This window comes from Geobacillus sp. LEMMY01, assembly GCF_002042905.1.
Lineage (GTDB): Bacteria > Bacillota > Bacilli > Bacillales > Anoxybacillaceae > Geobacillus > Geobacillus proteiniphilus.
The window spans coordinates 115,344-173,014 of the sequence record NZ_MVKA01000001.1 but is presented as its reverse complement, the minus strand read 5'-3'; the positions used below and the strand labels follow the sequence as shown (position 1 = coordinate 173,014).

Sequence of the window (57,671 nt, the reverse complement as noted above, 5' to 3'; positions counted from 1 at the left end):
CATAGCCGGGATATGAAAAAAAGCGTCGAAGGGAAAATGGACCAGTTTATTACGGCCGGCAATGTCGCCGGCATGGTCATCCACTCGTTTTTAGTCGTGCTGCGCGAGGGGGTGGAAACGGTTTTCTTCTTCGCCGCCATTACGCATGGCAACATCGGCGCGGCCATACAAGGCTGGGGGGCGGCGACAGGAATCGCCATTGCCGCTTTGGTCAGCTATTTCTTCTTTAAAGGGACGATGCGCATCCCGCTGAAGACGTTCTTTAAAGTGACCGGCGCCTTTATCGTCTTGATCGCTGCTGGGTTGCTCGTGCAAGCCATTTCGATGATGCAGGACATTAACTTGATCGGCAGCGTCATGCCGCACGTGTACGATTTGACATGGCTGCTTCCGGAACATCCGATCGACTACGAGCATTACGTGCGCGATCATGGCGTCGCCCCCGTCTTTTCCGGCGAAGTCGGCGTCTTTTTAAAAGCATTGTTCGGCTATTCGTCGATGCCGTCGCTTGAGGAAATGATCGCCTATATCGGCTACTTCGTCGTCGTGTATTTGTTAGTAACGAGCCGCCGCGGTCAAAAGAACGCTGCGGTCGAGAAGCCGCCGGCCGCCGCGTTGGATGAAAACAAAAAACGCGTCATGTAAACGTACAAGGCTGCAGCGCCTTGTACTTTTTCTTTGGAGGGGAAGACGATGAACAAACGGTTCGGCGACCGCTTTTGGATTGGCTTTGGTGCCGGAACGGCCGCTTTGTTGGTTGGCGCCGGCTTGTATTGGGCGAGCCCGTATGCGGCCACATGGGATGAAGTCGATTTTGCCTTGGCGCTTAGGCGCTATGATGTGTTGGCCATGCAGCCGCATTTCCCGGGCTATCCGTATTTTGTTCTTGGCGGCATGGCGGTGCACGCTCTGGTTGCCAATCCGGCCAAGGCGCTTTCAATCTTGAATGTGCTCGTTTTGTTTTCCGCCGCCTTTCCCATCGTTTGGCTGCTGGGCCGGCATATGCCGCGTCCGGCGGCGCTATGGGCGGCGCTTTCGGTGCTCTCTTCAAGCTACGTGCTCCTTGCCGCCGCCAGACCGATGTCGGATGGGGCGGCGCTTGGCGTGCTTTGGTGGTACGTATGGGCGGTGGAATGGGCACGGCGGCGAACAACATGGATGGCACAGCTTTGGCCGGCCGCGTTGTTCAGCCTCATGATGGGGATTCGCCTGTCGTATGTCCCGTTGGCTGCCGCGTTGTTGATCCTTTGGCATGAGGACTGGAAAACGCATCGTCGCCTTAGCCGTGTGATGGCATCGCTGTTGGCGGCGGCCGTCTTTCAATTTGTTTGGGTGGCGGCGGTCGCGGCGACGGAAGGCGGTCTTTGGCCGTTTTTCAAGCTTGGCTGGGCGTTTGTCGTCGGTCATTTCAGCGACTGGGGTGGAACGGCGGCAGCGAGCCCGCTTCCATTTTCGGAGCGGGTGTGCCGCTTTGTCCTTGACAATTTTATTTGGACCGGCATGGCCAGCCGAAACGCTTGGCTGCTGGCTGCCTATGCGGTGGTCGGCGCCATCGCCTGGCGCGCCGGGCGGTTTGGCCTGCCGCGCCCGCTTGTTGTTTCCGCGTTGCTGTATGCTTTGTGGGCGCTGTTTGGACAAAACATTGACAAGCCGCGCCATCTCCTTCCGCTCGTTCATGTCGCGCTCGTTTACGTGTGGGGGCGGCTGTTGGCCGCGCCGCAGACATGGCGGCTCGGGCTGGCCGCGGCGGTTGTGCTGCTGCAGTCTGCGATCGGCGTCGGGCTGTTGCGCGAGCAGGCAAAAACGCCGCCGGCGGTGTATCAGCTTGCGGACGATTTGCGTGACAAACGGCAGCCGTTTGTGGTATATACGTGGGAAGAGACGCGCGTGTTTGACTATTTACACGCGCCGTTTCCGCATAAAGACGTGCTCCATTTTTCCTTCTTTTTGCAAGACAAAGAAAACTACCGCCATGCTACAATTTATATGACCGACCATGTCGTTGATGGATTTCGCGCCCAAGGGGTTGATGTTTCTAGCCATGTGCGCAAAGTGAAAACGTATCGTTCCAGTTTGCTTGCCGATCCGGTGTATGGGACGATTACGCTGTACGAATGGGTCGATGGAGCAGGGTGGGGTGATGGCCAGTGAACGACCGGCTGAAAGAAAAGCTGGCCGTGCTGCCGGAACAGCCGGGCTGCTATTTGATGAAAGACAAACACGGAACGGTCATTTACGTCGGCAAGGCGAAGTCGCTGAAAGCGCGTGTTCGCTCGTATTTTACCGGGACGCATGACGGCAAGACGCAGCGGCTTGTTGAGGAGATCGCTGATTTTGAATATATTGTCACCTCGTCAAACGCCGAGGCGCTCATTTTGGAGATGAATTTGATCAAAAAGCATGATCCGAAATACAATGTCATGCTGAAAGATGATAAAAGCTATCCGTTTATTAAAATCACCGCGGAAAAGCATCCGCGCCTGCTTATCACCCGCAAAGTGAAAAAAGACGGCGGCAAATATTTCGGCCCGTATCCAAACGTGCAGGCGGCGAACGAAACGAAAAAGCTGCTCGACCGCTTATATCCGCTCCGCAAATGTTCGACGCTGCCTTCGCGCGTCTGTTTGTATTACCATATGGGTCAATGCCTTGCCCCGTGCGTCCACCCGGTGTCGGACGAACAAAATAAGGCGATGGTTGAACAAATTGTCCGCTTTTTAAACGGCGGGTATGAAGACGTGAAGCGGGAGCTGACCGAGAAAATGCACGAGGCGGCGGAAGCGCTTGAGTTTGAACGGGCGAAAGAATACCGCGATCAAATCGCGGCGATTGAGATGACGATGGAAAAGCAAAAAATGATGCTCAACGACTTCATCGACCGCGATGTATTCGGCTATGCGTACGACAAAGGTTGGATGTGCGTGCAAGTGTTTTTCCTTCGCCAAGGGAAGCTGATCGAGCGCGACGTGTCGATCTTCCCGCTTTACCAAGACCCGGATGAGGAAATGCTTACGTTTTTGGGTCAGTTTTATGCGAAAGCGCATCATTTGAAGCCAAAAGAAGTCGTCCTCCCGTCCGACATTGACGGCGAGCTCGCCCGCGAATTGCTCGGCGTTGCCGTCGTCCAGCCGAAGAAAGGGAAGAAAAAAGAGCTTGTTGAGCTGGCGAGCAAAAACGCGGCCATTGCTCTGAAAGAAAAATTTTATTTCATCGAACGGGACGAAGAACGGACGATCAAAGCGGTCGAACGTCTCGGAGAGCGTCTCGGCATTCCGGCGCCGCGCCGCATCGAGGCGTTTGACAACTCGAACATTTACGGGGCCGATCCGGTCTCGGCGCTCGTCGTTTTCCTTGACGGCAAGCCGGCGAAAAAAGAGTATCGGAAATACAAGGTAAAGACGGTCGCAGGCCCGAACGATTATGAAACGATGCGCGAAGTCGTGCGCCGCCGCTATACGCGCGTGTTGAAAGAAGGATTGCCGCTGCCCGATTTGATCATCATCGACGGCGGCAAAGGCCACTTGTCGGCGGTGCGCGATGTACTCGAAAACGAACTTGGACTGGATGTGCCGCTGGCTGGATTGGCGAAAGACGAGAAACATCGCACATCAGAGCTTTTGGCGGGTGATCCGCCGGATGTCGTGCCGCTTGACCGGCAAAGCCAAGAGTTTTATTTATTGCAGCGCATCCAAGATGAGGTGCACCGGTTTGCGGTTGCCTTCCACCGAAAGACGCGGCAGAAAACGATGTTCCATTCCGTGCTGGATGACATCCCAGGCGTTGGGGAAAAGCGGAAAAAAGCGCTCTTGAATTATTTCGGCTCGGTGAAAAAGATGAAAGAGGCGACGGTGGAAGAGTTGCAGCGGGCGAACATTCCGCGAGCGGTGGCGGAGAAAATCTATGAAAAACTGCATGAATAATGGCTGAACGGGCGCCCGTTTTGCGAGCGGACGCCCGTTGCCTTCATTTCATTCGATTGCCTGCTTCCGGTCCCATTTCACTAAAATGCGCGCTTTGCCAGCCTGCTTTGACGGCAGTTCGACCGCTTCGGTGACGAACCGCTTTTGTTGTTCGATTTGCTGGGCGAGAAATCCAGCCTCAAGCTGGAACGAGCAGCTGCCGTACAAGGAAAAGCGGGCGGCGATGATGGGGCCCGACAGCTCGATAGATAGTTCGTCGTTTCGCTCTTCGCCAACCGACAAAGCTCCCCAGCCCGCCCGTTCAAAAAATACGGCGACGTCATCGAGCGTTTCGAGCGGGTAGCGCCGCGCCAGCTGTTTGCCGGCCCAGTACAGCAGCGAAGCGGCATCTTTGCCAAGCAGCTCGGGAAGAAGCGAATGGCGAAGCAACTCAGCCCCGAATGCGGAAAGCGAAATCGACCCAAACATTTGATATTGGTCCTCTAATGGTGGTTGTTTCATCGTTTTCCCCTCTTTCTATCCATTTCCCCATTATAGCTGAATTGCTGCCGGAGTGCATCCTCTTTTCCTAAGGTGGCGCAACTATGAGAATGTTTGAACATTTTGTGGCAGTGTTTTCTTGACGCTTGTACAATGTGGGAGTACAATGAATGTGACAAAGCGAATAGGGAATGGAAGATGTTTCCGTTTCCGCGCTGCGAGCGAGAGGCACATATTTTTTATCAGTTGAAGGGGGTTTACATATGGCAGGGAATCGCGAGTTTTACTATCGCCGGCTCCACTCGCTGCTGGGGGTTGTTCCCGTCGGCATCTTTTTAGTGCAGCACTTGGTCGTCAACCATTTTGCGACGCGTGGGCCGGAAGCGTTTAACCGGGCGGCGGCGTTTATGGAAAACTTGCCGTTTCGCTATTTTCTTGAAATTTTTGTTATTTTTCTTCCATTGTTGTTCCATGCTGTATATGGCATTTATATCGCGTTTACAGCAAAATTCAACACTCGCCAATACGGCTATTTCCGCAACTGGATGTTTATGCTTCAGCGGATCACCGGCATCATTACATTGATTTTTGTCGTTTGGCATGTGTATGAAACGCGGGTGCAAGCGGCATTCGGCGTCAAAGTGAACTACGACATGATGGCCAACATTGTCGACAATCCGTTTATGCTCGGATTTTATATTGTTGGAATTTTGTCCACGGTCTTTCACTTCGCCAACGGCTTATGGTCGTTCTGCGTCAGCTGGGGTTTGACGGTGTCGCCTCGTTCGCAGCAAGTATTTACGTACATTACGATGATCATTTTCGTCGCGCTTTCCATTGTCGGCATTCGCGCCATCTTGGCGTTTGCGTAAGACAAGCGTTCCATTCCTAGGGAACGATTTGACGAGGAACCGCTGCGTTGGCTCGTGATGGATCGCGCCTTAGCCGCTCTCCGAACGATCGCTTGGTCGATGACGGCCGGCAAGGCAAAACGTGCGGCATGCAAGCAAAAGCAGCAATCTATTAGGGAGTGAGTAGCTATGAAAAAAGGGAAAATCATCGTTGTTGGCGGTGGGTTGGCCGGTTTGATGGCCACGATAAAAATCGCCGAAGCAGGAGTGCCTGTCGAACTGTTTTCGCTCGTTCCAGTAAAGCGTTCTCACTCCGTCTGTGCCCAAGGCGGCATTAACGGAGCGGTCAACACGAAAGGGGAAGGCGACTCGCCGTGGGAGCATTTTGACGACACCGTCTATGGCGGGGACTTCTTGGCGAACCAGCCTCCGGTCAAAGCGATGTGTGAAGCGGCGCCGGGGATCATTTACATGCTCGATCGGATGGGCGTCATGTTCAACCGGACGCCGGAAGGGCTGCTTGATTTCCGCCGCTTCGGGGGAACGCAGCATCACCGGACCGCCTATGCCGGAGCCACGACTGGCCAGCAAATTTTGTATGCACTTGATGAACAGGTGCGCCGCCATGAAGTGGCCGGGCTCGTCACGAAGTACGAGCATTGGGAGTTTTTAGGCGTCGTTTTGGATGACGAGCAAATTTGCCGCGGCATCGTCGCACAAGATTTGCGATCCATGGAAATCAAAGCGTTTCCAGCCGATGCCGTCATTTTGGCGACCGGCGGCCCGGGGATCATTTTTGGGAAATCGACGAACTCGGTCATCAACACCGGTTCAGCGGCTTCGATCGCCTATCAGCAAGGCGTTTACTACGCGAACGGCGAGTTCATCCAAATTCACCCGACCGCCATTCCGGGCGATGACAAGCTCCGCCTTATGAGCGAATCGGCGCGCGGGGAAGGCGGACGCATTTGGACGTATAAAGACGGGAAACCGTGGTACTTCCTTGAGGAAAAATATCCGGCTTACGGAAACTTGGTGCCGCGCGACATCGCCGCACGAGAAATTTTCCACGTCTGCGTCGATTTGAAGCTCGGCATCAACGGCGAAAACATGGTGTATTTGGATCTTTCGCATAAAGATCCGAAAGAGTTGGACATTAAGCTTGGCGGCATTATCGAAATTTACGAGAAGTTTATGGGCGAAGACCCGCGCAAAGTGCCTATGAAGGTGTTCCCGGCCGTTCACTACTCGATGGGCGGTTTATGGGTCGATTATGACCAAATGACGAACATCAAAGGGTTGTTTGCTGCCGGCGAGTGCGACTATTCGATTCACGGGGCGAACCGCCTTGGGGCGAACTCGCTGCTCTCGGCGATTTACGGCGGAATGGTCGCCGGCCCGAACGCCGTCCGCTACATCCGCGGCCTCGAGAAATCGGCGGATGCGATGCCGTCGACGTTATACGACAGCTATGTGAAACGGGAGCAGGAAAAATGGGAGAACATTTTGGCGATGGACGGCACGGAAAACGCCTATGTGCTGCATAAAGAGCTCGGTGAATGGATGACGGCGAACGTGACGATCGTCCGCTACAACGACCGGCTGCTGAAGACGGATGAGAAAATTCAAGAGCTGATGGAGCGGTACAAAAACATCAGCGTCACCGACACGTCGAGATGGAGCAACCAAGGAGCGACGTTTATCCGCCAGCTGTACAACATGCTGCAGCTCGCCCGCGTCATTACGCTTGGCGCTTACCATCGCAATGAAAGCCGCGGGGCGCACTACAAGCCGGAGTTTCCGGAGCGCAATGACGAAGAGTGGCTGAAAACGACGATGGCCCGCTACACGCCAGATGGTCCGGCGTTCCATTATGAAGACGTTGACGTCTCGTTGATTAAACCGCGCAAGCGCGACTACAGCAAAAAGAAAGAGGAAGTGAAGTAAGATGAGCGAGAACAAAACGGTTCGTTTGATCATCACGCGCCAAGATCGTCCGGATTCCGCGCCGTATGAAGAGGAGTTTGTCATTCCGTACCGCCCGAACATGAACGTCATTTCGGCGCTCATGGAAATCCGCCGCAATCCGATCAACGCCAAAGGGGAAAAAACGACGCCGGTCGCTTGGGAAATGAACTGTCTGGAAGAAGTATGCGGAGCCTGTTCGATGGTCATTAACGGCAAGCCGCGCCAGGCGTGCGCCGCGCTCATTGACAAACTCGAGCAGCCGATCCGCCTTGAGCCGATGCGCACATTCCCAGTCATCCGCGACTTGGTCATCGATCGGAGCCGGATGTTTGACGCGTTGAAGCGAGTGAAAGCATGGATTCCGATCGACGGAACGTACGACTTGGGCCCGGGGCCGCGCATGCCGGAGCGGAAGCGGCAATGGGCGTACGAGCTGTCAAAATGCATGACATGCGGTGTCTGCCTCGAAGCGTGCCCGAACGTCAACAGCAAGTCGAACTTTATCGGCCCGGCGCCGCTGTCGCAAGTGCGGCTGTTTAACGCCCACCCGACCGGGGCGATGCATAAAGCCGAACGGCTGCGGGCGATTATGGGCGACGGCGGATTGGCCAACTGCGGCAACTCGCAAAACTGCGTGCAATCGTGCCCGAAAGGCATTCCGTTGACGACCTCGATCGCGGCGTTAAACCGCGAAACGACGATTCAAATGTTCCGCGATTTCTTTGGCAGCGACGAAGTGTAGCGGCAGAATAAAATCCCCTTCATTCGAATAGACATGAGGGGGATTTTTTGTTTCACTAGGCAAGTGGAAGCCAACCGTCCCCGGCGAACCGAAAGATGAAGAAAAAAAGACCCATTTTTCTATTAGATAAGCAAATTTTCGTCACCGCCGTCCTTGCTCTCACATACGATATGGCGAGGAAATACCCATCCGGCAGTTCGGGCCCATTGAGAGCAAGGAGGGTTACAACCGTTGAAGGACAAATCGTTTCAATCGAAGCCGCTTTTGACAAAAAGAGAAAAAGAAGTCTTCGAATTGCTCGTGCAAGACAAGACGACAAAAGAGATCGCCAAAGAGCTGTTTATCAGCGAGAAAACGGTTCGCAACCATATTTCGAATGCGATGCAAAAGCTTGGGGTCAAGGGGCGCTCGCAAGCTGTCATTGAATTGCTTCGAATGGGCGAACTTGAACTATAAACGATGCCGGCTTTCCTTGTTGGACAGCCGGCTGTTATGTTCCCTTGCGGCCGGACGAGGCTTGGCGCCCGTCCGGCCTTCGTCCGCGGCGGCCGCCGCATTTTTCATGTTGATTATCTTTGCCAGTGTTGTAAAATGAAAAGTAGAAATAGCCGCCGGTGCATGTCGTCTAAGGCTGCCGCGGAAACGATCAAGGAGAGATGGTATGCCGTCTGCGATGAATGAAAGAACGGTTGCCGAGTTGGAAAAATTGCTTCGCTATATCGCCGCTAATTTGAAACAGCGCGGCCGTGAAATTTTAACCAACTATCCGATCACCCCTCCGCAATTTGTCGCCCTGCAGTGGCTGCTTGAAGAAGGGGACTTGACGGTCGGCGAGTTATCGAACAAAATGTATTTGGCGTGCAGCACGACGACCGACTTGGTCGACCGCATGGAGCGGAACGGACTTGTCGCCAGAGTCCGCGACGAACACGACCGCCGCGTCGTCCGCATCCACCTGCTTGAAAAAGGGGAGCGCATTATCGAAGAAGTGATTGAGAAACGCCAGCGCGATCTAGCCAGCGTGCTGGAAAGTTTTTCAGACGACGAAATCGTCGTCTTTGAGCGTTGTTTGCGCAAATTGCATCAAGAAATGACGAAAGAATGAGGCGATCACTTGGAAAGAGCAATTGGTGTCATTGACTCAGGAGTCGGCGGTTTGACCGTCGCCAAAGAAATTATGAGGCAGCTGCCGAAAGAACAAATTATTTACTTAGGCGACACCGCCCGTTGCCCGTACGGGCCGCGGCCGGTGGAAGAAGTCCGTCGATTTACGTGGCAAATGATCGATTACTTGCGGCAATATCCCTTGAAAATGCTTGTTATCGCCTGCAACACCGCGACGGCGGTCGCGCTTGACGACGTGCGGGCGAAGCTTGACATTCCTGTGCTTGGCGTCATTCATCCCGGCGCTCGCGCCGCCCTGAAAGCGACCAGGCACGGGCACATCGGCGTCATCGGCACGATTGGCACGATCCGAAGCCGGGCGTATGAAAAGGCGCTTCAATCGATCAATCCGCGCGTCCAAGTCGAGAGCTTGGCCTGTCCGAAGTTCGTTCCGCTTGTTGAAAGCGGCGACTTTGAAGGGCAAGAGGCGATGGCGATCGTCGCCGAATCGCTCGCTCCGCTTCGCCCGCTGCCGATCGATGTGCTTATTTTAGGCTGCACGCATTATCCGTTGCTCGCGCCGCTCATTCGCACGTATATGGGCAAACGCGTGAAGCTCATTTGCTCGGGCGGTGAGACGGCTCGTGAAGTGAGCGCAATTTTGCACCACAGCCAGCTCCTTTACACCGGCGAGCGCGAACCGGAGCATTTGTTTTTCACGACCGGGCCGAAAGAGCTGTTTGAAAAGATTTCCGGGAAGTGGTTTGGCAAGCCGATCGGCACGGTCGAGGCGATTCGGCTGTAACCAACAAATCCTTTAGCGTCCATGCGCTAAAGGATTTTTTTATTCTATTTTGGAAAACGGCTCGTATACATAGTAGTACAAACTACGAGTAGGAGGGAACGTCAATGAAACGGACGACTCACATATGGGCGGCGCCGCTGCTCGCCTCGCTGTTGTTGCTTGGCGGCTGCGGTTTGTTTGGGCGAGATGAGGCGGTGAAGGAGATCGATCCGCCGCAAGAGACGAGTTATGTCAAAGACGGCCAAGCGCTTCAGGAAGCGACGGAAAGCCAAAAGGAAGGGGAAGAGAAAGCGAAGGCCACCGAGACGGTGAAAAGAGAGCTGTACTTGATTGACAAAAACGGCTTTGTCGTGCCGCAAACAGTGGAATTGCCGAAAACGCAGGCCGTGGCGAAACAAGTACTCGAATATTTGGTTGAAGACGGACCCGTGTCAGAAATGTTGCCGAACGGCTTCCGCGCGGTCATTCCAGCCGGAACGACGGTGCTTGGTGCAAAATTGGAAAAAGACGGAACGTTGATCGCTGACTTTTCGCCGGAGTTTAAAAACTATAAGCCGGAGGACGAAAAACGAATTTTGCAGGCCATTACGTGGACGTTGACGCAATTTGACAATATCAAGCGCGTCAAAATCCGCATCAACGGCTACGATCAAAACGTGATGCCGGTCAATAAAACGCCGATTCAAGATGGGGTAAGCCGCGCCGACGGCATCAATATGGAAGCGAGCGGCGTGCCAGACATTACGAATACGCATCCGGTCACCGTTTATTTTGTCGCCCAACAAGGGAACAACACATACTATGTGCCGGTGACACGGCGTGTATCCAATAAAGAAAAGGATGATATCGCAGCGGCCGTCAACGAACTGATTCAAGGACCAGAGCAAGGGAGCGGGCTTGTCGGCGTCTTTCAGCCGGACGCGAAGCTTGTCGATGCCCCGAAATATGAGGATGGCAAAGTGACGCTCAACTTTAACGAAGGCATTTATGGCAGCAACAAGAAAAATGTCATTTCCGACGTCGTGTTGAATTCTCTCGTTTTGTCGCTCACTGAGCAAAAAGGAGTCGAAAGCGTGGCGATCACAGTCAATGGCAAAGCCAATCTTGTCACGGAAGACGGCAAGCCGCTCACCAAACCGGTCGCTCGGCCGCAAAACGTCAATACCGGGACATTTTAACATAGTTCCGAAAGAAGTCTCCCACTTCGAAACGAAGTGAAAGTGGGAGATGAATTTCTGTTGGCGATAGCCAACCAATATGATAATGTATGGTGAGAACGGACCCCTTCGGAACGAAGGGAAGCGTAAAGGGTTCTTGTGTGTGGCTTACCGTTCAGCGAACACGCACAAGTCGCTTGAAGCCCCCACCTCTCAGCAAAGCGTAGGTGGCGGGTAGTTCACCCGGTTGGCGCTGACAGGTTGGAAACGAACAGGGCGTTATGGTATAACAAAGAGGTGGAAACGTATTCCGCCTCTTTCTTTTTTTCGCTAGGCGGAAAGAAATGCGGCGTCTGGCATTCAGTTGAAGAGGGAAAAGGAGGACTCAGCTGATGAGAGCGGACGGACGAAGCAGTTGCGAGTTGCGCCCTGTACATATACACCCGCATTACATGAAGCACGCTGAAGGGTCGGTGCTCATTGAAATCGGCGACACGAAAGTCATTTGCACGGCGACGGTCGAAGAGAAAGTGCCGTCGTTTATGCGCGGCGGCGGCAAAGGATGGATTACGGCCGAATATGGGATGCTGCCGCGGGCGACAGAGCAACGGAATGTGAGGGAAGCGAGCAAAGGAAAAGTGTCGGGGCGGACGATGGAAATTCAGCGCTTAATCGGCCGCGCGCTTCGCTCGGTTGTTGATCTTGAACAGCTTGGCGAGCGGACCATTTGGATCGATTGCGACGTCATTCAGGCGGATGGCGGAACGCGGACGGCGTCGATCACCGGTGCGTATGTGGCGCTTGTGTTGGCGCTGGCCAAACTGGTGGAAGAAGGGAAGCTCGAGGCGCTTCCGATCCGCGATTTTCTCGCCGCAACCTCGGTCGGCATCGATCCAGAGCATGGGGTGATCCTTGATTTGGATTACAACGAGGATGCGCGGGCGAAAGTGGATATGAACGTCGTCATGACCGGAGCCGGTCAATTTGTTGAGATTCAAGGAACTGGAGAGGAAGCGGTTTTTTCGCGCGCCGAGCTCGATGAATTGCTTGAAGCGGCGCAAATAGGCATTAAACAGCTCATCGCCGTTCAGCGCCGCGCATTGGGCGAGTGGGCAGCGCGCATCGGCGAAAAAAAAGAAGCGGCAGAGGAGGACACAGAGTGAAGGAGATTGTCATCGCTACACAAAATGCGGGCAAAGTGCGCGAGTTCGCCGCTTTGTTTGCCAAGCGGGGCGTCGAAGTGAAATCGCTGCTTGACTTTCCGGACGCTCCGGATGTCGAAGAAACGGGGAGCACGTTTGCGGAAAATGCCGTGCTCAAAGCAGAAGCGGCGTCGCGGCGCCTAAAGCGGCCGGTGATCGCCGATGATTCCGGGCTCGTGGTCGATGCGCTCGGCGGCCGGCCGGGCGTTCATTCGGCCCGTTACGCCGGGGAAGATAAAAACGATGCACGCAACATCGCCAAGCTGCTTCGCGAGCTTGACGGGGTGCCGATGGAGCAGCGCACGGCTCGTTTTCATTGCGCGCTCGCCGTCGCGATCCCAGGGCGGCCGACCGCCGTCGTCGAAGCGACATGCGATGGTTATATCGCCGAAGCGCCGCGTGGGGAGGGGGGCTTTGGCTATGATCCCGTTTTTTACCTTCCGGAGCGGGGAAAAACAATGGCGGAGCTTGCGCCGGAGGAAAAAAATCAAATCAGTCATCGCGCCAAGGCGCTGACGAAGCTCGATGAGCAGTGGGATGAGATCGTCGGTGGAAAGGGGCGGCCGGAATGAAGGCGGTGATTGTGAGCGACAGCCATGGGCTGACTGCCGAACTTGCTGAAATTGTCAACCGTCATCGCCATGAAGCGGATTTGTTTATCCATTGCGGCGACTCGGAGCTGGAGGTGGGGGCGGACGAGATCGCCCCGTTTGCCGTCGTGCGCGGCAACTGCGATTTCGCCGCGTTTCCTGCTGAGCGCATCGAAGAGGTGGGCGGCGTTCGGTTGTTTGTCACCCACGGCCATTTATACGGGGTGAAAACGTCGCTTTTGCGTTTATCCTATCGCGCGCAAGAAACAGGGGCTCACGTCGTTTGTTTCGGCCACTCGCATTTGGCCGGCGCCGAGCAAATGGATGGGGTGTTGTTCATCAACCCCGGCAGCATTGCTTTGCCGCGCGGAAGAAAAGAAAAAACGTACGCGGTGTTGACCATCGGCGGCGGGCGGGCGCACGTCCAATTTTATGAAGTGGATGGGCGGCCCGTTCCTGGAATGGAACGAACCTTTTCGATCTAAGCGGACAAAACGTCCGCTATTTTTTGTTTTTCGTCTTTGGCGGTTAGAGCGCGTCCGCCTTCTATGAGCCGGCCAAGAAAGAAAAAAATTTTTTGAATCGGCAAAACCTTGATTCTATCATAATGTAAGCGCATTCAAATAGTTTGATCAATCGAAATTTTCAAAAAACGTTATTGACGGCGCGGAGGTTTCGGATTATTATAATTTTCAAATAAGAGAAACGATGCAAACACATCATCGAGCCGTTCAAAGCAACTGTTGACTGATCAAGGAAGAGGGGAACCGAAGTGGGCGAACAATGGATCTTTTTAAACGGAGAATTTGTGACAAAAGAAAACGCCAAAATTTCCGTGTATGACCATGGATTTTTGTATGGCGACGGGGTATTTGAAGGCATTCGCGTCTATAGCGGCAACGTATTCCGCCTTGAAGAACATATAGATCGGCTATACAATTCGGCGAAGTCGATTTTGCTCGACATTCCGTACACGAAGGACGAAATGATTGGCCACGTGCTCGAAACGATCCGCCGCAACGGCTATCAAGATGCGTACATCCGCCTGGTCGTTTCGCGCGGGGTCGGCGATTTAGGACTTGATCCGTACAAATGCAAAACGCCGCAAATCGTTATTATCGTCGAGCCGCTCGCGCTCTTCCCGAAACATTTATATGAAACCGGCATCGAAGTGGTGACGGTGGCGACGCGCCGCAACCGCTCTGATGTGCTGAGTCCGAAAGTCAAATCGCTCAACTACCTAAACAACGTGCTTGTCAAAATTGAGGCGCATTTGGCGAATGTAAGCGAAGCGCTGATCTTAAACGATCAAGGCTATGTCGCGGAAGGTTCGGGAGACAACGTTTTCATCATCAAAAACGGCGTCATTTATACGCCGCCTGGGTATGTCGGGGCGCTTGAAGGCATCACGCGCCAAGCGATCATCGAAATCGCGGAGGATCTCGGCTATACGGTGAAAGAGGAGCCGTTTACCCGCCATGATGTGTATGTTGCTGATGAAGTGTTTTTGACGGGGACGGCGGCCGAAGTCATTTCCGTCATTAAAGTCGATGGCCGGACGATCGGCGACGGGACGCCGGGACCGCATACAAAGCGGTTGCTTGAAGAATTTCGCCGCCGCGTGGTCGTCGAAGGAGTGAAGGTGTATCCGACGAACGCCAATGTCGGTTGATTGCACATGACAATTTTATAGCGAAAAAGCGTTGACGAGGATAAGTAGTCAGCGGGATCAACATCCACAGAGAGCCGGGGTAGCTGCGAACCGGTGATGTTGCCGCTTGATGAACTCACCTCTGAGCGCCAGCCTGAACGCCGGACGGCTAGTAGGGCTGGACGAGTGGAGACGCGCGCTTCACTCGTTACCAAAATGAGCGGCCGGCTTCGGCTGGCCGCTCCTGAGGCGGCCGTCATGGCCGTGAAGAAGGGTGGTACCGCGGAAAGGAAACCTTTTCGCCCCTTTGGCTGGAAATACCAGCCATCGTGGGCGGAAAGGTTTTTTATATGGATGACAAATCACAGGGAGGATCGACGATGGCAAAAATGAAAGTCGAGGAACAAGAAAAAGCGAAGACGAAGGCGAGAATGAGCGGGTCGCTGATGCTGATTGAAGCGCTCAAGGCGGAAAAGGTCGAAGTCATTTTTGGCTACCCGGGCGGGGCGGTGCTCCCGCTGTATGACGAGTTGTATAAAGCCGGCGTGTTCCACGTGCTGACGCGGCATGAGCAAGGGGCCATCCATGCGGCGGAAGGATATGCGCGCATTTCTGGAAAACCGGGGGTCGTCATCGCCACCTCCGGCCCGGGAGCGACCAACATCGTCACCGGGTTGACCGACGCGATGATGGATTCGCTGCCGCTCGTCGTCTTTACCGGGCAAGTGGCAACGAGCGTCATCGGCTCGGATGCGTTTCAGGAGGCGGACGTTGTCGGCATTACGATGCCGATTACGAAACACAACTACCAAGTGCGCGACATCAGCGAGCTGCCGAGAATCATTAAAGAGGCGTTTCACATTGCGACGACCGGGCGCCCCGGACCGGTGTTGATCGACATTCCAAAAGACATTACGACGGCCGAAGGGGAGTTTGATTACGATCAAGACGTTCATTTGCCTGGCTATCAACCGACGACGCAGCCGAACCATTGGCAAATCCGTCGGCTTGTCGAGGCGGTCAGCCAGTCGAAGCGGCCGGTCATTTTAGCCGGCGCCGGCATCTTGCACGCCAATGCGTCCAATGAATTGCGGCAATACGCCGAGCAGCAAAACATTCCCGTCGTTCATACGCTCCTTGGCCTTGGCGGCTTCCCGGCCGATCACCCGCTTTTCTTGGGCATGGCGGGCATGCACGGCACGTATACGGCGAATATGGCGCTGTGTGAATGCGACTTGCTCATCAACATCGGCGCCCGCTTCGATGACCGGGTCACCGGCAATTTAAAATATTTTGCGCCGAAAGCGACCGTCGCCCATATCGACATCGATCCAGCGGAAATCGGCAAAAACGTGCCGACGAAAATTCCGATCGTCAGCGATGCGAAAGCCGCCTTGCAAGAGCTGATCGCCCAGCAAGGCAAACCGGCGGACACCGCGGCGTGGCTCGCGCAGCTTGACGAATGGAAGCGGCGTTTTCCGCTCCATTATGAGCCGGAAGAAGGGACAATCAAACCGCAAAAACTCGTTGAGATGATCTATGAATTGACCGGCGGCGAGGCGATCGTCACGACGGACGTCGGTCAGCATCAAATGTGGGCGGCGCAATATTACAAGTTCAACCGGCCGCACCGATGGGTGACATCCGGAGGGCTCGGCACGATGGGCTTCGGGCTTCCGGCAGCGATCGGCGCGCAGCTCGCCGACCGGAGCGCTACGGTCGTTTCGATCGTCGGCGACGGCGGCTTCCAAATGACGTTCCAAGAACTGTCGGTCATCCAGGAGCTAGGGCTGCCGATCAAAATCGTCATCGTCAACAACCAGGCGCTCGGCATGGTGCGGCAATGGCAGGAGCTGTTCTATGACAAACGGTACTCCCATTCGCTCATTCCGAACCAACCGGATTTCGTCAAGCTTGCCGAAGCGTACGGAATACCGGGTCTGCGGGCGAAGACGGAGGCAGAAGCGGCCGAAGTGTTAAAACAAGCGTTTGCTATGGATGGCCCGGTGCTGCTTGACTTCCACGTCTGCGCTGATGAGAACGTCTATCCGATGGTGGCGCCCGGCAAAGGGCTTCACGAAATGGTGGGGGTGAAAGCATGCGAAGAATTATCACAATGACCGTCAACAACCGCCCCGGCGTCTTAAACCGCATTACCGGGCTGTTTACGAAGCGGCATTACAACATCGAAAGCATTACTGTCGGGCATACGGAAATCGAGGGCATTTCGCGGATGACGTTCGTCGTCAACGTTGACGATGAACGGACGGCCGAACAAATCATTAAGCAGCTAAACAAGCAGATCGATGTGCTGAAAGTGAATGACATCACTGACCAAGCGATTGTCGCCCGCGAGCTGGCGCTCATTAAAGTTGCCGCTCCTCCGGCGGTCCGCCAGGAAATTTACACGCTCATCGAGCCGTTCCGCGCCTCGATCGTCGACGTAAGCAAAGACAGCCTCGTCATTCAAGTGACCGGCGAGCCGGAAAAAGTCGAGGCGTTGATTGAACTATTGCGCCCATACGGCATTAAGGAAGTGGCGCGCACGGGAACAACGGCGTTCACCCGCGGGGCGCAAAAAGCGGCGACGAACCAGAAAACAGCGTTTATTATTTAACAGCTATCATACAAAACAGCACTGATTGTTTCATGGAACCGCCAAACAAGGGGCGGCCAAGCTCTACAAAAAGAGAAAGAAATGGTACTTGGCTGTTGCGATCACATTTGAAGCCCAACAATGGGGAGAAACCAAGGTAATGGGCGTTGATTTGGGACTTCGTTATATCGCCGTTGCCAATGTTGGAACTTGGGCGTTGTCTGAACCAGAAATGGATGAGGGCGTTAACGACCCAAGAATCCCACGCCTTTAGGCGTGTGGAGTGTCAAACTACAGGACAAAGGAGAGGGTAATCATGGCAAAAGTCTACTATAACGGGGATGCAAACGAACAATATTTGCAAGGGAAAACGGTCGCGATCATCGGCTACGGCTCGCAAGGCCACGCCCATGCGCAAAACTTGCGCGACAGCGGTGTCCGCGTCATCGTTGGATTACGAAAAGGAAAATCATGGGAACAAGCGGAACAAGACGGCTTTGACGTATACTCGGTCCGCGAAGCGGCGAAGCAGGCTGATATCGTCATGGTGCTGCTGCCGGATGAAAAGCAGCCGGCCGTGTACAAAGAGGAAATCGAGCCGGAACTCGAGCCAGGCAATGCGCTTGTGTTTGCGCACGGCTTTAACATCCATTTCAGCCAAATTGTCCCGCCGAATCATGTTGACGTCTTTTTGGTTGCGCCGAAAGGCCCAGGCCATCTCGTGCGGCGCACGTATGCGGAAGGAGCGGGCGTGCCGGCGCTCATCGCCGTCTACCAAGATGTGACCGGACACGCGAAAGAAACGGCGCTCGCCTACGCGAAAGCGATCGGCGCTGCTCGAGCTGGGGTGTTGGAGACGACGTTCAAAGAAGAGACGGAAACCGACTTGTTCGGTGAACAAGCGGTGCTGTGCGGCGGGCTGACGGCGCTCATCAAAGCCGGGTTTGAAACGCTCGTTGAAGCCGGGTATCAGCCGGAAGTCGCCTATTTCGAGTGTTTGCATGAGATGAAGCTCATCGTCGATCTCCTTTACGAAGGCGGTTTGTCGTGGATGCGCTATTCGATTTCCGATACGGCGCAATGGGGCGACTTTATCACCGGGCCGCGCATTATTAACGACGCTGTGAAAGCGGAAATGAAAAAGGTGTTGCATGACATTCAAACCGGCAAATTCGCGAAGAGCTGGATTTTGGAAAACCAAGCGAACCGTCCGGAGTTCAACGCCATCAACCGGCGTGAGAATGAGCATTTGATTGAGATTGTCGGACGCGAACTGCGAAGCATGATGCCGTTTGTGAAGGCAAAACAAATCGAGGCGGTGGTGCCAGGTGCGAAAAATTAAGTTTTTTGATACAACGTTGCGCGATGGGGAACAATCTGCTGGTGTGAACTTGAATTTGCAAGAAAAGTTGGAAATTGCCCGTCAGCTTGAACGGCTGCGGGTTGACATCATCGAGGCGGGTTTCCCCGCCTCATCGAAAGGCGATTTTGAGGCGGTCAAACAAATTGCCGAAACGGTGAGAACATGTTCGGTCACCGGGCTGTCGCGCTCGGTCCGAAGCGACATTGATGCGGCGTGGGAGGCGTTAAAAGGCGGCGCGGAGCCGCGGCTCCACCTATTCATCGCCACCTCGCCGATCCATATGGTGCATAAATTGCGGATGACGCCGGAACAAGTGATTGAAGCGGCGGTTGAGGCGGTGAAATACGCGAAGCGCTTTTTCCCGATCGTCCAATGGTCGGCGGAAGATGCGTGCCGAAGCGAGTTGCCGTTTTTGGCGAAAATCGTCGCCGAAGTGATCAAAGCCGGCGCCTCGGTGATCAATATTCCGGATACGGTCGGCTATATTACGCCGAAAGAATACGGGGAAATTTTCCTCTATTTGCAAAACAATGTTCCGAATATTGAAAATGTTTCACTCTCCGCTCATTGTCATGATGACTTGGGCATGGCGGTGGTGAACTCGCTGTCGGCTATTGAACATGGAGCGACGCAGGTCGAGTGCACGATCAACGGCATCGGCGAGCGGGCCGGCAATGCGGCGCTTGAGGAAATCGCTGTCGCCCTTCACATCCGCAAAGACTACTATCAAGTGGAAACGCGCCTCAATTTGCAGGAAATTAAGCGCACAAGCAATCTTGTCAGCAAGCTGACCGGGGTCGTCGTTCCACCCAACAAAGCGGTCGTCGGCAAAAATGCGTTTGCGCATGAATCGGGCATCCATCAAGACGGCGTCTTAAAAGAAAAAACGACATACGAAATCATTTCGCCGGAGCTCGTCGGCGTGCCGTCGAATTCGATGGTGCTCGGCAAACATTCCGGCCGCCATGCGCTTCGCAACCGGGTTGAGGAGCTCGGCTACACGTTGTCCGATGAAGAAATCAATCAGCTGTTTGTCCGTTTTAAAGAATTGGCGGACAAAAAGAAGGACATTACCGACGACGATTTAATCGCGTTGATTTTCGAAGAGAAGTTCGACCACTTTAAAGATTTTTACCAATTGTCTTCCATCCAAGTGCAATACGGGACGAATCAAATTCCGACAGCGGTAGTTGTACTGAAAGACGGGAAGGGGAATGAAATCCAAGAAGCGGCGACCGGCGCCGGCAGCGTCGAGGCGCTGTACAATACATTGGAACGTTGCTTCCAAACGCCGGTGACGCTGCTTGACTACCGGATCGAATCGGTCGGCGGCGGCCGCGATGCGTTGGCCCAAGTGTTCGTCAAAGTGCGCGCCCATGACATCGAGACGAGCGGGCGCGGCACTGCACAAGACGTGTTGGAAGCATCGGCGAAAGCGTACATCAACGCCATCAACCGTGTGTTTATGATCGAAGCGATGCGCGGCGAAAACGAGAAAGTGGCAACACCATAAAACGGGGGGATTCAGAATGGGAAACTATCGGATTGCCGTCTTGCCAGGGGATGGCATCGGCAAAGAAGTGACGTCCGGAGCGGTCGAGGTATTGAAAGCGGTCGGCATCCGGTTTGGCCACGAGTTTACGTTTGAATATGGATTGATCGGTGGAGCGGCGATCGATGAGGCGGGGACGCCGCTCCCCGAGGAAACGCTCCGCCTTTGCCGAGAAAGCGATGCGGTGCTGCTTGGGGCGGTCGGCGGTCCGAAGTGGGATGACAACCCTCCGCATTTGCGCCCGGAAAAAGGATTGCTTGCCATTCGCAAGCAGCTCGACTTATATGCCAACTTGCGGCCGGTTGTTTGCTATGACAGTTTGGTTTCCGCTTCGCCGTTAAAACCGGATCTCGTGCAAGGCGTCGATTTTGTCATCGTCCGCGAGCTGACCGGCGGCATTTACTTCGGCCAGCCGAGCGGCCGCGTCGTCGAAAACGGCGAAGAAAAAGCAGTGGACACCTTGTTATATAAAAAGGAAGAAATTGAGCGGATCGTCCGCATGGCGTTTATACTCGCACGCGGGCGGAAGAAAAAAGTGACTTCGGTCGACAAGGCGAACGTCCTTTCGTCAAGCCGTCTATGGCGGGAAGTGGCCGAAGAGGTGGCGAAGCAGTTTCCGGACGTCACGCTTGAGCATATGCTTGTTGACAATGCCGCGATGCAGCTCATCCGCGCGCCGAAGCAGTTTGATGTCATTGTGACAGAAAACATGTTTGGCGACATTTTAAGCGATGAAGCCTCCATGTTGTCCGGTTCGCTCGGGATGCTGCCGTCAGCCAGCTTATCCGCTTCCGGTCCGAGCTTGTATGAGCCGGTGCACGGTTCAGCGCCTGATATCGCCGGCATGAACAAAGCCAATCCGATTGCGGCGATTTTGTCAGCAGCGATGATGCTTCGCCTGTCGTTCGGGCTCACCGCGGAAGCGGAGGCGGTAGAGCACGCGGTGCGGCAGGCGCTCGCCCTAGGTTTGCGCACCGCCGACTTGGCGCCAAGCGGCGGCCGCATCGTATCAACGAACGAAATGGTCGAAGAAATCAAAACGGCGGTGCTGGATTATACGGCCATTGCTCAAATTATGACCGTTTATGCCTAAGACGTGCGAGGTGAAAGCCAATGAAGCCGAAAACGATCATCGATAAAATTTGGGAAAACCACGTCGTCTACCGTGAGGAGGGCAAACCGGATTTATTGTACATCGATTTGCACTTAGTGCATGAAGTGACCTCGCCGCAAGCGTTTGAAGGGTTGCGGCAAAAAGGGCGGAAGGTGCGGCGGCCGGATTTGACCTTTGCGACGATGGACCATAACGTGCCGACCGTTAACCGATTTGTGATTACCGACGAAGTGGCGCGCAACCAAATCGCTGCGCTTGAGCGCAACTGCCGCGAGTTCGGCATTCCGCTCGCCGACCTAAACAGCGAAGAGCAAGGAATCGTTCACGTCATCGGCCCAGAGCTCGGTTTAACCCAGCCGGGAAAAACGATCGTTTGCGGCGACAGCCATACGTCGACGCACGGGGCGTTTGGCGCCTTGGCGTTTGGCATCGGCACGAGCGAAGTCGAGCATGTATTGGCTACACAAACGCTTTGGCAGCATAAGCCGAAAACGCTGCAAATCCGCATCAACGGCCGCCTCGGCAAAGGAGTGACCGCCAAAGACGTCATCTTGGCCATTATCGGCCGCTATGGCGTCGGCGTCGGCACCGGTTATATTATCGAATTCACTGGCGAAGCGATCCGACGCATGTCGATGGAAGAGCGAATGACGATTTGCAACATGTCGATTGAAGCTGGAGCGAGAGCCGGCCTCATCAGCCCGGATGAAACGACGTTTGCCTATTTGCGCGGCCGCAAATATGCGCCAAAAGGCGAGGAGTTTGACAAGGCGGTGGAACGGTGGCGGGCGCTTGCAAGCGATGAGGGGGCGGAATACGATAAAACGATTGAAATCGATGCGTCGACGATCGCTCCGATGGTGACGTGGGGGACGAACCCCGCGATGAGCACTTCCGTCGATGGCGTCGTGCCGCATCCCGAGCAATTTGAAAGCAAAACAGAGCAAAACGCGGTGCGCCGGGCGCTTGAGTACATGGGGCTCAAGCCGGGCACGCCGATTACGGATATTCCGGTGCAGCACGTCTTCATCGGTTCGTGCACCAACTCACGCCTCAGCGATTTGCGCGCGGCGGCGAGCATCGTGAAAGGGAAAAAAGTGGCTCCGGGTGTACGGGCGCTCGTCGTGCCTGGATCGCAGCAAGTGAAAAAACAAGCCGAAGCGGAAGGGTTGGCGCAAATTTTCATCGACGCCGGTTTTGAATGGCGCGACTCCGGCTGCAGCGCCTGTTTGGGCATGAACCCGGACATCATCCCAGAAGGCGAGCACTGTGCGTCAACGTCGAACCGCAACTTTGAAGGGCGGCAAGGAAAAGGGGCGCGCACGCATCTCGTCAGCCCGGTGATGGCCGCGGCGGCTGCGATTTACGGACATTTTGTCGATGTGCGCCAGCTTGAAGCCGAGCCGGTCTGTTAAATTGACGATCGTGATGGCAAAAGAGGCGGCGCGGCATCCTAGGAAGCCGAGCTCCTTTGCCATCAGTGACATCCATAACGGAAGGGGGAAAGGACGATGAAGCCGTTTACGATCCATCGCGGAAAAACCGCCGGCATCGATCGGGCGAATATTGATACCGATCAAATCATTCCAAAGCAGTTTTTGAAACGGATTGAACGCACCGGCTTTGGCCAGTTTCTCTTTTACGATTGGCGGTATTTGAGCGACGGCACGCCAAATCCGGAGTTTGAGCTCAACCGCCCGGAAAACGAAGGGGCGACGATTTTAGTCGCCGATGAAAACTTCGGTTGCGGCTCATCGCGCGAACATGCGCCGTGGGCGCTGCAAGATTATGGATTCCGCGTCATCATTGCCCCATCGTTTGCCGATATTTTTTACAACAATTGCTTAAAAAACGGGCTGTTGCCGATCCGGCTGGATAAAGAGGATGTCCGCTACTTGCTGCGCCAAAGCGAGCGCGCAGACTATGAACTGACGGTTTCGCTTGAAGAACAGCGGGTATTTGACGATGAAGGATTTTCGCGTCCGTTTGACATTGACCCGTATCGAAAACAGTTGCTGTTAAAGGGATGGGATGAAATTGATTTAACGTTTGTCTATGAACCGTATATTCAAGCGTATGAACAACAGCATAGCCCGCGGCCGTAAGCGTCTGTTTTTTGCGGTGCAGCGCGGCGGCAAAAATCGGCTGTTCCGCCGTTATTTTGGCAGGAACAGCCTCTTTGTTTTGCATATAGGAGGATGAAGAAAATGGACGGCGGCAGCAAGCGCCAAAAAGGGTTGGCTTGTTTCGGCTAAGAAAACTTGTTACACTTGTGGTAAACACATATAGGAGCGGGCGAAGATGGCCGGGAAAAAAGGAAAAATCATCATGTTTCCGCAAACGAAAGAACGGCTGATGGAAGAGGCGTTTGCTGCGCTCGAGGCGAAGCGGTATAAAGAAGCGCTCCGCTTTTTGCGCGCCGCCGAACAGCTTGGCGACCACAGCTTTCCGGTTCGGCTTGGGCTGGCTGTCTGTTGCTATGAGCTTGGGGAATATGATGAGGCGGAGCGGCGTCTTGCCGGTTTGCTTGACGAGCAACCGGGCAACGGTGAACTGTTGCAAATGTATATTGCCATATTGTTGCAAACGAATCGATACAGCAAGGCCGAAACCGTGATCCGCCACGCCTTGCGCCGTCCGTCGTTATCCGTTTCGCTGCGCGAACAGCTTCACCAGCTGCTTCGATTCAGTGAAAAAATGAATGCCCGCACGCTTCCGCCCGCGGAGTGGAAGCGGGTGAGACGGCTGCTTGAGTCCGGGGACATTGCTGAGCAGCTGCAACTGATTAAACAACTGGAAAAAGAAGACATCGAGCCGGTGCTGCCGTTGCTCAAGCAATATTTACGCGCACCGGAAAAAAGCCCGATGGCGAAAACGATGCTTCTTCGCCTGTTGACAGGGAAGCGAGTCAACGAAACGGTGATGGTTGAAAAATTTGGCCGTTGCATGGAGGTCGTCCCGGCAGCGTTGGACGAACGGACGGAAACGGAATTTGCTTCATCGCTGCTGGGTCGGCTTGAACAGCAGCTCGCGGCGGAAAGCCCGAGCTTATACGAAACGGCGGCGGAAATTTGGCTTCGCTATGCATACGTTTTGTACCCGTTCCCGCCCGAGCCGGCGGACGTTGATGCATGGCTTGCCGCCCTTCATTGGATGGCGAGCCGGTTTTTAGGTTTGGATGCTGACGCGACCGCCTTGGCCGACCGCTACGGTGTCGAGGCATCAGAGATGGTGAGGCTTTGCCAACAGCTATACGAAATAGAGAAACTTTCCTCCCTCTAATGGCTCGTTCTCTGTTGAAACATGGCTGTTGTATGTTATAATATAATGGCTGTGCTATGTATCTGTTTTCGCATACTTGTCTACATAATCGGGCATCATAAAAAGATCATGGACAAGCGGATTGCGCTATGGTCCGAGCAATGATTTCAGGTGGAGGGAATAAGGATGTCAGTCAAATGGGAAAAGCTTGAAGGGAACGAAGGCGTATTGACCGTTGAGGTCGACGCCGAGAAAGTGAACAAAGGCTTGGACGCCGCGTTTAAAAAAGTGGTGAAAAACATCACGCTTCCGGGCTTCCGCAAGGGGAAAGTGCCGCGCGTTCTGTTCGAAAAACGGTTCGGCGTCGAAGCGCTCTATCAAGATGCGCTCGACATTTTGCTGCCAGAGGCGTATGCCAAAGCCGTCGAAGAGGCAGGCATCGAACCGGTGTCAATGCCGGAGATTGACATTGAGCAAATGGAAAAAGGCAAAAGCTTAATTTTCAAAGCGAAAGTGACCGTAAAGCCGGAAGTGAAGCTCGGTCAATACAAAGGGCTTGAAGTGGAAAAAATGGATACAACCGTGACGGACGAAGATGTCGAAAACGAATTGAAACGTTTGCAAGAAAATTACGCCGAACTTGTCGTTAAAGAAGACGGGACGGTGGAAAACGGCGATACGGTCGTCATCGATTTCGAAGGGTTTGTCGACGGCGAGCCGTTTGAAGGCGGCAAGGCGGAGAACTATTCGCTTGAAATCGGCTCTGGAACGTTCATTCCGGGGTTTGAAGAACAGCTTGTCGGCATGAAAGCCGGCGAGGAAAAAGAAATCCAAGTCACATTCCCGGATGAATACCACGCGAAGCAATTGGCCGGCAAACCGGCGACGTTTAAAGTGAAAGTGCATGAAGTGAAAGCGAAACAGTTGCCGGCGCTTGACGATGAGTTTGCCAAAGACGTCGATGAAGAAGTCGAAACGCTTGACGAACTGAAGGCGAAAATTCGCGCCCGTTTGGAAGAGGCGAAAAAGAACGAAGCCGAAGCTGCCGTGCGCAACGCGGTTGTCGAAAAAGCGGCAGCCAACGCAGAAATTGATATTCCAGAGGTCATGGTGAAAAACGAAACAGATCGGATGCTTCGCGAGTTTGATCAACGTCTGCAAATGCAAGGGCTGAATTTGCAGATGTATTATCAATTCTCCGGCCAAGACGAAGCCGCGTTGCGCGAGCAAATGAGAGAGGATGCGGAAAAACGGGTGCGCGCGGCGCTGACGCTCGAGGCGATCGCGAAGGCCGAAAACATCGAAGTGACCGACGAGGAAGTGAACAAAGAGCTCGAAAAAATGGCGGAAGCCTACAAGCTGAGCGTCGACAAGATCAAAGAGCTGCTCGGCAGCTTAGATGGCGTCAAAGAAGATTTAAAATGGCGGAAAACAGTCGATTTTCTTGTAGAGCACAGCAATGTTGCGGCATAATAATAAATGTAAGGAAAGAACAAGGCGCGAGACGTTCGTGCCTTGTTCTTTATCTCACCAATGGCAACTGAACAATAATTTTCAAACTTTTCTAACGAATAACAGTTTTTTCATTCGCTTTTTCGTAAACGTTTATGGTAAAATAGCAAATACATACGTTTTTTTGCAACAAAGGGTGGCGAGACACGATACATACGCAGGCGCGATTCCGTTAGCAAGGGGTGAATGACATGTTTAAGTTTAATGATGAAAAAGGGCAATTGAAATGCTCGTTCTGCGGCAAAACGCAAGACCAAGTGCGCAAGCTGGTCGCCGGTCCGGGCGTTTACATTTGCGATGAGTGCATCGAATTGTGCACCGAGATCGTCGAAGAGGAGCTCGGCAATGAAGAGGAATTTGAATTTAAAGACGTGCCGAAACCGTTGGAAATTCGGGAAATTCTAGATGAGTACGTCATCGGTCAAGATGAGGCGAAAAAATCGCTCGCCGTTGCTGTTTACAACCATTATAAACGGATCAATTCCGGCAGCAAAATCGATGATGTCGAGCTGTCGAAAAGCAACATTTTAATGATCGGGCCGACCGGGAGCGGGAAAACGCTGCTGGCGCAAACATTGGCGCGCATTTTGAACGTGCCGTTTGCCATCGCCGATGCCACCTCGCTTACGGAGGCCGGCTATGTTGGCGAAGACGTCGAAAACATTTTGTTAAAGCTCATCCAAGCGGCTGATTATGACGTCGAACGGGCGGAAAAAGGCATTATTTACATTGACGAAATCGACAAAATCGCCCGCAAATCGGAAAACCCTTCCATCACCCGCGACGTATCCGGCGAAGGGGTGCAGCAGGCGCTGTTGAAAATTTTGGAAGGCACAATTGCCAGCGTTCCGCCGCAGGGCGGCCGCAAACATCCGCATCAAGAATTCATTCAAATCGATACGACGAACATTTTGTTCATTTGCGGTGGAGCGTTTGACGGCATTGAGCCGATCATCAAGCGCCGTCTTGGCAAAAAAGTGATCGGTTTTGGCGCGGAAATGAACCAGACGGATGTCGACGAGAAAAACTTGTTGTCGAAAGTGCTGCCGGAAGACTTACTCAAATTCGGACTCATTCCGGAGTTCATCGGCCGTCTGCCGGTCATTACGACGCTCGAGCCGCTCGACGAACAGGCGTTGATTGACATTTTGACGAAACCGAAAAATGCCATTGTGAAGCAATACCAAAAAATGCTTGAGCTTGACGGCGTTGAGCTCGAGTTTGAAGAAGCGGCGCTCCGCGAAATCGCGAAAAAAGCGATTGAGCGGAAAACGGGGGCGCGCGGCCTTCGCTCGATCATCGAAGGCATTATGCTCGATGTGATGTTTGAGCTGCCGTCGCGCGAAGATGTGCAAAAGTGCATCATTACGCTTGATACGGTGCGCGGTACAAAGCCGCCGACGCTGATCCGCCATGATGGCACGGTGATCGAGCTGGAACGGAAAACATCTGCCTGATGGGAAAACCGCCTTTTTTCGGCGGTTTCTTTTTTTTGCCGCCCATGCCCTGGGCGCCGGCCGGCGCTTTTTTTGTTTATTCCCGCCAGTTCGCGGAGATACTATCATACTACATACCATCTAAAGGCAGGAGGATATCGGGGCATGGATTGGACGAACATCGTACTGGTCATCCAGCTGTTTTTCGGGGTCATCATCGGCCTTTATTTTTGGAATTTGCTAAGAGGGCAGCGCGTACAAAAAGTTTCGATTGATAAAGAGTCGCGCAAAGAGATGGAACAGCTCCGCAAGCTGCGTTCGATTTCGCTCACCGAGCCGCTGGCGGAAAAAGTACGGCCGAAAAGTTTTGACGACATCGTCGGTCAGGAAGATGGCATCAAGGCGTTAAAAGCGGCTTTATGCGGCCCGAACCCGCAGCATGTCATCATTTACGGGCCGCCCGGCGTCGGCAAGACGGCGGCTGCTCGGCTCGTGCTTGAGGAAGCGAAAAAAAATCCGCTCTCCCCGTTTAAGAAAAATGCGGTGTTCGTGGAGCTCGATGCGACGACGGCGCGCTTTGACGAGCGCGGCATCGCCGACCCGCTCATCGGTTCGGTGCACGACCCGATTTACCAGGGGGCCGGGGCGATGGGGCAAGCCGGCATTCCCCAGCCGAAGCAAGGGGCGGTGACGAACGCCCACGGCGGCGTTTTATTCATCGACGAAATCGGCGAGCTTCATCCGATCCAAATGAACAAGTTGTTGAAAGTGCTTGAGGACCGGAAAGTATTTTTTGAAAGCGCCTATTACAGCAAAGAAAATCCGCAAATCCCAAGCCATATTCACGATATTTTCCAAAATGGGCTGCCGGCTGATTTCCGTCTTGTCGGGGCGACGACGCGCACCCCGAACGAAATTCCTCCGGCCATTCGCTCCCGTTGCCTGGAAGTATTTTTCCGTGAATTGGACCAAGATGAAATTGCCCTCATCGCTAAAAAGGCGGCGGAAAAAGTCCGCTTGAACGTGTCAGAAAGCGGCATTCGCCTCCTTGCCGCCTATGCGCGCAACGGGCGGGAGGCGGTCAACATGATGCAAATTGCCGCTGGCCTGGCCATCACGGAAAACCGAGAAAACATTTTGGACAAAGATATTGAATGGGTCATTCAATCGAGCCAAATGACTCCGCGCTATGAGAAGAAAATCGCGTCTGCCCCGGCGGTCGGCGTCGTCAATGGCCTTGCCGTGTACGGCCCGAACACCGGCGCGCTGTTGGAAATTGAGGTGACCGCCTTGCCGGCGAAAGGAAAAGGATCGATCAATGTCACCGGCATTGTCGAGGAGGAAAGCATCGGCAGCGCAGAAAAATCGGTGCGGCGCAAAAGCATGGCGCGCGGCTCGGCGGAAAACGTCATCACGGTGCTGCGGGCGATGGGCGTGCCAGCGGACCGCTACGACATTCATGTCAACTTTCCGGGCGGGGCGCCGGTTGACGGCCCTTCAGCCGGGGTGGCGATTGCGGTCGGCATTTATTCCGCCATTTACCAGCTGCCAGTCGATCATACGGTCGCGATGACCGGAGAAATCAGCATCCGTGGCTGCGTGAAACCGGTCGGCGGCGTGTTCGCCAAAATCAAAGCGGCCAAACAAGCTGGGGCGAAAAAAGTCATCATCCCGATTGAGAATATGCAATCGCTGCTAGGCGAAGTCAGCGGCATTCAAATCATCGCCGTCCGCCGCCTCGAGGAAGTGTTCGTCCATGTGTTCGGCGAAGAGGCGCTCCGCCGCGGCCCCGCGCTGCTGCCAGCGGCTATGGACCGCTCGGAGAAAAAGCTCGTCTAGCCAAGGGAAACGGCGGCAAGGCGAACGAGTGGCAACGAAAGCGGGCGGCCCGCCCGGCCTCTTTTATGCACGGCTTCGGCGCAAGCGGATCGTCGCTGAAGTCGGTTTTTCTTTGCCTGCAGACGGAGCGCCGCGCGCTTTTTCGTTCGTCAAATTTTACAAACCCGGCTACCGTACTATACAATAAACGAATAGAAGCGAGAGATGGAGGTGTTCGGCGTGAACGGAAAGAAAAAGGAGACGGTCGTTCCGCTTTTGCCGCTGCGGGGGCTGCTCGTGTTTCCGACGATGGTGCTCCATTTGGATGTCGGGCGCGAGAAATCGGTCAAAGCGCTCGAGCAAGCCATGGTCGAGGATCATATGATTTTGCTGACGTCGCAAAAAGACGTTGCCATCGACGAACCGGACATGGATGACTTATATAAAATGGGAACGATCGCGCGCGTCAAGCAGCTTCTAAAACTCCCGAACGGCACGTTCCGCGTGCTTGTCGAAGGCGTCGCCCGGGCGCTCATCACGGAAGTGATCAGCGAGGAGCCGTACTTTCTCGTCAAAGTCGAAAAGTTTGCTGATCGGGCGGCGAAAGATTTGGAAGATGAGGCGCTCAAGCGGACGATGCTTGAATATTTCGAGCAGTACATAAACTTGTCCAAGCGGCTGTCGGTCGACATTTACGCCTCGATCGTCGACATCGATGAGCCGGGGCGAATGGCGGACATCATCGCCTCGCACTTGCCGCTTAAGCTTGAGGAAAAGCAGCGCATTTTAGAAACGATCGACGTGAAAGAGCGCCTCAATAAAATCATCCAAATTTTGCACAACGAAAAAGAAGTGCTCCAGCTTGAGAAAAAGATCAGCGCCCGCGTCAAGCAGTCGATGGAGCGGACGCAAAAAGAGTACTATTTGCGCGAGCAAATGAAGGCGATTCAAAAAGAGCTTGGCGAAAAGGAAGGAAAAACGGGCGAAGTCGAGGAGCTGAAAGAAAAAATCGAGGCGGCCGGCATGCCGGAGCATGTGAAACAAACAGCATTGAAGGAGCTTGACCGCTATGAAAAAATTCCGGCGACCTCAGCGGAAAGCGCAGTCATTCGCAACTACCTCGATTGGCTCATCGCTTTGCCGTGGTCGAAAGAAACGGAAGACATCCACGACATTAAGCGGGCGGAAGCGATTTTAAACGAAGAGCATTACGGGCTCGATAAAGTGAAAGAACGGGTGCTTGAATTTTTATCCGTCAAGCAGCTGACGAAATCGTTAAAAGGCCCGATTCTTTGCCTCGCCGGACCGCCGGGGGTCGGCAAAACGTCGCTCGCCCGCTCGATCGCCAAAGCGCTCGGCCGCCGCTTCGTCCGTGTTTCGCTCGGCGGCGTCCGCGACGAATCGGAAATTCGCGGCCATCGCCGCACGTATGTCGGCGCAATGCCGGGACGCATTATCCAGGGGATGAAAAAAGCAGGCACGATCAACCCCGTCTTCTTGCTCGATGAAATCGACAAAATGTCGAGCGACTTCCGTGGCGATCCATCGGCGGCCATGCTGGAGGTGCTTGATCCGGAGCAAAATCATACGTTCAGCGACCATTACATTGAAGAGCCGTACGATCTATCGAAAGTCATGTTTATCGCCACGGCCAACCATTTGGCGGCGATTCCGCAGCCGCTCTTGGACCGGATGGAAGTGATCCACATACCAGGCTACACAGAAGTGGAGAAGCTGCATATCGCCAAGCGGCATTTGCTGCCGAAACAAATCGCCGAGCACGGGCTGAAAAAGGCGGCGTTGCAAATTCGCGATGACGCGATGCTCGATATCATCCGCCATTATACGCGCGAAGCCGGGGTGCGGGAGCTTGAGCGGCAGCTCGCCGCTATCTGCCGAAAAGCGGCCCGCCTCATCGTTTCCGGCGAGAAAAAGCGGGTGGTGATCACAGAAAACAATCTTGAGGAATTTTTAGGGAAGCGAAAATACCGCTACGGCCGAGCGGAGGCGGAAGACCAAGTCGGCGTGGCGACCGGGCTGGCGTATACGGCGTTTGGCGGCGATACGCTCGCAATCGAAGTGTCGCTCGCGCCAGGCAATGGGAAACTCGTGCTGACCGGCAAGCTCGGCGATGTCATGAAAGAATCAGCGCAAGCGGCGTTCAGCTACGTGCGGTCGCGCGCTGAGGAGCTTGACATTGATCCGAAGTTCCATGAGAAATATGATATTCACATCCACGTTCCGGAAGGCGCGGTGCCGAAAGACGGGCCATCGGCCGGCATTACGATTGCGACCGCACTCATTTCCGCTTTGACGGGCAAGCCGGTGAGCCGTTTTGTCGGCATGACCGGGGAAATTACGCTGCGCGGCCGCGTTCTTCCGATCGGGGGGCTGAAAGAGAAAACGTTAAGCGCCCACCGTGCCGGATTGAAAACAGTCATTTTGCCGAAAGACAATGAAAAAGATTTGGCTGACATTCCGGAAACGGTGAAGCGCGACTTGCGCTTTGTGCTCGTCTCCCATCTCGATGAGGTGCTGCCGCACGCGTTGGTGGGGTGGAAGCGATGAATGTGAAGAAAGCAGAGCTTGTGACCAGTGCCGTCAAGCCGGAACAATATCCGGACGGCGGACGGCCGGAGGTGGCGCTCGCCGGCCGTTCGAACGTCGGCAAATCATCATTCATCAACAAAATGATCAACCGGAAAAATTTGGCGCGCACCTCCTCAAAGCCAGGCAAAACGCAGACGTTGAATTTTTATTTGATTAACGACTCGTTTTACTTTGTGGACGTGCCAGGTTATGGCTTCGCCCGCGTGTCGAAGCAGGAGCGGCAAAAATGGGGGAAAATGATGGAGACGTACTTTACGACGCGCGAGGTGCTCAAGGCGGCGGTCCTGCTCGTTGACTTGCGCCATCCGCCGACGAAAGACGATGTGATGATGTACGAGTTTTTGAAACATTACGAGATCCCGGTGATCGTCATCGCGACGAAAGCGGATAAAGTGCCGCGCGGCAAGCATCAAAAACACGCGAAAATCGCGCGCGAGACGCTGCGGATGGCTGACGGCGACCCGCTCATTTTGTTTTCCGCCGAGACCGGGCAAGGGAAAGATGAAGCATGGGCGGCGCTTTTGCCGTTTGTGGCCTCATGACGAAAACACCAGCGATTCGGCTGGTGTTTTCGCTTCCAAGGCTATTTTCGCCTAGCCCATAATATATAGATACCGATGGCGATGAGTCCGAGCGGCCAAAACTTCCAGACAGAGGAAAGTCCGGCTTGGACGAGGTGAAAGAATGGCTGGCCGCGCCCGGAAAACGTCAGCAAGACAGCGAGAAGCAAAAAAAGCACGCCAAAGCCGGCCCCGCCTTTTTGTTTGCGGCTGCTGGCGAAAAAAGCGAGCGCGATGAGGAAAAAAAACATGTTCACGCCGCGGGGCCAGAACGAAAATGCACCCGCAAGGAGCAACTCAACGCCAAATCCGAGTAAAAGAAAGCCGGGGAAAAGGTAAGCATATTCGCGCGCTGAATGCGCCTGGCCAAGCAAAGCCGCGCCGCAAATGGCAAGCAAGGCCGGCCACCCTTGGAAGAAATGGAAAAGGGGGGATTCCAACTGTCCGGCGAGAAAATACAGCCCGAGGCCGATGAACAAGATGCCGGCGAATACCGTTCGGGTTTTCATGATCGTCGCGTCCTCCGTTTCCCTTTTGGACATGTTTATGATAGAATGATCACTGTCTACAGTTTAGCATAGCTTTGGAGGCATGTTCACAATTTTTTCAAACCGGAACGATGGACGGTTGTGATATAATGATAGAAGGGATTCGGTCAATAAGGGGGATGGCATCGTGCAAATCGTAGTCGTTGGCGTCGACTATAAAACCGCCCCTGTAGAAATCCGCGAAAAGCTCGCGTTTGCGGAAGCGGAACTCGGTGCGGCGATGAAACAGCTCGCCAAGCAAAAAAGCGTGCTCGAAAATGTGATCGTCTCGACGTGCAACCGGACGGAAGTTTATGCAGTGGTCGATCAACTGCATACCGGCCGTTACTATATTAAAGCATTTTTAGCCGAATGGTTTGGCGTTAGAGTGGAAGCGATTGCTCCGTATTTGCGTGTGCTTGAAGGAGAGGCGGCCATCCAGCATTTGTTCCGCGTGGCGGCTGGCCTTGATTCGATGGTGCTTGGGGAAACGCAAATTTTAGGGCAAGTGAAAGACAGCTATTTGCTCGCTCAAGAGATCGGGACGAGCGGCACGATTTTCAACCATCTGTTCAAGCAGGCAGTGACCTTTGCGAAGCGCGCCCACTCGGAAACGGGCATCGGCGCGCACGCTGTATCGGTCAGCTATGCGGCGGTTGAGCTGGCGAAGAAAATTTTCGGCCGCCTTGCCGGCAAGCACGTCTTGATTATCGGGGCCGGCAAAATGGGGACGCTGGCGGCGCAAAACTTGTGCGGCAGCGGCGTCGGGAAGGTGACGGTTGTCAATCGGACGCTTGAAAAAGCGAAACAGCTTGCTAAGCAGTTTGCCGGCGAGGCGAAGCCGCTCGGCGAATTGTCATGCGCTTTGCTGGAAGCGGATATCGTCATCAGCTCGACGGGAGCCAAAGGCTATATTTTGACGAAGGAAATGGTGGCGCCGCTTGAGAAAATGCGCAAAGGCCGCCCGCTCTTTATGGTTGACATCGCGGTGCCGCGCGATTTGGATCCGGCGTTGGCTGATTTGGAAACCGTGTTTTTGTACGACATCGACGATTTGCAAGATGTGGTGGCGGCCAACTTGGCGGAACGGCAAAAGGCAGCGGCTCGCATTGAAACGATGATCGAAGCGGAACTTATGGCGTTCAGCCAATGGATGCAGACGCTCGGCGTCGTGCCAGTCATCGCCGCATTGCGCGAAAAGGCGCTGGCCATCCAAGCGGAAACGATGAAAAGTTTGGAGCGGAAACTGCCGCATTTGTCGGAGCGCGATTGGAAAGTGTTGAACAAACATACGAAAAGCATTATTAACCAGCTGCTCCGCGATCCGATTTTGCAGGCGAAGGAACTCGCCGCCGGCCCGAATGCCGAGGAGGCGCTTCAGCTGTTTATGAAAATTTTCAATATCGAAGATGCGGTGAAAGCCGAGCGGCGCATGCAGCAGGCGAAATCCGAGCAGCGCGATGAACAAGACGCGGAAGCGGTCCGTGCCGCCCGCCCATCATGGCAGCTGTAAGGTGGGATGGATGGTGGCGCTGTTGTATGAGCTGTCCATTTTGCTTTACATCGCCTCGATCCTTTTCTATTTCATCGATTTTTTGCAACAAAACCGGAAGGCGAACGACATCGCCTTCTGGTTGCTTTCTATTGTTTGGCTTTTGCAGACAGTGACGTTTGTTTCTCGCATCATTGAGACGAAGCGCTTTCCGATTTTAACGATGTCGGAAGGGCTTTATTTTTACGCCTGGCTGCTCATTACGCTGTCGCTCGTCATCAATCGGCTGCTGCGCGTCGATTTCATCGTCTTTTTTACGAACGTGCTTGCTTTTTTTATTTTGGCCATTCATACGTTCGCACCGTCTTCGCAGTCGCCGGCTGTTGCGGAGCGGCTCGTTTCGGAGCTGCTTATCATCCACATCACCCTTTCGCTCGGAGCGTATGCGGCGTTTACGCTGTCGTTTCTGTTTTCGGTGCTTTACATGTTGCAGTACAGTTTGCTGAAAAAGAAAAAGTGGGGGGCGCGCCTTTGGCGCATGGCGGATTTGTCACGGCTTGATTTTTTGTCGTATGTTTTAAATGTGCTCGGCTTGCCTATGTTGTTATTAGGGCTCATCCTTGGCGTGATTTGGGCGTACATTCAAATCGACCATTTCCATTGGTATGATGCGAAAGTGCTCGGGTCGTTTGTCGTTTTTCTCGTCTATGGCGTCTATTTTTACAAGCGAGCCGTCCGGCAGATGCAAGGGAAGGCGATCGCGCTATGGAACATCGGTTCGTTTTTATTTTTGCTTGTCAACTTTTTCTTGTTTGGCAGTTTGTCAAAATTTCATTTTTGGTATTCGTAATTGAGGTGGAACGAGATGCGGAACATTGTCGTTGGCTCGCGGCGCAGCAAGCTTGCCTTGACCCAGACGAAGTGGGTGATCAACGAATTGAAACAGCTTGGGGCGCCGTTTACGTTTGAAGTGAAAGAAATCGTCACGAAAGGAGATCGGGTGCTTGATGTTACGCTCTCGAAAGTCGGGGGCAAAGGGTTGTTTGTGAAAGAGATCGAGCATGAATTGCTCGCCGGCGGCATCGATATGGCGGTCCATAGCATGAAAGATATGCCGGCCGTGCTGCCCGAAGGTTTAGTGATCGGCGCGGTTCCGCGCCGCGAAGATGCACGCGATGTGCTTGTCAGCAAAGGAAACCGGATGCTCTCCGACTTGCCGCCTGGGTCGGTCATTGGCACGAGCAGCTTGCGCCGTTCGGCGCAGCTGCTTGCCTATCGCCCGGATTTGACGATCAAATGGATTCGCGGCAATATTGACACAAGGTTGGCGAAGCTCGAAAGCGAAGAGTACGATGCGATCGTGCTGGCGGCGGCGGGTCTTGCGCGCATGGGTTGGGGCGATGACGTCATCAGCGACTATCTTCCTTTTGATGTCTGTGTTCCGGCGGTCGGCCAAGGGGCGCTGGCGATCGAATGCCGGGAGGATGATGACGAATTGCGCGAATGGCTCAGCCGGTTAAACGACGAGCAAACCGAGCGGGCTGTTCGGGCGGAGCGCGCCTTTTTGCAGCAAATGGAAGGCGGCTGTCAAGTGCCGATTGCCGGCTACGCCGAAGCAGACGGCGGTATGGTGCGCCTCACGGCCCTTGTCGCTTCGCCGGATGGAAAAGAAAAGTATAAAGAAATGGTCACGGGCGCCGATCCGGAGGCCGTCGGCCGGCAGGCGGCCGCTGTCTTAATCGAACAAGGGGCGAAAGCGCTTATCGAGCGGGTGAAACAGGAGTTGAGCCAATCATGACACACAGCGCGCTCGCCGGCAAAACGGTGCTCGTGACGCGCGGCAAGGAGCAGGCCGCGTCATTTTCTGCCAAGCTGCGTGCTGTTGGCGCCGTTCCAGTCGAGCTTCCGCTCATTGTCATTCGACCGGCGACGGCGCCGGAAGAAATCGCTTCTATGGTTGAGCGGCTTGGCGAATACCGTTGGCTCGTTTTCACAAGCGCGAACGCCGTCCGCTTCTTTTTTCCGCATGTTTCGTTGCCGCGGCCGCTGCCGGAGATGGCTGTCGTCGGCCGGAAAACAGCGGCGGCGCTCGCCGAGCATGGTCTTTCCCCGGCGCTCGTGCCGGATGATTACACCGCCGAACGGCTGGCTGACTTGCTCATGCCGCGCGTCAAACAAGGCGACCGGGTGCTGTTTGTCAAAGGCAATTTGGCGCGCCCGACCTTGCCTGAGGCGTTGCGAAACGCCGGCGCCGCGGTCGACGAGCTCACGGTGTATGAGACCGCGTCTGACGAAAGCGGCCGGGAGCGGTTGTTGTCGCTGTTGCGCCGGCGGGAGCTTGATGCGGTCACCTTGATGAGCCCGTCGGCGGTTGACAGCCTTGTCCGCCTTCTCGACAAAGAAGCGGATGCCCTTCTTTCCAGTGTTGCGGTCGCCTGCATCGGACCGGTGACGAAAGAAGCGGCCGAGCGGGCGGGCATTCCAGTCCATATTTGTCCGACGGATTACACCACGGATGGTATAATCAAAGCGATGGAACAATATTTTTCCATGGAGGGACGATGAATGGCACTGTCATTTGACCGCCATCGCCGTTTGCGGCAAACGGCTGCGATTCGGGCGATGGTGCGCGAGACGCATCTTCGTGTCGAGGATCTCATTTACCCGCTGTTTGTGGTCGAGGGCAGCGGCATTAAGCGGGAAGTGCCGTCGATGCCAGGGGTTTACCATTTATCGCTTGACCGCTTATCCGAGGAAGTGGACGACATCGCCAAGCTTGGCATTCCCGCCGTCATGGTGTTTGGCGTGCCGAATGAAAAAGATGAAGTCGGTTCGCAGGCGTATTGCGAAACAGGGATTGTTCAGCGGGCGATCCGCCAAATCAAAGCCGAACACCCAGATCTAGTCGTCATTGCTGATACGTGTTTATGTGAATATACGAGCCACGGCCATTGCGGCGTCGTCGAAAACGAGCGTGTGCTGAACGACCCGTCGCTCGAGCTCCTCACCAAAACGGCGGTGAGCCAAGCGCAAGCCGGCGCCGACATCATCGCGCCGTCGAACATGATGGACGGCTTTGTCGCCGCCATTCGCCGTGGGCTTGATGAAGCAGGGTTTGAGTATGTGCCGATCATGTCGTATGCAATCAAATACGCTTCGGCGTTTTACGGCCCGTTCCGTGATGCCGCCGACAGCGCGCCGCAGTTTGGCGACCGGAAGACGTACCAAATGGATCCGGCCAACCGCCTTGAGGCGTTTCGCGAGGCGGAGTCGGATGTCAAAGAAGGCGCTGATTTCTTGATGGTGAAGCCAGCGCTTGCCTACATGGATATTATCCGCGACATCAAAAACCGTTTTCCGCTGCCGCTTGTCGCTTATAACGTGAGCGGCGAGTATGCGATGATCAAGGCGGCGGCGCAAAACGGCTGGATCGATGAGAAGCCGGTTGTCATGGAAATGTTGACAGGGATGAAACGGGCGGGCGCGGATTTGATCATTACGTATTTTGCCAAAGATGTCGCCCGCTGGCTGGCTGAATAGAGAGGAGGGCGGAAGCATGCGAAGCTACGAACGGTCAAAAACCGCTTACGAAGAAGCGGTGAAATTGATGCCGGGCGGGGTGAACAGCCCGGTGCGCGCCTTCAAGTCGGTCGGGATGACGCCGATTTTCATGGCGCGCGGCCAAGGATCGAAAATTTACGATATTGACGGCAATGAGTACATTGATTACGTGCTGTCATGGGGGCCGCTCATTTTAGGGCATGCCCATCCCCAAGTCGTTGAAGCGTTGAAGCGGGTGGCGGAACAAGGGACGAGCTTTGGCGCTCCGACATTGCTTGAAAATGAGCTCGCCAAGCTCGTGATTGAGCGGGTGCCGTCGGTGGAAATCGTGCGGATGGTCAATTCCGGTACGGAGGCGACGATGAGCGCCCTCCGCTTAGCGCGCGGCTATACGAAGCGCAACAAAATCATGAAATTCGAAGGCAGCTACCACGGCCACGGCGATTCGCTGCTCATTAAAGCCGGCTCCGGCGTGGCGACGCTCGGCTTGCCGGACAGCCCGGGCGTTCCGGAATCGGTCGCCCAGCATACGATCACGGTGCCGTACAACGATTTGGACAGCGTCCGCTATGCGTTTGAGCGGTTTGGCGAAGACATCGCCGCGGTGATCGTCGAACCGGTCGCCGGCAACATGGGCGTCGTTCCGCCAGTGCCTGGCTTTTTGGAAGGGTTGCGCGAGGTGACGAAACAATACGGCGCTTTATTGATTTTCGACGAGGTCATGACCGGGTTCCGCGTCGATTACCATTGCGCCCAAGGGTATTACGGCGTTGAGCCGGATTTGACGTGCCTTGGCAAAGTGATCGGCGGCGGCTTGCCGGTCGGGGCGTACGGGGGCAAAGCCGAGATCATGGAGCTTGTCGCGCCGAGCGGACCGGTGTACCAAGCCGGCACGCTCTCCGGCAATCCGCTCGCCATGACGGCCGGGTACGAGACGCTCCGCCAGCTGACGCCGGAAACGTACGAAGAGCTTGGCCGCAAAGCGGCGCGCCTTGCGGATGGGCTTCATCAGGCAGCAGAGAAATACGACATCCCGCATACGATCAACCGCGCTGGGTCGATGATCGGCTTTTTCTTCACGAACGAGCCGGTGGTCAACTACGAGACAGCGAAAACGTCCGACTTGGAGCTGTTTGCCGCCTATTATCGGGAAATGGCGAATGAAGGCATTTTCCTGCCGCCGTCGCAATTTGAAGGGCTGTTTTTGTCGACGGCGCACAGTGATGATGATATTGAATATACGATTGCCGCTGCTGAGCGGGTGTTTGCCCGTCTGCGCGGATAAGGAAAGGGGCTGCCGACCGTCGGCAGCCCAATTTTTTATCATACCGCCTCGTTTCCGTTCATACAATGGATAATGTCATCAAAACCATTTGCCGAAGGGACGGAAGGAGGAGGCCCGGTTGGAGCAATCGTATTTGCGTTTTTCATTGGAAGAATCGGTCTGGTTTAAAAGAGGACAGGAAGTCGCCGAGTTTTTATCCATTTCTCTTGATCCGGTCATTTCCGTCGATGAGTACGACCAATATATTACGATCCGTGGGGCGCTCGAGCTAAACGGTGAATTTCGTCAGGCGGGCGAAGGGCTCGTCGAGGCGGATGACGACGTGTTTGAGCTGGCTGGTTATCGGTTCATTCAGCACATTTCGGTGCGCGAAGACGGGATCAGCGAACTGTCGCACCGTTTTCCAATCGATATTACGATTCCAAAAAACCGCATTCGTTCCCTTGAGGATGTGTACGTGACGGTTGAATCGTTTGATTATGATTTGGATGAAAACGGAAGATTGCTGATCACTGCCGACATTTCGATCAGCGGCATCAGTGAAGCGCCGCTTGGCGATGATTTGCCGGACGATGAGGAGGACGATGAGCCGCTGTTTGCCCCGTTTGAATCGATCGCCCGCAAGGAAGCGGCCGGTGAGGAAGCGTTTGCTTCCGTGGATGATCTCGCCGATGAGGCGGATGAACAGCCGGCTTTGGCCGCCGGCGAAACGACGGTTTCCGTCATGGAGCCAGCCGCCTTGCGTCATGAAGAAACGGGGGCTGAAGAAGAGGAGGCCAAAGAGCCGTTTTTGCCGCTTGAGACGGAAACGAAGGTGGTCAGCGCACAGACGGAGGAAGACATCGCTTCGCTGCTGCCGCCAACTGAGGCGAAGGTATCGATCGGGGCGGCGAAAAAGGCGGTTGAGGAAGAAGAGGAAGAAGAAACGAAAACAAAAAGCGAAAATGCGCTTTACTTGACGAAATTGTTTGCGAAAAGCGAGGCGGAAGAGTTTACGAAACTGAAAATTTGCATCGTCCAGCAAGGAGATTCATTGGACAAGATTGCCGAACGGTATGATGTGACCGTCTCGCAGCTTTTGCGCGCCAATGATTTGGAAAGCCCAGATGACGTGCACGAGGGGCAGCTGCTATATATTCCGGCCATGGCGGGAAGCCGTCCTTTCTCATGAAAGGGACGCTTTCCGTTTCTTTTGCTGATAAGGGGGCGTAACGATGGCCGCACAGTCTGACCGATATGATGCTGTGCTCGTCCAGTATGGGCTTCGACCAGTGCGCATTGAGCAGCGAGGCAAAGCCGTCAAGGTATACACGAACCGCGGCGTTTTTGCTTTAAAGCCGCTCGAAAGCGAGCAAGAAGCCGCCGCCGTTTGGCAGTCTCTTCAGCATGGCGGTCCCCGTTGTCTCCCGCTTTACCTGACGCGGCAGCGGTCGCTGTTTGCCACAGAAGGCGGCCGTCTTTATTATTTGCAAGCCTGGCATCATGGCGAAGCGAGAGCGGATGAGGATGCCGTTCGCTCCTTTTTTCGCGAACTCGCCCGCCTCCATCGCGCCACCGTCCGCACGATCGAGGTGAGTGAGGAAGAGGCGGCGGCGTACCGAAAGCAAAAAAAGGACGAATGGCAACGGGCGCGGACGGTGTGGGAAGAACGGATTGAGCGGTACGAAGCGGCGTGGTACATGTCTCCGTTTCAGCTTCAATGCTGCACATATTTCCATGAGGTGATGCGCGCGTACTCGTTCGCTGAAGAACGGCTCGATGTGTGGGAAGAGACGCTCAAAGAGACGAAGCAATGGCGCATCGCCTGGGTGCACGGCAAAGCGCGCCTCTCCCACTATATCCCGCCGTATTGGATCAGTTGGGAGCGGGCGCATTGGAATTCACCGCTCTTTGATGTGATCGCCGCGCTCCGTTTTCACGTACAGACAATGCCGCCGCTTGGGCGCGAGTGGCTTGAAGGGATGGAGGAGTACGAGAAGGAGCTGCCGCTGTCCGACGGAGAGCGGGCGTTTTTATACAGCCATTTGGCGGAGCCGCGCGGGTTTGTCCGCTGTTTGGAGAGGTATGAGGCCGCTTCGCGGAACGAGCGGAACGAACGGGAATATGTGGCCGCGTTGCAGCGTCGTTATTTGGCGTTCAAAAATACGGAGGCGCTCGTTATGCACCTTGTCCAACGCGACGCCGCGCGGCAGCAGGAAGAAGCGGTGGACAACGAACCGCCGGCGGATGAAAGCAGCAATGATTAAATGGATTTTGAATCCAGCCAAACAAAACGGCGTCGCACTAAATCCATTCCAAATGGAGCGCCACGGCAATGAAAACGAAGATGGCCAATAAAATGACATCAAACGTCGTTGGCAGAAAAATGGTGCGGATCGCTTGAAAAATGGTGAGCGGGATGATCACTTGGGCGCAGACGGCGCGCACTTGCCGAAGCCACGGCGGCCACGAATACGGGTTGAATCGCCGCATCGACATTCCCTCCTTCTCCGGTTTACTATACAATATGAAACGTGCGATTGTTTGTCACCAAATGCACACGGATGGAATAAATAAATAAAAACTTGGCAAAGATGATGGACAATGGTAGTATAATAATCGAACAATGATGACAAAAGCGAAGACGGGGAGGAGTACAGCGGTCCGCGCCTGCAGAGAGGGAAATCAGAAGCTGCGAGATTTCCTAGGATGACGGCTGCTGGAAGGTCGCCCTTGAGCTGCTTCTTTGAAAGGCGCTGCTGCCGAGTAGAGGAAGCCGGCATCATGCCGTTATGCCAATGAAGCGCTTAAGCCTTTGGGCTTAAGAAAAAAGGTGGTACCGCGAAAGCAGCTCCTTTCGTCCTTTTTGGATGAAAGGGGCTTTTTTGCTTGCCGGCTGCGCGGCATTGCTCAGTGGGAAGCCGCCGTCGGCCGCATTGTCCATCATGTTGAAGGAGGGAAATGAAACATGGCACAGCACGAAGTGTCGATGCCGCCCAAATACGACCACCGCGCGGTCGAAGCGGGGCGCTACGAATGGTGGCTGAAAGGAAAATTTTTTGAAGCGACCGGTGATCCGAACAAACGACCGTTTACGATCGTCATCCCGCCGCCCAACGTCACCGGCAAACTGCATCTGGGGCACGCGTGGGATACGACGCTGCAAGACATCATTACGCGCATGAAACGGATGCAAGGGTATGACGTTCTGTGGCTTCCGGGAATGGATCACGCCGGCATCGCCACCCAGGCGAAAGTGGAAGAGAAGCTGCGCCAGCAAGGGCTGTCGCGCTACGATTTAGGCCGGGAAAAATTTTTAGAAGAAACGTGGAAGTGGAAGGAAGAATACGCCGGCCATATTCGCAGCCAATGGGCGAAGTTAGGGCTTGGCCTCGATTACACGCGCGAGCGGTTCACGCTCGATGAAGGGCTCTCAAAAGCGGTGCGCGAAGTGTTCGTCTCGCTCTACCGGAAAGGGCTTATTTACCGCGGCGAGTACATCATCAACTGGGACCCGGTGACGAAAACCGCTTTGTCAGACATTGAGGTCGTTTATAAAGAAGTAAAAGGCGCGCTCTACCATTTGCGCTATCCGCTCGCTGACGGCTCCGGCTACATTGAAGTGGCGACGACCCGTCCGGAAACGATGCTCGGCGATACGGCCGTTGCTGTGCACCCCGATGACGAGCGGTACAAGCACTTGATCGGCAAAATGGTAAAACTGCCGATCGTTGGCCGCGAAATTCCGATCATTGCCGACGAATACGTCGATATGGAGTTCGGCTCCGGGGCGGTCAAAATTACGCCGGCGCACGACCCGAACGACTTTGAAATCGGCAACCGCCACAACTTGCCGCGCATTCTTGTCATGAACGAAGACGGCACGATGAATGAAAACGCCATGAAATACCAAGGGCTTGACCGGTTTGAATGCCGGAAGCAGATCGTCCGCGATTTGCAAGAACAAGGCGTCCTCTTTAAAATCGAGGAGCACGTGCACTCAGTCGGTCACAGTGAACGGAGCGGCGCTGTTATCGAGCCGTATTTGTCGACGCAATGGTTTGTGAAAATGAAGCCGCTCGCCGAAGCCGCCATCAAGCTCCAGCAAACCGACGGCAAAGTGCAGTTCGTGCCGGAGCGTTTTGAAAAAACGTATTTGCATTGGCTTGAAAACATCCGCGACTGGTGCATTTCGCGCCAGCTTTGGTGGGGGCATCGCATCCCGGCATGGTACCATAAAGAAACGGGTGAAATTTACGTCGACCATGAACCGCCAAAAGACATTGAAAACTGGGAGCAAGACCCCGACGTGCTTGATACGTGGTTCAGCTCGGCGCTTTGGCCGTTCTCGACAATGGGATGGCCGGATGTGGAATCGTCGGATTACAAGCGCTACTACCCGACTGATGTGCTTGTCACCGGCTATGACATCATTTTCTTCTGGGTGTCGCGCATGATTTTCCAAGGGCTCGAATTCACCGGGAAGCGCCCGTTCAAAGACGTGCTCATCCACGGTCTTGTCCGCGATGCCCAAGGGCGGAAAATGAGCAAATCGCTCGGCAACGGCGTCGATCCGATGGATGTGATCGATCAGTACGGCGCCGATGCGCTCCGTTACTTCTTGGCGACCGGCAGCTCGCCGGGGCAAGACTTGCGCTTCAGCACCGAAAAAGTTGAAGCGACGTGGAATTTTGCCAACAAAATTTGGAACGCCTCGCGCTTTGCCTTGATGAACATGGGCGGCATGACGTACGAGGAGCTTGATTTGAGCGGCGAAAAAACGGTCGCCGACCATTGGATTTTAACGCGCCTCAACGAAACGATCGACACGGTGACGAAGCTTGCTGAGAAATACGAATTCGGCGAAGCGGGGCGCACGCTGTACAACTTTATTTGGGACGACTTGTGCGACTGGTACATTGAAATGGCGAAATTGCCGCTTTACGGTGACGACGAAGCGGCGAAAAAGACGACGCGCTCCGTGTTGGCGTATGTGCTCGACAACACGATGCGCCTGCTTCACCCGTTCATGCCGTTCATTACCGAGGAAATTTGGCAAAACTTGCCGCATGAAGGCGAATCGATCACCGTCGCTCCGTGGCCGCAAGTGCGCCCTGAGCTGTCGAACGAAGAAGCGGCGGAAGAAATGCGGATGCTCGTCGACATCATCCGCGCCGTCCGCAACGTCCGCGCCGAAGTGAACACGCCGCCGAGCAAGCCGATTGCGCTCTATATTAAGGTGAAAGATGAACAAGTGCGGGCGGCGCTCATGAAAAACCGCGCCTATCTTGAGCGGTTCTGCAACCCGAGCGAGCTCTTGATCGATACAAACGTTCCCGCGCCGGACAAAGCGATGACGGCGGTCGTCACCGGCGCCGAGCTCATCATGCCGCTTGAAGGGTTGATCAATATTGAGGAAGAAATTAAGCGGCTTGAAAAAGAGATTGACAAATGGAACAAAGAAGTCGAGCGCGTCGAAAAGAAACTGGCGAACGAAGGCTTTTTGGCGAAAGCGCCGGCTCATGTCGTCGAAGAAGAGCGGCGCAAGCGGCAAGATTACATGGAAAAACGCGAAGCCGTCAAGGCGCGCCTCGCCGAGCTCAAACGGTAGACAAACGATCTTGCTGTTGATTATGATGAAGACGAATCCGCTTTCCTGTGGATTCGTCTTTTTCGATGGATCATGATGGAAGGTTGGCATATTCTGAGAAAATGTTTGTTGTCAACATATACTCGCTTTCGCCAAGCTTCTCGATGTGTGGCGCATCCGCCGCATGAAGCCGGCAGGGGGCGGCAAGACACCAATGGAAAAAGGAGGATGATGGACATGGTTCGAACGTATGAAGAAGCGGTCGCTTGGATTCACGGGCGGCTGCGGCTTGGCATGAAACCAGGATTGAAACGGATGGAATGGATGATGGAAAAACTCGGGCATCCGGAACGCCGCGTCCGCGCCGTCCATATCGGGGGAACGAACGGCAAAGGGTCAACGGTCGCCTATTTGCGCTCCATTTTGCAAGCGGCGGGCTATTCGGTCGGCACGTTCACCTCGCCGTATGTCGAGCAGTTTAACGAACGAATCAGCATAAACGGCGAACCGATTCGCGATGAAGAGATCGTGGAGCTTGTGCAAACGATCAAACCGCTTGCGGACGAATTGGAACAGACGGAACTTGGCGGACCGACCGAATTTGAAGTGATCACGGCGATGATGCTTGATTATTTTGGCAAAAAAAACATTCAAGACATCGTGCTCATTGAAGTCGGTCTCGGCGGCCGCTTGGACTCAACCAACATCATTTATCCGCTCCTTTCCGTCATTACGAACGTCAGCTACGATCATATGAACATCTTAGGCGATACGCTCGATCAGATCGCCGCGGAAAAAGCGGGGATCATTAAATCAGGGGTTCCGCTTGTGACAGCGGTCAACGAGCCTGAGGCGTGGGATGTGATCGCCAAGACGGCGGCGGAGCGGAAAGCGAAAACATATCGTCTCGGCGTCGATTTCACCGTTTCCGACCGGCAGGCGACGGCGGAAGGGGAGCAGTTTTCCGTCATGACGCCGTTTGCCGAGTATCCCAATTTGCGCATTTCTATGCCCGGCGCCCATCAAGTCGAAAACGCGGCGGTGGCGGTGATGGCGGCAGAACTATTGCGCCTTGGCTATTCGTTTTTGATCGATCCGGAGCATATCGCCGATGGGCTGGCCACAGCCGCTTGGCCCGGCCGGTTTGAGCGGGTGAGCGACCATCCGCTGATCATCCTCGACGGCGCCCATAACGAAGCGGGCATCCGCGCTCTTGTGGAGACGGTGCGCACCCATTATCCCGACAAACGCGTCCATGTCTTGTTCGCCGCGCTGACAGACAAGCCGCTTGAGCGGATGATTCAACGGCTTGATGAGCTCGCGGATACGATCACGTTTACCACGTTTGATTTTCCGCGCGCGGCAGCGGCGGAACAGTTGGCTGCTCTTTCATCCCATCGGCATAAGGCGACTGTTCATCGTTGGAAGGAGTGGATCGGTGAGCAGAAAACACGTTTGTCGGCTCAAGAAATGTTGCTGATTACGGGGTCTTTGTACTTTATTTCCGAAGTAAAAAAACGGCTTGCGTAAGAAAAATTTGCTATCAACAACGTCTTTGAAATGGTATAATGAAGATAAAGAAAAATAGGCAATTTGTCATGAAACGGGGAGAGGAACATGAGGAAAAGGAGGTTTTTCCAAGCTCTTACAGCGTCGGTCTGGGCATTTTTGCTCATGTTTTGCACAGGTGGGAAGGAGGTTGCCGTTCAAGCCGCTTCTTCCTCTCTGCCATCGCTTCAATTGCAGTTTTCTTCGTCACAATCAGAGTACGCCAAGCCGCCAAACGGCGATGCCCAAGGCCGGCTCGATGTGACGCTCGTTCCACAAGGCGCTGTTTCAGGAATCATCCGCCCGCCGATCGATGTCGTGTTTGTCATGGACGTGTCGGGGTCGATGACGGCAATGAAGCTGCAAAGCGCCAAATCCGCTCTGCAAGCGGCGGTCAACTACTTTAAGTCCAATTACAACCAAAATGACCGCTTTGCTCTTATTCCGTTTTCCGATGGAGTGCGGGAAGCAAGTGTGGTTCCGTTTGGGAAGTACTCGAATGTTGCAAGTCAGCTTGATGCCATTCTCAATACCGGCAACAGCTTGACCGCCGGCGGCGGAACGAACTATTCGGCTGCTTTGTCTCTTGCTAAGTCGTATTTCACGGACCCAACGAGGAAAAAGTATATCATTTTCTTAACGGATGGCATGCCGACGGTGTTGAATACAGTCGATACGATTACGTACCGGGAGGTTAAACCGAAATTTTGGGGCGGATATCAGTATACAGGGAATAGAGTAACCGATTCTCTTTCGGTCACATACGAATTGTACAGCGATGGACGGACTGCCGGTATCCGTTTTACCGACAACAAAGGATATTCTCGCCAATTTTACAGCGACGGGCAAGATTATGTCAATGGATGGCGGGTGTCTTGGGATAACGGCTATTCGTTCACTTACAGCGGCATCGAAGGGAAAATCCGAGCCGATGCCACAGCGGTGGCGAAAACGCTCGGGATGAACAATATCACTCTTTACTCAATCGGCTTCGGCGACAATGATGAAGTCGATATGGACTATTTACGGTCGCTTTCAGCGACTGCCGGCGGCGAGGCGCGGCAAGGAACGACGCAAAATTTGACCGCCTTGTTCCAACAGTTTTCCCAGCTTGCCACCACGCCGGCGATCACCGGAACGATCCGCATCCCGCTTTCGTCGTTTGGCGGCAATGTCGCCGTTGCGGAAAACGGCCAAGTATGGCTGGATGAAAACAAGCAAAACGCGTATATTTCGTTTTCCATCCCATACCAAGTTGGCCAGGGCACACCGGCGCCGGTGACAGTTCCGATTCCCGTGTCATTTAAAGCAAAAGGGACATATACGTTCAATGCTGAACTGACGTATCGGGATGTGTATGGCCAACCACAGCCGGCTGTGACGAAAACGGTGACCGTCACTGTCAAAGATGAAGCGCCGCCGTCGTTTACTGGAACGGTGAAGCTGCAAGGGTTGACCAATGATGTCACGAGCTTAATCAAACGCGGGGCCACCGATGGCGACGACAACCGCTTCCGGGCTACGTATTCGTTGTCGCTTGTCGGGTATGTCGGCAATGCGACCGGGACGATCAGCAATGTGAGCATTGTCCAAGAACTGCCCGATGGCATCTCCGTTGTTCCCGATGACAAAGTCACAACCTATGTGGAGAATGGCAAGCGTTATGCCAAATGGTCTTTCACCAATCAAACGTTCGACTACAGCCAGCTCAACAAACTGACGCTCTCGGCGCAATGGGTGATGCAGGCGGACTTTGCCATGAACAGTGTTCAATTGCCGCCAGCTTCGGTGACATTCACCGACAGCCGTTATGGCGCCCAAACATCGACGCTCGTTCCGCCGGCGGAACGAATCGGCATGACAGTTCGTTTGGATGATTTTCCATACTTTTACTATGAAGGGGATGGAAAGGGTACTATCACAAAACACAAATTTTCTGCTTTATCAGACGACATTGTCGGACAGGCGAATCCCAATTCTAATTCCAATTCATATGGATTATTGCCGTTACCTGTCAAAGCGCTGCAATATGACCCGAATGATGATGGCGTGCTGCTTGTCACGTACAGCAACGGCCAGACGGTACCGGTGTACATTAAACCCCATCTTTCCGTTGTGACAGCCAATGGCGTCGTGCCAAACGGAGCGACGACTTATGAGGCGCCGACCGTTAAAATAACCGGGTTGGTAGCCGGTGAAGGGGTGTCATATCAGTACCAAGCAGTGCGAAATGGGGTGGCATCCGCTTGGACGCCGCTCTCGTCGCCGTATGTTGTTGCCATTTCCAATGACGGTTCCTACACGGTGAATGTGCAGGCGTCAGGAGGATTGACGAGAGGAACGGGTTTAACGAGCGCAGCGTTTACGTATACAAAGCTGATTACAGAACTGAAGCTTGGTTCATATCAGGCGACGATGAATGTCGGAGATACGCAGACGATTCCAGTGACGATCGTTCCGAGCGATGCGACGAACAAAACGTTGGCATGGTCATCGAGCGACAATACGATCGCCGTGGTGCAAAACGAAACCGTGACAGCGCTAAAGCCTGGAACGGTCACCATCACTGTCCGCTCGACAGACGGAGGAAATGCGTCAGCGACGGCAACGATTCGTGTGATTGATCCGTACGTACCGCTTACAGGCATGGCGTTCCGCAATCCGATTCTATACATGAATGTCGGCGATCAACTCGAAGTGGCGCCAGAACTCCGTTTCATTCCGGAAAATGCAACGGACAAGGCGCTTCGCTCTGTTGCAACGTCTGACGATCGGTTTGTCAAGGTGGTTCAAGAAAACGGGAAATGGTATTTGCAAGCGGTTGATGTCGGATATGCCACCATCACGGCGACAGCCAAGGTGAAAGCGCTGGATGGCCGGGATATTCAAGCTGAGGCGACCGTCATTGTCCGATCGCCTTCCACCAACCAAAATGGCGGGAACGGCGGCAAATGGTAGCCATGAATAAAGCGCGGCCTCCCTTTCGGGAGCGCCGCTTTCCGTTTTGAATCAAAAATGCCTCCTTCATTCTACTTCCAATCGGTCGACCACGAGCGAAATGCGATTGACAAAAGGAAGTCCTGTCCCTTGTTCAACAAGCATTTCAGGACGATAGCGGACGACGAGGCGTGAGGATAACGGATCACTTCCTGGCGTAAACCGGTCCGGTTCTCCGTTTTCCCCATTGACTTGACCGCGGAATGCGTTGACGACAAGCCCATTGATGTCTGTGTCTGGAGCTGTTGCTCCGTTTCCGCGGGCGAACAGCCCGCCTTCGATATACAAGTAGGATCCAACGGCATAAATCGTGGCGCTGCTGTCTGTGTAAAAGTATCCTTTCAAATTCGGTGTCGGAATGGTTGGGTTATTGAATTCATTAATACGGGAAATATCGAGCGGACCTTTCGACAGCAACACAACACCTTTGTTGTTTAGCGCCCGTTCGATCCGGCTTTGGTAAATTTTCGTGCTCCCGGTGACGTAGATGCTTGCGTCAAGCCGCAAGTTGCCTGTCAAAGTTAAATCACCGAGGACGATAAAATTTCCGCGTACGCTGACAAATGTACTGGGATTTGTCGGCCCATCAAGGCGAAGATCGCCGTTGACAATGAGCCATTGGTTGACTCCGCTGTTCTGAATATCGACATCTCCTCTCAAAACGCTGTTTCCATCGAGGTAGAGCGGTTTGGTTTTGGACTGCTCTTTGATCACTTCTTCAAGCGTTTTACGTGGATCGTTTGGATCCGGTTGATTCGATTGGATCGAGGTCCATTGATTGGACAACTCTGCCACTAACGTGTGAAGTTGGCTATTTTTGTCCCCGGCTTCTTGAATGGATTCCATTCGCTCAATGTAATCGGATGACGGGGGCAAAATTCCCGATGCTTGCAACAGTTTGTCGGCCACAGTAAGGTCAAAATCGACATCGATAAAATCTTCGTTTTCTTGCCTGATGGTTGGCGCCGGTTCTGGCACATCCGTCGGCCAACGAGGCGCCCAATTGGTCTTCATGCGAAAACGGCCTTGTGATGCTTCCCAGCAACCGGTCGTTTGCCCGCATGCATTCAATTGTCCGTCGTTTGTATACCAAATCGAGGAAGAGGATAAAAGCGGCATGCCGGCGTTAGACGAATTGACGGTCAGCTGTCCGTTTGCTTTCACATAGTTGGTCGCGTTGCTGGCATAGGCGTTTTGCCCTGTGTATACATTCCCGTTTTCGACATAAACCCCGCCGTTGAGGACCACTGTTTCCTTTGAGCCAAGCGCATATTTCAAAAAGCTTGGCGTATTGGTCACAAAGACGAGCCGCTTGACGGTTCGCGTCCGATGGCCGTCATTGAACGTTTTCGTTAAACGAAGGGCGCGAAGAAACACTTGGTTTTTGGGAATATCATATTGCTCGCTTTCATCTTCCATGATCACCCCGTAGCGGTCGCGCAGGCGGCCGGCGATCGTGTCTTCTCCAGGAGACGAGCTGCCAAGCCCGAGAAACTGATCCCATTGGTCAGGCGCAAAAATACGATGGCGGACCAAAAAATTTGGATCCGATAACTCTGCTTTCAGATCGGCGACCGCCTCGTTGACATCCGTCTTCGCCTCATGCAGCGATTGTACGTCATCCACGCGCACGGTGGTGAATTGGGCGTGCTCGACGGCGGTGGTGACAATGGTTAGACCTAGCAATAAAAAGACGGTGATGACCAACAATGTTGTAATCAAACTATATCCTCGCTGATCTCGGCGCATAGGGCCTCCCCCCTAAAAACCGAATTCCGTCTGTAAAGTGAAAGGTTTTATTGAAAGCATCCCGTTGTTATTCCCATCTTTGATCGTTAAGATGATGGTGATAACCCCACTTCGGCAAATTTCTCCGTCTCTGCGCGCGCAACGGAACGAAAAGGAGGAAGAATCGTCCAGCAAAAGGCGTGTGGATGTAATCGCTTCCCCGTCCATCATCAGTTTTCCGTCTTTAATCGAAATGATTCGATGGACCGATTGCGCCGCGGTTTCGCGGGAAACAAGACCGACTTGGTTGTTCGTTTTGAATTGCTCGTTTTTGACAAACGACAGTTGACTAAGCGTTTTGTTTTCTTGGCTCCGATCGGCTTCAAGGCCGTCCGGCGAGAACATGTACAAGGCATTCATGATGCGTGCCACCGCGTAATCCGCCTCGCTCCGCAATTCACTTTCAATGCCGATGTGCTGATAAACGCGAATGCCCGCTAGAAAAACAGTATAGATGGCGCCAATGATCAACATGGAAATGGAAATGGCGGCCAACAGCTCGACAAGCGTCATCCCATCTTGGGTGTTAACGGATCGTCTCATCGGTCACCACTCCTTCCACCCATGTGATGTCGCCGTTTCGTTCTCCCCAACGGACAACGGCGTACAGTTTCGCCATGTAGGTGCCGGCTTCGGAGGAGATCATGTTGTTTCGTTCACGACGGATCTCTTCTTTGAGCCGCTCCGGCAATGACGCAAATTCAGAGGAGGTGAGGAATCCGTCCCATCCTTCTTGATCGCAGCGGATGATGTACACCGTTGTTTCGTATTGAACATCATTGATTGTTGGGGCGAGCTGGGCGGTGCATGATTGTTGAGAGCTTATCGTTTCGCCCTGATTTCCGCTTGGAAACAATAAAGAGGACAAGGCTTCATGGCTGCAGCTGTTTTTCTCTACTTTAAGAAATGAAAGATTGTTCTCTGTCATGTAATTCGATAAGGAAGAAAAGAGAACATTTTTTTCAAAGTACGCCATCGTTCCACGCGCCACGTTGATGGCCACCGTTCGTCGTTCGTTATCGGCTGTATACGTCATAGCGTGGGTGAAAAAGGAAAACAAGCCGATCGCCACCGCAGACAACAGCGTGATGGACAACAATGTCTCGATAAGGGTGAACCCTAAAGTGCGTCGGCAGGAAAAAAAATTCTTGTCCGTCATTGATCACAACCTTCTTTCAAAATATGTAACTTTATTATACAATAAGTAAGAGTCGAATGTTGCAGATTTTTAGTATAAAAGAGGTCTTTTGTCATAGAAGAAACGGGGGGGCATGATGAAAGAGGCGCTCATGTATGCCGGTGCTTTTGTCGTGGCGCTGCTGCTGATTTGGCTTCTTCCGCTTGGCTTCAGCCGGCTTGGGGGGCTTACAGCGGTTGTTATGGCGCTGTTGGCTGCGCTTTTGGCCGAATTTGCTAGTTCGATCATTCCGCTTTGGCAGGCCGGGCTTCTTGTTCTTTTGTTGTTGGCGGCTGCATCGTATTTGCTTGACCGCCGATTTGGCGCTGCTCTTTACCGCGCCGGGGCTTCTCGTGAATCAAGTTTTGTAAAAGAAGAAAAAGAGGAGCGGTCGGCGCCGGAATCTTTGGCTTCTGTCCCTGTTTTGCCAAAGGCGCCGTTGCCGTCGATCCAGTTTGATCAAGCGCCGCCCCTTTCTGAACCTAATGAATCATCATCGATAGAGCAGACAGCAGAACGGTCGGAAGAAGTGAACCATTCTCCCGCTGACTTGTTGATGGAGGCAGCGGCAGAAACTGTTCCACCGTGGGAGCAAGCGGAAGAAATCGTTGGAGCGTCCGAACCGCTGCGGCGTGTTTCCGATTGGTTGGATCAGTGGCCGGGCGCTGTGACGCCGGACCTTGAGACAGCGGTGCTTGATGAAGTGTCAAAAGAGAGCGGAAATGAAGGATCGCAAGCCGATGAGCCGGTTCTGAATGCAGCAGAAATCGTTAAGGGTGAGAGCCGCGGCGAGAATGAATGGGATGCATGGATGAGCATGGATGATCGTTTCTCAGAGCGCGTGGAAGGCGGAGAATACGAGTTCTCTTCAACGGACAGCGTCAAACGGGAGCACGGAGGCGTCTTTTTCGAGGCGGCCGTGGCTCCGGATGAGGATGGATTTGCCGGAATCCATGACATCTGGCATCATAAAGAAGGACAACGCGTGGAGGCGGAAAGCTTCGAGGACGATGGCGTGATGTTTGCTGATGGCCTTGAGATTGGACATGATCAAGACAGCGGTGCGGTCGATTGGATGGATCGGCTCGTGGATGATGCCGTTTCGTTGAGATCAGCTGCTGAAGCGATGGTCAGCGAAAAAACAGCGGACGCTTCCGAGCAGCAAGAGGAACAAAAGGCGGATTCCGAAGAGAATCCTCAATATGAAGAATGCGTCGAGGCGGCAGATGAGCCGTTTGCTGAAGAACCAATGCATTTGGTTGCTTCGGAAAAAGCGCAAATGGCGGCAGCGGAATTGATGCTGAGCCGCCGCCGTTTGACGGCCGATGCGTATGAACAATGCCTGCATCAATGTTTGCAAGCCCCGCTTTCCGATCGCGATTACTACGTATTCGCCCGCCTGCTGTTGGAGCATTATGCACTGGAACAAAATGGCCAACAGCTTCGTGCGTGGGTTGACCAGCTCGAGCGACGTTTTTCAAACTATCCAGCTATCGCGGCTGAACTGGCACTCTGGCGGGAAATCGCCGCTACATTAGCAAATGGTTGAGGTGAAGAGGATGAAAGCGAGCGCGCAAATCATCGGATTGCCGATCATCAGCATTGCGGATGGGATGCAAATCGGCGCCGTGAAAAGCTTTGTCATTAATCCTGATAAAGGTTCCATCGATTTTTTGACTGTCGAGCAAGAAGATGTGCAACTCAGTTTAAAAGCGATTCCGTTTAAAAAAATCGTCGGAATCGGCGAATTCGCCGTTACGGTGGCAAGCAGCCATGATGTCATTGATTTGGCGGAAATTCCGATTGCCAACCAGCTTGTCAACAAGCAAATCCGCATCAAAAATACAAAAGCCATCACGCGCAAAGGACAGCTTTTGGGGGAAGTCCATGAGTTTTTCCTAAACGAAGAGACAGGGGATATTATCGGCATCGCCCTTCGCCTTGAAAGTGGAGAAGCGGTGTTGCCATCCGCCCAAGTGTTGACTTATGGAAAGGATATATTGATCGTCAGCGACGACGCTTCGGGAGCTCTCCTTTCCGATGCGTCGATGCTCATTCAAAAGAATGAAAAAGAAACAGAGGCCAGCAACATTCCTGAACAGATCCAAGCTATGTCGGAGACAGCGGAAAATGTCGAAGCGCTTGAATCGCTCCGTGAAAAGCAAGTGGCGCTTCTTGCGGGGAAACGGGTGACCAAGGATATTTATGATTTGAACGGCGAACTTCTGTTTCCAGCGGGAACGACGCTTCGCGAAGAAGATGTGAGAAAAGCGCAAGAGGCGGGTCCAAGCGTCATTGTCGATGTGTCGATGAACATCGAAGCTGAGTGAAAAAGGGGGAGCTCGAGGTGAGAGCGGCTTCCATAGGAAAACTGTTTATCGTGATGGCGGTTTGCACCGTTTATTTCCTCACCTTTGCCCGCTTGGGCGTTTTGGCTTATGAGTCGTTTGGCCCTGATCAAGACCGCTATCGCTCCGGGACGTACGTCGGGCCGATTTCGCTTGCTGGGATGACGAGAGCGGAAGCCCAACAGGCGGTGGCAGACAAGGTGAGCGACTGGCGATCGACAGCTTCGATTTCGGTCCGCTATCAAGAAAAGAAAGCCGAGCTGCCGGCTGACATCTTTACATTTCGCTTGTCGGAAAGCACAAAAAACGTGGTCAACGGCCGTTCCTCGCCGCTTCTTGTGTTGGCTGACATGAGCGCTTGCATGGAAACCGTTGAACGCCTTCTCCCGCCGGCGGCAGTCCCCGCCTTGGATCTCAAAGCGTTGGAAGCGGATTTGGAGGCGGCGGCGTCCCAGCTTGCCGTTCCGAACAAGCCGCTCGACTTGGCCCATTATCTTCCCTCTTCCGGGAAGGGGCAGACGGTCGTGAGTGAAGCGGCTGTTGCCGTTCGCGATCAAAGTCTCTCCCGTTTTCTTGCTTCGGAACGCCGCGTCGTCCTCCGCGCCAATCAATTGGTCTCGTTGCGCGCCGTGATTCAGCAGGCTGGTGGCGGGCTGTCGAATCAGGCTGTCGACGCATTGGCATCAGCGGTGTATCGTGCTGTGCTGTCGACGAATTTTTTGTTGATGGAACGGTATGCGGGAAGTTCGCTTCCAGATGGCATTCCTCCGGGATTTGAGGCCAAGGTGGATGACAAACGCGATTTACAATGGTTGAATCCGAACTCGACGGACTATACGCTCATTCTTCGCTACGATGGCCGCCAAGTGAAAGCGTTAGTGTACGGTTGGCCGTTTGCGTATCAATATATCGTGCGCACGAGCGGGCTAGAGCGGATCGAACCGCGCAAAATCATTCAATACGATGCCCGGTTGGCGCCGGATGAAACCGTGACGAAACAAGTCGGCCGTTCTGGATTGCTTGTAAAAGTCGAACGCGAAGTGCGCGATGGCTCCCGGCTGATCCGCAAAGAGACGGTGAGCGAGGATTTTTACCCTCCGACGTATGCGGTTGAGGTAAGAGGGCTTGAAGTCCCAGAATCTTCATCCAATACAACGGGGGAAGGAAGCGAAACGCCATCTTCACCGTCTGATGCAACGAATAGCGGTCAGACTGAAGCGGAAAGCGGTCAAGAGAAATCAGAAGTCCAAAACGGCGAAGGGCAAAGCGGCAGCGACCAGACCAACGCAGCCCCTTCAACCGAATCGAAGCAAAGCGGGGAAAGCGGGGGAAGCCGATGAACAAAAAACGTGAGCGGAAACGCCTCGGTGATTTGTTGGTGGAAGCGGGGCTGATTACGGAAGAACAGCTGGCTGAAGCGTTGCGTGAGAAAACGCCTGGGCAAAAGCTTGGCGATGCGTTGCTGCAGCGAGGTTACATCACAGAGCAGCAGCTCATTGAGGCGCTTGAGTTTCAGCTCGGCATTCCTCATGTCAGCTTGTATCGCTACCCGATTGATCCGAAAGCGACGAGCCTAGTGCCAAAAGAGTTTGCTCGCCGCCATCTGATCATGCCCCTTAAGGTGGAAGACGATCGATTGCTCGTTGCAATGGCTGATCCAATGGATTTTTTTGCTATTGATGATTTGCGCTTGTCAACGGGGTTTCAGATCGAAACAGCGATCGCTTCAAAGGATGATATTTTGCGGGCGATCAATAAATATTATGACATGGACGAATCGTTTGATGATTTGCTGCCAGCGCCGCCGACGGAGATGCGCGAAGACGGGCGGACGGCCGAGGACGATTCCCCGATTGTTCGCCTAGTGAACCAAATTTTGCAGCTTGCTGTCGAACAGCGGGCAAGCGATATTCATATCGATCCGCAGGAGACAAAAGTGCTCATCCGTTATCGAATTGACGGCTTGCTTCGAACGGAGAGGGCGCTGCCGAAACATATGCAAAGCATGTTGACGGCGAGGATCAAAATTTTGGCCAACATGGACATCACCGAGCATCGTGTGCCGCAAGACGGGCGGATCAAAATGAACATCGATTTTCATCCCGTTGATTTGCGCGTGTCGACATTGCCGACGGTGTATGGGGAGAAAATCGTGATGCGCGTCCTCGATTTGGGTGCGGCGTTAAACGATATTCATAAACTTGGCTTCAACCCGGTCAATTTAGATCGGTTCATCCGTTTGATCGAGCGTCCGAACGGCATCATTTTGATCACCGGGCCGACCGGTTCGGGGAAATCGTCGACGCTTTACGCGGCGCTCAATCATTTAAACAGCGAACATGTCAACATCATTACGATCGAAGATCCGGTTGAATATCAGATCGAAGGCGTCAACCAAATTCAAGTCAACCCGAATGTCGGCTTAACGTTTGCCCAAGGGCTTCGCTCGATTTTGCGCCAAGACCCGAACATCATCATGGTCGGGGAGATTCGCGACCGCGAGACGGCGGAAGTGGCGATCCGCGCCTCACTCACCGGGCATTTAGTGTTAAGCACGCTCCATACGAACGATGCGTTAAGCACGATCACCCGCCTGATCGATATGGGGATTGAGCCGTTTTTAGTGGCCACATCGCTCGCTGGCGTTGTCTCGCAGCGGCTTGTGCGCCGCATCTGCCGCGACTGCCAGGAGGTGTATGAGCCGACGAAGCGGGAGCGGGACATTTTCGCCCGTCGGGGCATCGACATCCGCCAACTCGTCCGTGGCCGCGGCTGCCCGACGTGCAATATGACCGGTTACCGCGGGAGACTCGCGATCCACGAATTGCTTGTCATGACGGACGAGATGCGCCGCGTCATTTTAAACAATGAGCCGTTTTCGAAGTTGCGGGAACTCGCCATTCAAAACAAAATGATCTTTTTGCTCGATGACGGGCTGTTGAAAGTGAAGCAAGGGTTGACGACGCTTGAAGAAGTGCTGAAAGTGGCCATTTTGCATTGATGGGTGAGACGGATGAAGGAAAAGCTTGAGGCGTTGTTGCGTGCGGCTTTTGAATACCGTGCGTCTGACGTACATTTGACGGTCGG

At 54.0% G+C, this 57,671-nt stretch carries 50 protein-coding genes, 1 pseudogene and 2 other annotated features (2 of these 53 cut by a window edge); of the genes and pseudogenes, 45 read left to right on the top strand and 6 right to left on the bottom strand.

The features are described from left to right. The 3 genes in view from B1A75_RS00875 to uvrC are tightly spaced (at most 48 nt apart) and all read left to right on the top strand, a layout consistent with a single transcriptional unit that may run on beyond the window. Positions 1 to 645 carry the 3' portion of an FTR1 family iron permease gene (locus B1A75_RS00875; RefSeq protein WP_074042814.1) on the top strand. The gene continues 282 nt to the left of window position 1, outside the view, so only the last 645 of its 927 coding nucleotides appear in the window; its start codon lies beyond the left edge, outside the window; its stop codon occupies positions 643 to 645. Between the two features lie 48 nt (positions 646 to 693). Next, the gene (locus B1A75_RS00870; protein ID WP_074042813.1) at positions 694 to 2,151 is read left to right on the top strand and encodes a DUF2339 domain-containing protein; all 1,458 of its coding nucleotides are present in this window, start codon (positions 694 to 696) and stop codon (positions 2,149 to 2,151) included. Then, the gene (uvrC, locus tag B1A75_RS00865; protein WP_074042812.1) at positions 2,148 to 3,920 is read left to right on the top strand and encodes an excinuclease ABC subunit UvrC; all 1,773 of its coding nucleotides are present in this window, start codon (positions 2,148 to 2,150) and stop codon (positions 3,918 to 3,920) included. Before B1A75_RS00870 ends, uvrC begins: the two co-directional genes overlap by 4 nt. Positions 3,921 to 3,968: 48 nt before the next feature. On the opposite strand, the gene B1A75_RS00860 is transcribed toward uvrC, so the two are convergent. Beyond that, positions 3,969 to 4,421 (bottom strand): YslB family protein, encoded by a 453-nt coding sequence (locus tag B1A75_RS00860; RefSeq protein WP_025038957.1) that lies wholly within the window; start codon positions 4,419 to 4,421, stop codon positions 3,969 to 3,971. A 242-nt stretch (positions 4,422 to 4,663) separates the two neighbouring features. Between B1A75_RS00860 and B1A75_RS00855 the strand changes: the two genes are divergently transcribed. The 26 genes and pseudogenes from B1A75_RS00855 (at position 4,664) to yihA (ending at position 32,274) form a co-directional block, all read left to right on the top strand. Then, positions 4,664 to 5,272: a succinate dehydrogenase cytochrome b558 subunit gene (locus B1A75_RS00855; protein WP_074042811.1), complete on the top strand. Its 609-nt coding sequence runs from the start codon at positions 4,664 to 4,666 to the stop codon at positions 5,270 to 5,272. A 168-nt stretch (positions 5,273 to 5,440) separates the two neighbouring features. Further along, positions 5,441 to 7,198 (top strand): succinate dehydrogenase flavoprotein subunit, encoded by a 1,758-nt coding sequence (gene sdhA / locus B1A75_RS00850; protein ID WP_066232716.1) that lies wholly within the window; start codon positions 5,441 to 5,443, stop codon positions 7,196 to 7,198. A 1-nt stretch (position 7,199) separates the two neighbouring features. Further along, complete coding sequence (sdhB, locus tag B1A75_RS00845) at positions 7,200 to 7,961, top strand: succinate dehydrogenase iron-sulfur subunit (protein WP_074042810.1); 762 nt, start codon at positions 7,200 to 7,202, stop codon at positions 7,959 to 7,961. A gap of 231 nt (positions 7,962 to 8,192) precedes the next feature. Then, the gene (locus B1A75_RS00840) at positions 8,193 to 8,417 is read left to right on the top strand and encodes a helix-turn-helix domain-containing protein (protein WP_008881129.1); all 225 of its coding nucleotides are present in this window, start codon (positions 8,193 to 8,195) and stop codon (positions 8,415 to 8,417) included. A gap of 205 nt (positions 8,418 to 8,622) precedes the next feature. Further along, positions 8,623 to 9,066, top strand: coding sequence for a MarR family winged helix-turn-helix transcriptional regulator (locus tag B1A75_RS00835; protein ID WP_079935566.1), 444 nt, complete (start codon positions 8,623 to 8,625; stop codon positions 9,064 to 9,066). A 9-nt stretch (positions 9,067 to 9,075) separates the two neighbouring features. Next, entirely contained in the window at positions 9,076 to 9,870 is a 795-nt protein-coding gene (racE, locus tag B1A75_RS00830) for a glutamate racemase (RefSeq protein ID WP_031407865.1), read from the top strand. Positions 9,871 to 9,974: 104 nt separating this feature from the next. Then, positions 9,975 to 11,048 carry a GerMN domain-containing protein gene (locus B1A75_RS00825; protein ID WP_079935565.1) on the top strand — a complete coding sequence of 358 codons (1,074 nt, stop codon included), beginning with the start codon at positions 9,975 to 9,977 and terminating at the stop codon, positions 11,046 to 11,048. A 371-nt stretch (positions 11,049 to 11,419) separates the two neighbouring features. Continuing rightward, positions 11,420 to 12,190: a ribonuclease PH gene (rph, locus tag B1A75_RS00820; RefSeq protein ID WP_079935564.1), complete on the top strand. Its 771-nt coding sequence runs from the start codon at positions 11,420 to 11,422 to the stop codon at positions 12,188 to 12,190. After that, positions 12,187 to 12,801, top strand: coding sequence for an XTP/dITP diphosphatase (locus B1A75_RS00815; protein WP_074042807.1), 615 nt, complete (start codon positions 12,187 to 12,189; stop codon positions 12,799 to 12,801). The genes rph and B1A75_RS00815 overlap by 4 nt, the downstream gene beginning before the upstream one ends. After that, entirely contained in the window at positions 12,798 to 13,304 is a 507-nt protein-coding gene (locus B1A75_RS00810) for a metallophosphoesterase family protein (protein ID WP_074042806.1), read from the top strand. The genes B1A75_RS00815 and B1A75_RS00810 overlap by 4 nt, the downstream gene beginning before the upstream one ends. A 287-nt stretch (positions 13,305 to 13,591) precedes the next feature. Then, positions 13,592 to 14,491 carry a branched-chain-amino-acid transaminase gene (gene ilvE, locus B1A75_RS00805; RefSeq protein WP_074042805.1) on the top strand — a complete coding sequence of 300 codons (900 nt, stop codon included), beginning with the start codon at positions 13,592 to 13,594 and terminating at the stop codon, positions 14,489 to 14,491. 22 nt (positions 14,492 to 14,513) lie between these two features. Then, positions 14,514 to 14,780 (top strand) — a binding site (T-box leader). A gap of 70 nt (positions 14,781 to 14,850) precedes the next feature. Beyond that, positions 14,851 to 16,590 carry an acetolactate synthase large subunit gene (ilvB, locus tag B1A75_RS00795; RefSeq protein ID WP_079935563.1) on the top strand — a complete coding sequence of 580 codons (1,740 nt, stop codon included), beginning with the start codon at positions 14,851 to 14,853 and terminating at the stop codon, positions 16,588 to 16,590. After that, the gene (gene ilvN, locus B1A75_RS00790) at positions 16,569 to 17,087 is read left to right on the top strand and encodes an acetolactate synthase small subunit (RefSeq protein WP_079935562.1); all 519 of its coding nucleotides are present in this window, start codon (positions 16,569 to 16,571) and stop codon (positions 17,085 to 17,087) included. Before ilvB ends, ilvN begins: the two co-directional genes overlap by 22 nt. A gap of 25 nt (positions 17,088 to 17,112) precedes the next feature. Continuing rightward, positions 17,113 to 17,286, top strand: a pseudogene (locus B1A75_RS00785) (RNA-guided endonuclease TnpB family protein); the annotation flags it as partial. Positions 17,287 to 17,382: 96 nt separating this feature from the next. After that, positions 17,383 to 18,408, top strand: a complete 1,026-nt coding sequence (gene ilvC, locus B1A75_RS00780; protein ID WP_079935560.1) for a ketol-acid reductoisomerase — start codon at positions 17,383 to 17,385, stop codon at positions 18,406 to 18,408. Then, complete coding sequence (locus B1A75_RS00775) at positions 18,395 to 19,942, top strand: 2-isopropylmalate synthase (protein ID WP_011232134.1); 1,548 nt, start codon at positions 18,395 to 18,397, stop codon at positions 19,940 to 19,942. The genes ilvC and B1A75_RS00775 overlap by 14 nt, the downstream gene beginning before the upstream one ends. Before the next feature lie 16 nt (positions 19,943 to 19,958). Beyond that, positions 19,959 to 21,074 (top strand): 3-isopropylmalate dehydrogenase, encoded by a 1,116-nt coding sequence (gene leuB, locus B1A75_RS00770; RefSeq protein WP_074042803.1) that lies wholly within the window; start codon positions 19,959 to 19,961, stop codon positions 21,072 to 21,074. 20 nt (positions 21,075 to 21,094) lie between these two features. Beyond that, positions 21,095 to 22,510, top strand: a complete 1,416-nt coding sequence (gene leuC / locus B1A75_RS00765) for a 3-isopropylmalate dehydratase large subunit (RefSeq protein ID WP_069304437.1) — start codon at positions 21,095 to 21,097, stop codon at positions 22,508 to 22,510. A 96-nt stretch (positions 22,511 to 22,606) separates the two neighbouring features. Continuing rightward, positions 22,607 to 23,200 (top strand): 3-isopropylmalate dehydratase small subunit, encoded by a 594-nt coding sequence (gene leuD, locus B1A75_RS00760; RefSeq protein WP_023633493.1) that lies wholly within the window; start codon positions 22,607 to 22,609, stop codon positions 23,198 to 23,200. A gap of 196 nt (positions 23,201 to 23,396) precedes the next feature. Further along, a complete protein-coding gene (locus B1A75_RS00755) occupies positions 23,397 to 24,377 on the top strand; it encodes a tetratricopeptide repeat protein (protein WP_079935559.1) in 981 nt (326 codons plus the stop codon). A gap of 165 nt (positions 24,378 to 24,542) precedes the next feature. Next, a complete protein-coding gene (gene tig / locus B1A75_RS00750; RefSeq protein ID WP_079935558.1) occupies positions 24,543 to 25,829 on the top strand; it encodes a trigger factor in 1,287 nt (428 codons plus the stop codon). A 230-nt stretch (positions 25,830 to 26,059) separates the two neighbouring features. Further along, the gene (gene clpX, locus B1A75_RS00745) at positions 26,060 to 27,325 is read left to right on the top strand and encodes an ATP-dependent protease ATP-binding subunit ClpX (protein WP_011232128.1); all 1,266 of its coding nucleotides are present in this window, start codon (positions 26,060 to 26,062) and stop codon (positions 27,323 to 27,325) included. Positions 27,326 to 27,469: 144 nt separating this feature from the next. Further along, on the top strand, positions 27,470 to 29,143 hold the full coding sequence (gene lonB, locus B1A75_RS00740) for an ATP-dependent protease LonB (RefSeq protein ID WP_069304434.1): 1,674 nt from the start codon (positions 27,470 to 27,472) through the stop codon (positions 29,141 to 29,143). A gap of 28 nt (positions 29,144 to 29,171) precedes the next feature. After that, positions 29,172 to 29,330: a hypothetical protein gene (locus B1A75_RS19690; protein WP_156773254.1), complete on the top strand. Its 159-nt coding sequence runs from the start codon at positions 29,172 to 29,174 to the stop codon at positions 29,328 to 29,330. Positions 29,331 to 29,347: 17 nt separating this feature from the next. After that, on the top strand, positions 29,348 to 31,690 hold the full coding sequence (gene lon, locus B1A75_RS00735) for an endopeptidase La (protein WP_031206390.1): 2,343 nt from the start codon (positions 29,348 to 29,350) through the stop codon (positions 31,688 to 31,690). Continuing rightward, positions 31,687 to 32,274 (top strand): ribosome biogenesis GTP-binding protein YihA/YsxC, encoded by a 588-nt coding sequence (gene yihA / locus B1A75_RS00730; protein ID WP_014196452.1) that lies wholly within the window; start codon positions 31,687 to 31,689, stop codon positions 32,272 to 32,274. The genes lon and yihA overlap by 4 nt, the downstream gene beginning before the upstream one ends. 41 nt (positions 32,275 to 32,315) lie before the next feature. Here the strand turns inward: yihA and B1A75_RS00725 are convergent, their stop codons facing one another. Then, positions 32,316 to 32,801, bottom strand: a complete 486-nt coding sequence (locus B1A75_RS00725) for a LiaI-LiaF-like domain-containing protein (protein WP_033025941.1) — start codon at positions 32,799 to 32,801, stop codon at positions 32,316 to 32,318. A gap of 166 nt (positions 32,802 to 32,967) precedes the next feature. Here B1A75_RS00725 and hemA point away from each other — a divergent pair, with 166 nt between their 5' ends. The 8 genes from hemA to ysxE all read left to right on the top strand — a co-directional run bounded on the left by hemA (position 32,968) and on the right by ysxE (position 41,403). After that, entirely contained in the window at positions 32,968 to 34,332 is a 1,365-nt protein-coding gene (hemA, locus tag B1A75_RS00720; protein WP_033025940.1) for a glutamyl-tRNA reductase, read from the top strand. A gap of 10 nt (positions 34,333 to 34,342) precedes the next feature. After that, positions 34,343 to 35,161, top strand: coding sequence for a cytochrome c biogenesis protein CcsA (ccsA, locus tag B1A75_RS00715; protein WP_033025939.1), 819 nt, complete (start codon positions 34,343 to 34,345; stop codon positions 35,159 to 35,161). A gap of 15 nt (positions 35,162 to 35,176) precedes the next feature. Continuing rightward, on the top strand, positions 35,177 to 36,109 hold the full coding sequence (gene hemC, locus B1A75_RS00710; RefSeq protein ID WP_033025938.1) for a hydroxymethylbilane synthase: 933 nt from the start codon (positions 35,177 to 35,179) through the stop codon (positions 36,107 to 36,109). Then, complete coding sequence (locus tag B1A75_RS00705) at positions 36,106 to 36,876, top strand: uroporphyrinogen-III synthase (RefSeq protein WP_033020289.1); 771 nt, start codon at positions 36,106 to 36,108, stop codon at positions 36,874 to 36,876. The genes hemC and B1A75_RS00705 overlap by 4 nt, the downstream gene beginning before the upstream one ends. After that, positions 36,877 to 37,851: a porphobilinogen synthase gene (hemB, locus tag B1A75_RS00700; RefSeq protein ID WP_033025936.1), complete on the top strand. Its 975-nt coding sequence runs from the start codon at positions 36,877 to 36,879 to the stop codon at positions 37,849 to 37,851. 16 nt (positions 37,852 to 37,867) lie between these two features. Next, complete coding sequence (hemL, locus tag B1A75_RS00695) at positions 37,868 to 39,157, top strand: glutamate-1-semialdehyde 2,1-aminomutase (RefSeq protein ID WP_033025934.1); 1,290 nt, start codon at positions 37,868 to 37,870, stop codon at positions 39,155 to 39,157. 118 nt (positions 39,158 to 39,275) lie between these two features. Continuing rightward, positions 39,276 to 40,328 (top strand): stage VI sporulation protein D, encoded by a 1,053-nt coding sequence (spoVID, locus tag B1A75_RS00690; protein WP_033025933.1) that lies wholly within the window; start codon positions 39,276 to 39,278, stop codon positions 40,326 to 40,328. Between the two features lie 43 nt (positions 40,329 to 40,371). Next, positions 40,372 to 41,403 carry a spore coat protein YsxE gene (gene ysxE / locus B1A75_RS00685; RefSeq protein WP_079935557.1) on the top strand — a complete coding sequence of 344 codons (1,032 nt, stop codon included), beginning with the start codon at positions 40,372 to 40,374 and terminating at the stop codon, positions 41,401 to 41,403. A 37-nt stretch (positions 41,404 to 41,440) separates the two neighbouring features. On the opposite strand, the gene B1A75_RS00680 is transcribed toward ysxE, so the two are convergent. Continuing rightward, on the bottom strand, positions 41,441 to 41,629 hold the full coding sequence (locus B1A75_RS00680; protein ID WP_011232115.1) for a hypothetical protein: 189 nt from the start codon (positions 41,627 to 41,629) through the stop codon (positions 41,441 to 41,443). 139 nt (positions 41,630 to 41,768) lie between these two features. Then, positions 41,769 to 42,004, top strand: a binding site (T-box leader). Positions 42,005 to 42,104: 100 nt separating this feature from the next. Here B1A75_RS00680 and B1A75_RS00675 point away from each other — a divergent pair. The 3 genes from B1A75_RS00675 to B1A75_RS00665 all read left to right on the top strand — a co-directional run bounded on the left by B1A75_RS00675 (position 42,105) and on the right by B1A75_RS00665 (position 49,232). Beyond that, positions 42,105 to 44,747, top strand: coding sequence for a valine--tRNA ligase (locus tag B1A75_RS00675; protein WP_074042799.1), 2,643 nt, complete (start codon positions 42,105 to 42,107; stop codon positions 44,745 to 44,747). A 216-nt stretch (positions 44,748 to 44,963) separates the two neighbouring features. Further along, positions 44,964 to 46,256, top strand: a complete 1,293-nt coding sequence (locus B1A75_RS00670; protein ID WP_074042798.1) for a bifunctional folylpolyglutamate synthase/dihydrofolate synthase — start codon at positions 44,964 to 44,966, stop codon at positions 46,254 to 46,256. Between the two features lie 87 nt (positions 46,257 to 46,343). Further along, positions 46,344 to 49,232: a VWA domain-containing protein gene (locus B1A75_RS00665; protein ID WP_033025929.1), complete on the top strand. Its 2,889-nt coding sequence runs from the start codon at positions 46,344 to 46,346 to the stop codon at positions 49,230 to 49,232. Between the two features lie 66 nt (positions 49,233 to 49,298). On the opposite strand, the gene B1A75_RS00660 is transcribed toward B1A75_RS00665, so the two are convergent. From B1A75_RS00660 to B1A75_RS00650, 3 genes are read right to left on the bottom strand one after another with little or no spacing between them, the layout of a single operon-like run. Then, positions 49,299 to 51,020, bottom strand: coding sequence for a hypothetical protein (locus B1A75_RS00660; protein ID WP_033025928.1), 1,722 nt, complete (start codon positions 51,018 to 51,020; stop codon positions 49,299 to 49,301). Between the two features lie 12 nt (positions 51,021 to 51,032). After that, positions 51,033 to 51,602: a PilW family protein gene (locus tag B1A75_RS00655; protein WP_021321852.1), complete on the bottom strand. Its 570-nt coding sequence runs from the start codon at positions 51,600 to 51,602 to the stop codon at positions 51,033 to 51,035. Beyond that, a complete protein-coding gene (locus B1A75_RS00650; protein WP_021321853.1) occupies positions 51,586 to 52,218 on the bottom strand; it encodes a type IV pilus modification PilV family protein in 633 nt (210 codons plus the stop codon). The genes B1A75_RS00655 and B1A75_RS00650 overlap by 17 nt, the downstream gene beginning before the upstream one ends. A gap of 115 nt (positions 52,219 to 52,333) precedes the next feature. Here B1A75_RS00650 and B1A75_RS00645 point away from each other — a divergent pair, with 115 nt between their 5' ends. The 5 genes in view from B1A75_RS00645 to B1A75_RS00625 are tightly spaced (at most 17 nt apart) and all read left to right on the top strand, a layout consistent with a single transcriptional unit that may run on beyond the window. Further along, positions 52,334 to 53,785: a hypothetical protein gene (locus B1A75_RS00645; RefSeq protein WP_011232108.1), complete on the top strand. Its 1,452-nt coding sequence runs from the start codon at positions 52,334 to 52,336 to the stop codon at positions 53,783 to 53,785. 10 nt (positions 53,786 to 53,795) lie between these two features. Beyond that, complete coding sequence (locus B1A75_RS00640; RefSeq protein WP_033025927.1) at positions 53,796 to 54,566, top strand: PRC-barrel domain-containing protein; 771 nt, start codon at positions 53,796 to 53,798, stop codon at positions 54,564 to 54,566. 17 nt (positions 54,567 to 54,583) lie between these two features. Further along, the gene (locus B1A75_RS00635; RefSeq protein ID WP_033025925.1) at positions 54,584 to 55,924 is read left to right on the top strand and encodes a VanW family protein; all 1,341 of its coding nucleotides are present in this window, start codon (positions 54,584 to 54,586) and stop codon (positions 55,922 to 55,924) included. Beyond that, positions 55,921 to 57,585 carry a GspE/PulE family protein gene (locus B1A75_RS00630; protein ID WP_011232105.1) on the top strand — a complete coding sequence of 555 codons (1,665 nt, stop codon included), beginning with the start codon at positions 55,921 to 55,923 and terminating at the stop codon, positions 57,583 to 57,585. The genes B1A75_RS00635 and B1A75_RS00630 overlap by 4 nt, the downstream gene beginning before the upstream one ends. A gap of 12 nt (positions 57,586 to 57,597) precedes the next feature. Further along, a protein-coding gene (locus B1A75_RS00625) for a type IV pilus twitching motility protein PilT (protein ID WP_074042797.1) crosses the window boundary here: on the top strand, positions 57,598 to 57,671 show its start. Its footprint extends 982 nt past the window's final position; the window shows 74 of its 1,056 coding nt (coding positions 1–74); the start codon lies at positions 57,598 to 57,600; the stop codon falls past the right edge of the window.

Bases quoted from the DNA above. Each gene is read 5' to 3' on its own strand.
- B1A75_RS00870 (WP_074042813.1), top strand. From the start codon at position 694: ATGAACAAACGGTTCGGCGACCGCTTTTGGATTGGCTTTGGTGCCGGA.
- B1A75_RS00860 (WP_025038957.1), bottom strand. From the start codon at position 4,421: ATGAAACAACCACCATTAGAGGACCAATATCAAATGTTTGGGTCGATT.
- B1A75_RS00855 (WP_074042811.1), top strand. From the start codon at position 4,664: ATGGCAGGGAATCGCGAGTTTTACTATCGCCGGCTCCACTCGCTGCTG.
- sdhA (WP_066232716.1), top strand. From the start codon at position 5,441: ATGAAAAAAGGGAAAATCATCGTTGTTGGCGGTGGGTTGGCCGGTTTG.
- sdhB (WP_074042810.1), top strand. From the start codon at position 7,200: ATGAGCGAGAACAAAACGGTTCGTTTGATCATCACGCGCCAAGATCGT.
- B1A75_RS00835 (WP_079935566.1), top strand. From the start codon at position 8,623: ATGCCGTCTGCGATGAATGAAAGAACGGTTGCCGAGTTGGAAAAATTG.
- B1A75_RS00825 (WP_079935565.1), top strand. From the start codon at position 9,975: ATGAAACGGACGACTCACATATGGGCGGCGCCGCTGCTCGCCTCGCTG.
- rph (WP_079935564.1), top strand. From the start codon at position 11,420: ATGAGAGCGGACGGACGAAGCAGTTGCGAGTTGCGCCCTGTACATATA.
- B1A75_RS00810 (WP_074042806.1), top strand. From the start codon at position 12,798: ATGAAGGCGGTGATTGTGAGCGACAGCCATGGGCTGACTGCCGAACTT.
- ilvB (WP_079935563.1), top strand. From the start codon at position 14,851: ATGGCAAAAATGAAAGTCGAGGAACAAGAAAAAGCGAAGACGAAGGCG.
- ilvN (WP_079935562.1), top strand. From the start codon at position 16,569: ATGCGAAGAATTATCACAATGACCGTCAACAACCGCCCCGGCGTCTTA.
- ilvC (WP_079935560.1), top strand. From the start codon at position 17,383: ATGGCAAAAGTCTACTATAACGGGGATGCAAACGAACAATATTTGCAA.
- leuB (WP_074042803.1), top strand. From the start codon at position 19,959: ATGGGAAACTATCGGATTGCCGTCTTGCCAGGGGATGGCATCGGCAAA.
- leuC (WP_069304437.1), top strand. From the start codon at position 21,095: ATGAAGCCGAAAACGATCATCGATAAAATTTGGGAAAACCACGTCGTC.
- leuD (WP_023633493.1), top strand. From the start codon at position 22,607: ATGAAGCCGTTTACGATCCATCGCGGAAAAACCGCCGGCATCGATCGG.
- B1A75_RS00755 (WP_079935559.1), top strand. From the start codon at position 23,397: ATGGCCGGGAAAAAAGGAAAAATCATCATGTTTCCGCAAACGAAAGAA.
- tig (WP_079935558.1), top strand. From the start codon at position 24,543: ATGTCAGTCAAATGGGAAAAGCTTGAAGGGAACGAAGGCGTATTGACC.
- clpX (WP_011232128.1), top strand. From the start codon at position 26,060: ATGTTTAAGTTTAATGATGAAAAAGGGCAATTGAAATGCTCGTTCTGC.
- lonB (WP_069304434.1), top strand. From the start codon at position 27,470: ATGGATTGGACGAACATCGTACTGGTCATCCAGCTGTTTTTCGGGGTC.
- lon (WP_031206390.1), top strand. From the start codon at position 29,348: ATGGAGGTGTTCGGCGTGAACGGAAAGAAAAAGGAGACGGTCGTTCCG.
- yihA (WP_014196452.1), top strand. From the start codon at position 31,687: ATGAATGTGAAGAAAGCAGAGCTTGTGACCAGTGCCGTCAAGCCGGAA.
- B1A75_RS00725 (WP_033025941.1), bottom strand. From the start codon at position 32,801: ATGAAAACCCGAACGGTATTCGCCGGCATCTTGTTCATCGGCCTCGGG.
- ccsA (WP_033025939.1), top strand. From the start codon at position 34,343: ATGGTGGCGCTGTTGTATGAGCTGTCCATTTTGCTTTACATCGCCTCG.
- hemC (WP_033025938.1), top strand. From the start codon at position 35,177: ATGCGGAACATTGTCGTTGGCTCGCGGCGCAGCAAGCTTGCCTTGACC.
- B1A75_RS00705 (WP_033020289.1), top strand. From the start codon at position 36,106: ATGACACACAGCGCGCTCGCCGGCAAAACGGTGCTCGTGACGCGCGGC.
- hemB (WP_033025936.1), top strand. From the start codon at position 36,877: ATGGCACTGTCATTTGACCGCCATCGCCGTTTGCGGCAAACGGCTGCG.
- hemL (WP_033025934.1), top strand. From the start codon at position 37,868: ATGCGAAGCTACGAACGGTCAAAAACCGCTTACGAAGAAGCGGTGAAA.
- ysxE (WP_079935557.1), top strand. From the start codon at position 40,372: ATGGCCGCACAGTCTGACCGATATGATGCTGTGCTCGTCCAGTATGGG.
- B1A75_RS00680 (WP_011232115.1), bottom strand. From the start codon at position 41,629: ATGCGGCGATTCAACCCGTATTCGTGGCCGCCGTGGCTTCGGCAAGTG.
- B1A75_RS00675 (WP_074042799.1), top strand. From the start codon at position 42,105: ATGGCACAGCACGAAGTGTCGATGCCGCCCAAATACGACCACCGCGCG.
- B1A75_RS00670 (WP_074042798.1), top strand. From the start codon at position 44,964: ATGGTTCGAACGTATGAAGAAGCGGTCGCTTGGATTCACGGGCGGCTG.
- B1A75_RS00665 (WP_033025929.1), top strand. From the start codon at position 46,344: ATGAGGAAAAGGAGGTTTTTCCAAGCTCTTACAGCGTCGGTCTGGGCA.
- B1A75_RS00660 (WP_033025928.1), bottom strand. From the start codon at position 51,020: ATGCGCCGAGATCAGCGAGGATATAGTTTGATTACAACATTGTTGGTC.
- B1A75_RS00655 (WP_021321852.1), bottom strand. From the start codon at position 51,602: ATGAGACGATCCGTTAACACCCAAGATGGGATGACGCTTGTCGAGCTG.
- B1A75_RS00650 (WP_021321853.1), bottom strand. From the start codon at position 52,218: ATGACGGACAAGAATTTTTTTTCCTGCCGACGCACTTTAGGGTTCACC.
- B1A75_RS00645 (WP_011232108.1), top strand. From the start codon at position 52,334: ATGAAAGAGGCGCTCATGTATGCCGGTGCTTTTGTCGTGGCGCTGCTG.
- B1A75_RS00640 (WP_033025927.1), top strand. From the start codon at position 53,796: ATGAAAGCGAGCGCGCAAATCATCGGATTGCCGATCATCAGCATTGCG.
- B1A75_RS00630 (WP_011232105.1), top strand. From the start codon at position 55,921: ATGAACAAAAAACGTGAGCGGAAACGCCTCGGTGATTTGTTGGTGGAA.